General features: G+C 63.3%; 61 protein-coding genes, 1 tRNA gene and 2 pseudogenes (1 of these 64 cut by a window edge). 30 read left to right on the top strand and 34 right to left on the bottom strand.

Annotated elements, in window-relative coordinates; genetic code table 11:
* On the bottom strand, positions 1-389 hold the 5' portion of the coding sequence (locus NKJ04_RS24035; protein ID WP_128305542.1) for an HIT family protein. The gene continues 94 nt to the left of window position 1, outside the view; the window shows 389 of its 483 coding nt (coding positions 1-389); the start codon lies at positions 387-389; its stop codon lies off the left edge, out of view.
* A 121-nt stretch (positions 390-510) separates the two neighbouring features.
* Between NKJ04_RS24035 and NKJ04_RS24030 the strand changes: the two genes are divergently transcribed.
* Complete coding sequence (locus NKJ04_RS24030) at positions 511-1092, top strand: hypothetical protein (protein ID WP_023813283.1); 582 nt, start codon at positions 511-513, stop codon at positions 1090-1092.
* 29 nt (positions 1093-1121) lie between these two features.
* On the opposite strand, the gene NKJ04_RS24025 is transcribed toward NKJ04_RS24030, so the two are convergent.
* The 4 genes from NKJ04_RS24025 to NKJ04_RS24010 form a co-directional block, all read right to left on the bottom strand.
* Positions 1122-2408, bottom strand: a complete 1287-nt coding sequence (locus NKJ04_RS24025; RefSeq protein ID WP_352677578.1) for a hypothetical protein — start codon at positions 2406-2408, stop codon at positions 1122-1124.
* 286 nt (positions 2409-2694) lie between these two features.
* A complete protein-coding gene (locus NKJ04_RS24020) occupies positions 2695-3711 on the bottom strand; it encodes an ABC transporter permease (protein WP_352443288.1) in 1017 nt (338 codons plus the stop codon).
* Complete coding sequence (locus tag NKJ04_RS24015) at positions 3708-5270, bottom strand: sugar ABC transporter ATP-binding protein (protein WP_352677576.1); 1563 nt, start codon at positions 5268-5270, stop codon at positions 3708-3710. Before NKJ04_RS24015 ends, NKJ04_RS24020 begins: the two co-directional genes overlap by 4 nt.
* A gap of 247 nt (positions 5271-5517) precedes the next feature.
* Positions 5518-6465: a substrate-binding domain-containing protein gene (locus NKJ04_RS24010; RefSeq protein WP_352677574.1), complete on the bottom strand. Its 948-nt coding sequence runs from the start codon at positions 6463-6465 to the stop codon at positions 5518-5520.
* A 345-nt stretch (positions 6466-6810) separates the two neighbouring features.
* Here NKJ04_RS24010 and NKJ04_RS24005 point away from each other — a divergent pair, with 345 nt between their 5' ends.
* A complete protein-coding gene (locus NKJ04_RS24005; RefSeq protein WP_352677572.1) occupies positions 6811-7509 on the top strand; it encodes a RibD family protein in 699 nt (232 codons plus the stop codon).
* Between the two features lie 89 nt (positions 7510-7598).
* Here the strand turns inward: NKJ04_RS24005 and NKJ04_RS24000 are convergent, their stop codons facing one another.
* A complete protein-coding gene (locus NKJ04_RS24000; RefSeq protein WP_352677570.1) occupies positions 7599-8489 on the bottom strand; it encodes an SDR family oxidoreductase in 891 nt (296 codons plus the stop codon).
* A 92-nt stretch (positions 8490-8581) separates the two neighbouring features.
* On the opposite strand from NKJ04_RS24000, the gene NKJ04_RS23995 reads away from it, so the two are divergent.
* Positions 8582-9415: a helix-turn-helix transcriptional regulator gene (locus NKJ04_RS23995; RefSeq protein WP_352677568.1), complete on the top strand. Its 834-nt coding sequence runs from the start codon at positions 8582-8584 to the stop codon at positions 9413-9415.
* A 37-nt stretch (positions 9416-9452) separates the two neighbouring features.
* Here the strand turns inward: NKJ04_RS23995 and NKJ04_RS23990 are convergent, their stop codons facing one another.
* Entirely contained in the window at positions 9453-9905 is a 453-nt protein-coding gene (locus NKJ04_RS23990) for an SRPBCC family protein (RefSeq protein WP_128305611.1), read from the bottom strand.
* Between the two features lie 161 nt (positions 9906-10066).
* On the opposite strand from NKJ04_RS23990, the gene NKJ04_RS23985 reads away from it, so the two are divergent.
* Both NKJ04_RS23985 and NKJ04_RS23980 read left to right on the top strand, forming a co-directional pair.
* A complete protein-coding gene (locus tag NKJ04_RS23985) occupies positions 10067-10819 on the top strand; it encodes a pseudouridine synthase (RefSeq protein WP_352677566.1) in 753 nt (250 codons plus the stop codon).
* A 128-nt stretch (positions 10820-10947) separates the two neighbouring features.
* A complete protein-coding gene (locus tag NKJ04_RS23980) occupies positions 10948-11349 on the top strand; it encodes a VOC family protein (protein ID WP_352677564.1) in 402 nt (133 codons plus the stop codon).
* 30 nt (positions 11350-11379) lie between these two features.
* Here the strand turns inward: NKJ04_RS23980 and NKJ04_RS23975 are convergent, their stop codons facing one another.
* Positions 11380-11961, bottom strand: a complete 582-nt coding sequence (locus tag NKJ04_RS23975; protein WP_352677562.1) for a histidine phosphatase family protein — start codon at positions 11959-11961, stop codon at positions 11380-11382.
* A 208-nt stretch (positions 11962-12169) separates the two neighbouring features.
* Here NKJ04_RS23975 and NKJ04_RS23970 point away from each other — a divergent pair, with 208 nt between their 5' ends.
* From NKJ04_RS23970 to NKJ04_RS23960, 3 genes are all read left to right on the top strand, one after another.
* Positions 12170-12619 carry a universal stress protein gene (locus NKJ04_RS23970; RefSeq protein WP_023813270.1) on the top strand — a complete coding sequence of 150 codons (450 nt, stop codon included), beginning with the start codon at positions 12170-12172 and terminating at the stop codon, positions 12617-12619.
* A 107-nt stretch (positions 12620-12726) separates the two neighbouring features.
* Positions 12727-13002, top strand: coding sequence for a type II toxin-antitoxin system TacA family antitoxin (locus tag NKJ04_RS23965; RefSeq protein ID WP_352677560.1), 276 nt, complete (start codon positions 12727-12729; stop codon positions 13000-13002).
* A complete protein-coding gene (locus NKJ04_RS23960; protein ID WP_352677558.1) occupies positions 12999-13517 on the top strand; it encodes a GNAT family N-acetyltransferase in 519 nt (172 codons plus the stop codon). The genes NKJ04_RS23965 and NKJ04_RS23960 overlap by 4 nt, the downstream gene beginning before the upstream one ends.
* A 14-nt stretch (positions 13518-13531) precedes the next feature.
* On the opposite strand, the gene NKJ04_RS23955 is transcribed toward NKJ04_RS23960, so the two are convergent.
* On the bottom strand, positions 13532-14281 hold the full coding sequence (locus NKJ04_RS23955) for a sulfite exporter TauE/SafE family protein (RefSeq protein WP_352677556.1): 750 nt from the start codon (positions 14279-14281) through the stop codon (positions 13532-13534).
* Positions 14282-14302: 21 nt separating this feature from the next.
* On the bottom strand, positions 14303-14509 hold the full coding sequence (locus NKJ04_RS23950) for a hypothetical protein (protein ID WP_352677555.1): 207 nt from the start codon (positions 14507-14509) through the stop codon (positions 14303-14305).
* A gap of 138 nt (positions 14510-14647) precedes the next feature.
* Between NKJ04_RS23950 and NKJ04_RS23945 the strand changes: the two genes are divergently transcribed.
* From NKJ04_RS23945 to NKJ04_RS23915, 7 genes are all read left to right on the top strand, one after another.
* Entirely contained in the window at positions 14648-15511 is an 864-nt protein-coding gene (locus NKJ04_RS23945) for a LysR substrate-binding domain-containing protein (protein ID WP_352551420.1), read from the top strand.
* 132 nt (positions 15512-15643) lie between these two features.
* Entirely contained in the window at positions 15644-16144 is a 501-nt protein-coding gene (locus tag NKJ04_RS23940) for an Lrp/AsnC family transcriptional regulator (protein ID WP_023813263.1), read from the top strand.
* Positions 16141-17304 (top strand): saccharopine dehydrogenase family protein, encoded by a 1164-nt coding sequence (locus NKJ04_RS23935; protein ID WP_352677552.1) that lies wholly within the window; start codon positions 16141-16143, stop codon positions 17302-17304. Before NKJ04_RS23940 ends, NKJ04_RS23935 begins: the two co-directional genes overlap by 4 nt.
* A gap of 108 nt (positions 17305-17412) precedes the next feature.
* Positions 17413-18201 carry an ABC transporter substrate-binding protein gene (locus tag NKJ04_RS23930; protein ID WP_023813261.1) on the top strand — a complete coding sequence of 263 codons (789 nt, stop codon included), beginning with the start codon at positions 17413-17415 and terminating at the stop codon, positions 18199-18201.
* Between the two features lie 104 nt (positions 18202-18305).
* The gene (locus tag NKJ04_RS23925) at positions 18306-18977 is read left to right on the top strand and encodes an amino acid ABC transporter permease (protein WP_023813260.1); all 672 of its coding nucleotides are present in this window, start codon (positions 18306-18308) and stop codon (positions 18975-18977) included.
* A complete protein-coding gene (locus NKJ04_RS23920; RefSeq protein WP_023813259.1) occupies positions 18974-19648 on the top strand; it encodes an amino acid ABC transporter permease in 675 nt (224 codons plus the stop codon). Before NKJ04_RS23925 ends, NKJ04_RS23920 begins: the two co-directional genes overlap by 4 nt.
* Positions 19649-19674: 26 nt before the next feature.
* Positions 19675-20433: an amino acid ABC transporter ATP-binding protein gene (locus NKJ04_RS23915; RefSeq protein ID WP_023813258.1), complete on the top strand. Its 759-nt coding sequence runs from the start codon at positions 19675-19677 to the stop codon at positions 20431-20433.
* Here the strand turns inward: NKJ04_RS23915 and NKJ04_RS23910 are convergent.
* From NKJ04_RS23910 to NKJ04_RS23855, 12 genes and pseudogenes are all read right to left on the bottom strand, one after another.
* Entirely contained in the window at positions 20423-20842 is a 420-nt protein-coding gene (locus NKJ04_RS23910) for a hypothetical protein (protein ID WP_352677549.1), read from the bottom strand. The genes NKJ04_RS23915 and NKJ04_RS23910 overlap by 11 nt on opposite strands.
* 313 nt (positions 20843-21155) lie before the next feature.
* Positions 21156-22385, bottom strand: coding sequence for an arsenite efflux MFS transporter ArsK (gene arsK, locus NKJ04_RS23905; protein WP_352677547.1), 1230 nt, complete (start codon positions 22383-22385; stop codon positions 21156-21158).
* The gene (locus NKJ04_RS23900; protein WP_352677545.1) at positions 22378-23805 is read right to left on the bottom strand and encodes an NAD(P)-binding domain-containing protein; all 1428 of its coding nucleotides are present in this window, start codon (positions 23803-23805) and stop codon (positions 22378-22380) included. Before NKJ04_RS23900 ends, arsK begins: the two co-directional genes overlap by 8 nt.
* A gap of 44 nt (positions 23806-23849) precedes the next feature.
* On the bottom strand, positions 23850-24170 hold the full coding sequence (locus NKJ04_RS23895; RefSeq protein ID WP_023809325.1) for an ArsR/SmtB family transcription factor: 321 nt from the start codon (positions 24168-24170) through the stop codon (positions 23850-23852).
* Positions 24171-24233: 63 nt separating this feature from the next.
* The gene (gene arsC, locus NKJ04_RS23890) at positions 24234-24656 is read right to left on the bottom strand and encodes an arsenate reductase (glutaredoxin) (protein WP_352677543.1); all 423 of its coding nucleotides are present in this window, start codon (positions 24654-24656) and stop codon (positions 24234-24236) included.
* Positions 24653-25762 carry an ACR3 family arsenite efflux transporter gene (arsB, locus tag NKJ04_RS23885; RefSeq protein WP_502897962.1) on the bottom strand — a complete coding sequence of 370 codons (1110 nt, stop codon included), beginning with the start codon at positions 25760-25762 and terminating at the stop codon, positions 24653-24655. The genes arsC and arsB overlap by 4 nt, the downstream gene beginning before the upstream one ends.
* Positions 25763-25810: 48 nt before the next feature.
* Entirely contained in the window at positions 25811-26143 is a 333-nt protein-coding gene (locus NKJ04_RS23880; RefSeq protein ID WP_352610831.1) for an ArsR/SmtB family transcription factor, read from the bottom strand.
* Positions 26144-26214: 71 nt separating this feature from the next.
* A complete protein-coding gene (locus NKJ04_RS23875; protein WP_127294914.1) occupies positions 26215-26913 on the bottom strand; it encodes an RES family NAD+ phosphorylase in 699 nt (232 codons plus the stop codon).
* On the bottom strand, positions 26907-27329 hold the full coding sequence (locus NKJ04_RS23870) for an antitoxin Xre/MbcA/ParS toxin-binding domain-containing protein (RefSeq protein ID WP_352677540.1): 423 nt from the start codon (positions 27327-27329) through the stop codon (positions 26907-26909). The genes NKJ04_RS23875 and NKJ04_RS23870 overlap by 7 nt, the downstream gene beginning before the upstream one ends.
* Before the next feature lie 301 nt (positions 27330-27630).
* Positions 27631-29064: an aldehyde dehydrogenase family protein gene (locus NKJ04_RS23865; RefSeq protein WP_023809331.1), complete on the bottom strand. Its 1434-nt coding sequence runs from the start codon at positions 29062-29064 to the stop codon at positions 27631-27633.
* Between the two features lie 159 nt (positions 29065-29223).
* Positions 29224-29608, bottom strand: a pseudogene (locus NKJ04_RS23860) (ACT domain-containing protein).
* 15 nt (positions 29609-29623) lie between these two features.
* Positions 29624-30103, bottom strand: a complete 480-nt coding sequence (locus tag NKJ04_RS23855; RefSeq protein WP_352677538.1) for a GNAT family N-acetyltransferase — start codon at positions 30101-30103, stop codon at positions 29624-29626.
* Positions 30104-30416: 313 nt separating this feature from the next.
* Between NKJ04_RS23855 and NKJ04_RS23850 the strand changes: the two are divergent.
* The 3 genes and pseudogenes from NKJ04_RS23850 to NKJ04_RS23840 all read left to right on the top strand — a co-directional run.
* Positions 30417-30533 (top strand): annotated as a pseudogene (locus NKJ04_RS23850) (cation transporter); the annotation flags it as partial.
* Positions 30534-30930: 397 nt separating this feature from the next.
* Positions 30931-31308: an ester cyclase gene (locus NKJ04_RS23845; RefSeq protein ID WP_352677536.1), complete on the top strand. Its 378-nt coding sequence runs from the start codon at positions 30931-30933 to the stop codon at positions 31306-31308.
* A gap of 139 nt (positions 31309-31447) precedes the next feature.
* Entirely contained in the window at positions 31448-32503 is a 1056-nt protein-coding gene (locus NKJ04_RS23840; RefSeq protein ID WP_352677534.1) for a YeiH family protein, read from the top strand.
* 12 nt (positions 32504-32515) lie between these two features.
* Here NKJ04_RS23840 and msrC read toward each other — a convergent pair whose 3' ends face one another.
* The 3 genes from msrC to NKJ04_RS23825 all read right to left on the bottom strand — a co-directional run bounded on the left by msrC (position 32516) and on the right by NKJ04_RS23825 (position 35292).
* Positions 32516-33013, bottom strand: a complete 498-nt coding sequence (gene msrC / locus NKJ04_RS23835) for a free L-methionine (R)-S-oxide reductase MsrC (RefSeq protein WP_127271638.1) — start codon at positions 33011-33013, stop codon at positions 32516-32518.
* Between the two features lie 257 nt (positions 33014-33270).
* The gene (groL, locus tag NKJ04_RS23830; RefSeq protein WP_023809339.1) at positions 33271-34896 is read right to left on the bottom strand and encodes a chaperonin GroEL; all 1626 of its coding nucleotides are present in this window, start codon (positions 34894-34896) and stop codon (positions 33271-33273) included.
* Between the two features lie 33 nt (positions 34897-34929).
* Positions 34930-35292 (bottom strand): co-chaperone GroES, encoded by a 363-nt coding sequence (locus NKJ04_RS23825; protein WP_023809340.1) that lies wholly within the window; start codon positions 35290-35292, stop codon positions 34930-34932.
* Between the two features lie 250 nt (positions 35293-35542).
* On the opposite strand from NKJ04_RS23825, the gene NKJ04_RS23820 reads away from it, so the two are divergent.
* Together NKJ04_RS23820 and NKJ04_RS23815 are read left to right on the top strand one after the other, a co-directional pair.
* Positions 35543-35791, top strand: coding sequence for a hypothetical protein (locus tag NKJ04_RS23820; protein ID WP_023760015.1), 249 nt, complete (start codon positions 35543-35545; stop codon positions 35789-35791).
* Entirely contained in the window at positions 35788-36054 is a 267-nt protein-coding gene (locus tag NKJ04_RS23815) for a DUF1488 family protein (protein ID WP_023809341.1), read from the top strand. Before NKJ04_RS23820 ends, NKJ04_RS23815 begins: the two co-directional genes overlap by 4 nt.
* 28 nt (positions 36055-36082) lie before the next feature.
* On the opposite strand, the gene NKJ04_RS23810 is transcribed toward NKJ04_RS23815, so the two are convergent.
* The 3 genes from NKJ04_RS23810 to NKJ04_RS23800 form a co-directional block, all read right to left on the bottom strand.
* A complete protein-coding gene (locus NKJ04_RS23810) occupies positions 36083-36274 on the bottom strand; it encodes a hypothetical protein (protein WP_023809342.1) in 192 nt (63 codons plus the stop codon).
* A 5-nt stretch (positions 36275-36279) separates the two neighbouring features.
* A complete protein-coding gene (locus tag NKJ04_RS23805; protein WP_023809343.1) occupies positions 36280-36483 on the bottom strand; it encodes a hypothetical protein in 204 nt (67 codons plus the stop codon).
* Between the two features lie 190 nt (positions 36484-36673).
* Positions 36674-36749: transfer RNA gene (locus NKJ04_RS23800), tRNA-Cys, on the bottom strand.
* A 423-nt stretch (positions 36750-37172) separates the two neighbouring features.
* Between NKJ04_RS23800 and NKJ04_RS23795 the strand changes: the two genes are divergently transcribed.
* The 5 genes from NKJ04_RS23795 (at position 37173) to NKJ04_RS23775 (ending at position 43512) form a co-directional block, all read left to right on the top strand.
* Complete coding sequence (locus NKJ04_RS23795; RefSeq protein WP_127414486.1) at positions 37173-38216, top strand: LacI family DNA-binding transcriptional regulator; 1044 nt, start codon at positions 37173-37175, stop codon at positions 38214-38216.
* A gap of 63 nt (positions 38217-38279) precedes the next feature.
* On the top strand, positions 38280-39527 hold the full coding sequence (locus NKJ04_RS23790; protein ID WP_352677532.1) for an ABC transporter substrate-binding protein: 1248 nt from the start codon (positions 38280-38282) through the stop codon (positions 39525-39527).
* 198 nt (positions 39528-39725) lie between these two features.
* The gene (locus tag NKJ04_RS23785; RefSeq protein ID WP_352677531.1) at positions 39726-40652 is read left to right on the top strand and encodes a carbohydrate ABC transporter permease; all 927 of its coding nucleotides are present in this window, start codon (positions 39726-39728) and stop codon (positions 40650-40652) included.
* A complete protein-coding gene (locus NKJ04_RS23780) occupies positions 40652-41509 on the top strand; it encodes a carbohydrate ABC transporter permease (protein ID WP_128305582.1) in 858 nt (285 codons plus the stop codon). Before NKJ04_RS23785 ends, NKJ04_RS23780 begins: the two co-directional genes overlap by 1 nt.
* A 23-nt stretch (positions 41510-41532) precedes the next feature.
* Positions 41533-43512, top strand: coding sequence for a glycoside hydrolase family 127 protein (locus tag NKJ04_RS23775; protein WP_352677530.1), 1980 nt, complete (start codon positions 41533-41535; stop codon positions 43510-43512).
* Here NKJ04_RS23775 and NKJ04_RS23770 read toward each other — a convergent pair.
* Positions 43499-44650: an acyltransferase family protein gene (locus NKJ04_RS23770; RefSeq protein WP_352677529.1), complete on the bottom strand. Its 1152-nt coding sequence runs from the start codon at positions 44648-44650 to the stop codon at positions 43499-43501. The two genes, NKJ04_RS23775 and NKJ04_RS23770, sit on opposite strands and share 14 nt — an antisense overlap.
* 196 nt (positions 44651-44846) lie before the next feature.
* Positions 44847-45575 (bottom strand): gamma-glutamylcyclotransferase, encoded by a 729-nt coding sequence (locus NKJ04_RS23765; RefSeq protein ID WP_352610840.1) that lies wholly within the window; start codon positions 45573-45575, stop codon positions 44847-44849.
* A 158-nt stretch (positions 45576-45733) separates the two neighbouring features.
* Here NKJ04_RS23765 and NKJ04_RS23760 point away from each other — a divergent pair, with 158 nt between their 5' ends.
* Positions 45734-46426 carry a DUF2270 domain-containing protein gene (locus NKJ04_RS23760; RefSeq protein ID WP_023809351.1) on the top strand — a complete coding sequence of 231 codons (693 nt, stop codon included), beginning with the start codon at positions 45734-45736 and terminating at the stop codon, positions 46424-46426.
* Between the two features lie 105 nt (positions 46427-46531).
* On the opposite strand, the gene NKJ04_RS23755 is transcribed toward NKJ04_RS23760, so the two are convergent.
* On the bottom strand, positions 46532-46675 hold the full coding sequence (locus tag NKJ04_RS23755) for a hypothetical protein (RefSeq protein ID WP_023809352.1): 144 nt from the start codon (positions 46673-46675) through the stop codon (positions 46532-46534).
* Positions 46676-47113: 438 nt separating this feature from the next.
* On the opposite strand from NKJ04_RS23755, the gene NKJ04_RS23750 reads away from it, so the two are divergent.
* From NKJ04_RS23750 to NKJ04_RS23740, 3 genes are all read left to right on the top strand, one after another.
* The gene (locus NKJ04_RS23750; protein WP_352677528.1) at positions 47114-47557 is read left to right on the top strand and encodes an SRPBCC family protein; all 444 of its coding nucleotides are present in this window, start codon (positions 47114-47116) and stop codon (positions 47555-47557) included.
* Between the two features lie 163 nt (positions 47558-47720).
* A complete protein-coding gene (locus NKJ04_RS23745) occupies positions 47721-48869 on the top strand; it encodes an amidohydrolase (RefSeq protein ID WP_352677527.1) in 1149 nt (382 codons plus the stop codon).
* A gap of 43 nt (positions 48870-48912) precedes the next feature.
* Positions 48913-49386, top strand: a complete 474-nt coding sequence (locus NKJ04_RS23740; protein ID WP_174800353.1) for a VOC family protein — start codon at positions 48913-48915, stop codon at positions 49384-49386.
* 20 nt (positions 49387-49406) lie between these two features.
* Here the strand turns inward: NKJ04_RS23740 and NKJ04_RS23735 are convergent, their stop codons facing one another.
* The gene (locus NKJ04_RS23735; RefSeq protein ID WP_352610842.1) at positions 49407-50408 is read right to left on the bottom strand and encodes an NADP-dependent oxidoreductase; all 1002 of its coding nucleotides are present in this window, start codon (positions 50406-50408) and stop codon (positions 49407-49409) included.
* A gap of 66 nt (positions 50409-50474) precedes the next feature.
* Positions 50475-51290, bottom strand: a complete 816-nt coding sequence (locus tag NKJ04_RS23730) for an oxidoreductase (protein ID WP_127294852.1) — start codon at positions 51288-51290, stop codon at positions 50475-50477.
* A 103-nt stretch (positions 51291-51393) separates the two neighbouring features.
* Here NKJ04_RS23730 and NKJ04_RS23725 point away from each other — a divergent pair, with 103 nt between their 5' ends.
* Positions 51394-51957: a TetR/AcrR family transcriptional regulator gene (locus tag NKJ04_RS23725; protein WP_352677526.1), complete on the top strand. Its 564-nt coding sequence runs from the start codon at positions 51394-51396 to the stop codon at positions 51955-51957.
* Between the two features lie 110 nt (positions 51958-52067).
* Here the strand turns inward: NKJ04_RS23725 and NKJ04_RS23720 are convergent.
* Positions 52068-53038 (bottom strand): ABC transporter ATP-binding protein (locus NKJ04_RS23720; RefSeq protein ID WP_352677525.1); only part of this gene is annotated, 971 nt, incomplete at its 5' end.

The following is a 53038-nucleotide window of genomic DNA, read 5'->3' as shown; positions in this document are numbered from 1 at the left end:
CAAATAAACAGCGTGAGTTCCGCGCCATCGGTGCCCGGTTCGCTTGACGCATCAGTGAACTGTTCAAGGGATCGATATCGATGGTCGGACCAGAAGAGCCGTTCGACCCAGTCATAGACAGGTATCAGGTGAAAATGGAACGAATGACCCGGAGAATGGCCGTAGCGACTGATGTAGAGCCGGTTAGGCCGCAGCCGCGACGTCAATGCCTTCTGAGCTTCCGCAAGCAATGGGCCCAATTCGGCCAGAGCCGCTTGCGGCAGTTCCAAGAGGTTGTTGGTCGGCAGCTTGGAACCAAGCACCAGGTACCCGGGCAGAGCAGAGTCAGTCCGGTGGCTCAGGAGCCAGAAATCCGTCGCGGAAATCTGAAACGGTTCGGGACTCTGCAAATTTTGTTCTCCGATGCAGGGAGCTCAATCGTTTCAGAGTAACCCAGCTTGAACCCAAAGCAATTCCGCAGCGCAGTTTGCGCTCGAAACTCTCAACACTGAGCAAGACCAAGGCAAAGGCATGACCGCAGTTTCGACCGATCTCGAACCAGCCGCCGACGAAGGCCGAGAGACCGAGAAAAAATGGCGCCGGCGCGGTCTTGCCGCGCTCGCTATCCTGCTGCCGCTGACGCTGGCCGAGACCAGCTATGACAGCGTCCGTGAATGGCTGCACGGCGACGACCTCATCGCCAGGGATGTCGAGTTCGGCCAGTCCGTGCCATTCGGCGGCAGCGAGTGGCGGCTGGCCGATCTGCGCGGCGGCAAGGCCGGCCGCTTGCCCGACCACGCCTTCGCCGTCATCGCCACCTTTGCGGTAACGGTTGGCGACCCCGATCTGCAAAAACAGTGGCTGGGCTGCAAGGTGATACTGACCGACGCCGCCGGGCGCCGCTGGCTGTCCGACTTCATCTCCGGCGTCGGCCTGCCGGACGGCGTGATGAACTGCACCTCGGCGATCTTCTCCGGCGCCAAGAAGGGCGAAATCATCACCGTGGGCGAAACCTTCATCGTGCCCGAGGACGCCATCAAGACCATCCGCCCGGCTGTCGGATTGGGCAGCGAGCGGCCGTGGTTCCTGCGCTTTCAGAGGCCGCCGAAGTGAGCGTCCTTCTCCCCGTAAACGGAGAGAATTCACTTCCCCGCCCGCTTCGCCATCGAAAACGCTGTCTCCAGCACGGCGGCGAGAAAGCATATGCGCAGCGGCTCGATCAGGATGCCGGTGGAGGAATCCTGGAACGGGCTGCCGAACAGCAGCGTCACGCCATGCGAAAAAATCTGCCAGACGTCGAGCTCGTGCGGACCGATCAGCCGCGTCGTGCCCAGCCATAGCCAGGCAGCGCCCCAGTCGAGAAAGCGGTAGCCGACGACCAGCGTGCACAAAAGCACCAGACTGGAGCTGACTGTCAGCCGAACCCCGTTGGCGATCGGCAGATAGCGCGAGCGGTAACCGGCGATGAAATGCTCGACGAAATCACGCAGGAATTTCGGCAGGCCGACATAGCGCCGGCCGGCGCGCTCCAGCCGGCCGTGCACGCGCATCAGGGCGGCATCGTCGCGCACGTCATAGCCATAGATCAGCGCCGCCATCACCAGCCAGATCAGCGGCAGCAACATGAAGAAGAACAGGTTGACGGCAACCGTCGATGGCGCGATCGACTCGACCGGCACCATGGGGGCGGCCGAGGCCATCGGCACCGGGTTCGCCAGCCCGTCCACTGAGGCCTGCAGGGCCGACCAGAAATTGCGGCTCATCAGCCATTGCAGCGCCGAGTCCTTCCAGCGGCTGATCACGTAGAGGCCGACGAAGATCCAGTTGGTCTCGCAGATCACCACGACGATCTGCCAGAACGAGGCGGCTTTCGTTTTCGTCTGCATGAATTTGGCCAGCCGGCGGATCAGCCAGGACACCGCCACCGAGACCAGCAGCCAGCGCGAATCGAGCACGTCGAGCACATTGGCGCTCTGGCCGAAATCGGCTTGGTCGAGCGTGGCGCGCGAATATTGGCGAACGATGTCGCCCAGAAATCCCCAGGCCGCGTAATAGGCGAAGAACGGCAGCAGCGCGATGGTGATCATCCGCACCAGCCGCGAGCCGCGCCGGTCCACAGCACCCGGCTCCTTGACGGCTTGCGCCTCGGTGGTTGCGGCCTTGTCCGCGCTGCGCTGCGCGGCCAGCACATGCGGCAGGCCGGGGCGCAACACATGGAACATCGCCACCGTCACCACCAGCTGCGCCAGCGCCACCAGCGTCAGCATCGCCAGCCCGGCGAAGTGATTGGCCAGCGCCACCTTCGCCGCGAGCTGCATGAGGAGATCGCCGACCAGCACGCCGGCCAGCACCAAGGCGATGAGCTGCGGCCAGAACCGCCGCAGCAGCGAAAAACTCAAGGTGATCGGTCTGATGATATCGGCAAACATGAGGTTCTCTCACGATGCCACCCGCCCCAAGTCTTTCTAGCAAAGCATGGTTGTTTTGCAAGGAATGGGTGAGCTTCACCCGGCAAGCGAAGGTGCGAGGCACCCCCCTCTGTCCTGCCGGACATCTCCCCCGCAAGGGGGGAGATTGGATGTCATGACTGCTTTCGCCAATTTTCAAAGTTGAAGAAGAAGCAACGAAGACGAAGCTGCCAATCTCCCCCCTTGCGGGGGAGATGTCCGGCAGGACAGAGGGGGGTGCCTGGGCGCCAACAGCTCCCTTTGCTCCTCACCTTCTCACCCGCGATTTCAGCCACCGGTCGAACGCCACCGCCAGGATCAGGATGAGCCCGATGACGATGCTTTGCGTGTAAGACGAGACGTTGTTGAACTGCAGCCCGTTTTGCAGCACGCCGATGAGCGCCGCGCCCACCACCGTGCCGCCGACAGAGCCGATGCCGCCGAACAGCGAGGTGCCGCCGATGACGACGGCCGAGATGACCGTCAGCTCGTAGCCAATACCGGCGACTGCTTCGGAGGAGTTCAGCCGCGCCGACAGCACGAAGGCGGCAAGCCCGGCAAAAAAGCCGACGATGACATAGACCGAGATCAGGATGCGGTCGACGCGCAGGCCCGACAGCCTTGCCGCCTCGGCATTGCCGCCGACGGCATAGACGGCTCGGCCGTAGCGCGTGTAGCGCAGCACGATGTGGCACAGGATGGCGGCCGCGGCGAAGATCAGCGCCGGCACCGGCACGGGGCCGATCAGCCCGGTTCCGAACCAGCGCATCGAGGCGTCGAAGCCCGAGATCGGGCCGCCGTTTGAGATGGTCAGCGTCAGCCCGCGAAACACCGTCAGCCCGCCCAGCGTGACGACGAAGGGCGGCACTTTTAGCCGGGTGATGACAAGCCCTTGCACCCCGCCGGCAGCAGCGCCCACAACGACGGCGGCCAAGAGTGCTGCGAACCAGCCGAACCCTTGCGTGCCGCTCGTCGACAGCGACAGCGTGTTGGCGGAGCCGCCCTTGGCGACCACGGCGGCGACCATACCGCAGAAGGCGAGCAGCGAACCGACCGACAGGTCGATGCCGGCGGTGAGGATGACGAAGGTCATGCCGAGCGCAATCAGCCCGGTGATCGAGATCTGCCTTGTGATGTTGAACAAATTGATCGGGTCCATGAAGCTCGGCTTCAGCACCGTGAAGACGATGATCAGCGCCACCAAGAACAGCAGCGGCCCGAAGCTCATCAAAAGCCGCGCGAAGTTGATACCGCCGCGCTGATCCTGTTCCCCCGCCACGCTCATAGTATCTCCTTGCGGTCGAGTGCCATCAGTTCCATCAGTCTTTCCTCGTTTGCCTCGACGCCCGGCATCTGGCCGGTGATGCGTCCCCGGCGCATGGTGACGATGCGGTCCGACACCGCAAGCACCTCGGGCAGCTCGGACGAAATCATCATCACCGCAATGCCGCGCGCCGCAAGCTGCACCAGGATCTGGTGCACCTCTGTCTTGGCGCCGACATCGACGCCGCGAGTCGGCTCGTCGACGATCAGCACTTTCGGATCGCGCGCCAGCCAGCGCGCCAGCATCACCTTCTGCTGGTTGCCGCCCGACAGGCCTTCGATCGCCTGCTCGGCCGAAGCCATGCGGATCGACAGCATCTTGCGAAACCCGGACAGCGCATCGCGCTCGCGCCGCTCGGCCATGAAGCCGAAACCGTTGCTGAAGCTGCCCAGCGAAGCGATGGAGAAATTCGGCAGGATGCCCAGCGCGGCAAAGATCGCCTGGTGCTTGCGGTCCTCCGGTAGCAGGCCGATGCCGAGCGCAATGGCGTCCGCGGGTGATGCCGGGGCGATCGGCTTCCCGTCGAGCGTGATGGTGCCGGCCGCGATGCGGTCGGCGCCGAAGATGGCGCGCGCCAGTTCCGTGCGGCCGGACCCCACAAGCCCGGCAACGCCGAGGATTTCACCGGCCTTGAGGTCGATGTCGACGCCGTCGAGCACGATGGCGTGGGGCGCCTCGGGGTCGCGAACGGTGCGCAGGCCGCGCACCGACAGCACGATATCGCCGGCCACCGCGCGCTGCGCCGGCCGGGCGTAGAGCTCGGACGCCGCGCGGCCGACCATCTTCTCGATGATTTTGGGCAGCGCGATCGGTCCGCCCTCGCGGTTAAGATGCCCGGCCAGCCGCCCGTCGCGCAGCACCGTCATGCGATCGCATATGGCGGACGCTTCCTCCAGCCGGTGGGTGACGAACATGATGGCGACCTTGTCCTTGCGCAGCCGATCCATGATCGACAGCAGCCGCTGCACCTCGGTCTCGGTCAGCGCCGAGGTCGGCTCGTCCATGATGATCAGCCGGCTTTTCAGCGACAGGGCGCGGGCAATCTCGACCAGTTGCTGTTCGGCCACCGACAGCGCCGACACCGGCGTCATCGGATCGATGGAGAGGCCGACGCGGGCGATGATCGAGCGCGATTCTTGCTCCATGCGCCCCCAACTCACCAGCCCGAGCGGACCGATCGGCGCGCGGCCGATAAAGATATTCTCCGCCACAGTCAGCGTCGGGATCAGGCTCAGTTCCTGGTAGATGGTGACGATGCCGAGCCGCTTGGCATCCTGCGGGCTGGATGGATGATAATCGGCACCGTCGAAAGTGATGCGGCCGCCCGACGGCGGCATGACGCCCGAGAGAATTTTCAAGAGCGTCGACTTGCCGGCGCCGTTTTCGCCCAGCAGGCCGAGGATTTCGCCGGGGCGGATGTCGAGCGAGACATCGCTTAGCGCGGTGACGCCGGCGAAATGCTTGGTGATGCCCTCGACGGCGAGCAGGACGGGTTCGGGCGATGCGGATTCAGCTGGCAAGGGTTGCTCCTCTGATGCAGTTCATGCCGGCACGCTCAGCACTTGAACACCCCCCTCTGGCCTGCCGGCCCATCTCCCCCGCAAGGGGGGAGATCGGCAGCTTTGCTGATAGCGCTTTTCCTGCGGTGTGGAGATTGGCGAAAGCAGGACGGACAGCCAATCTCCCCCTTGCGGGGGAGATGTCCGGCAGGACAGAGGGGGGTGCTGTCCCACCGGCTTTGCCAATCGGCCGATCCCCGCCAAACCCCTACTTCGTCTCGCCAATCCGCTCCGCCTTGTCGAGATTGTCCTTGCCGATGACGATTGGCGTCAAAAGCACCAGCTTCTCCTTCGGCTCGGTCTTGTCCTTGGCAAAGGCCACCGCGATGCGCACCGCGGTGCGCGACTGCTCGCCGGGAAACTGCTCGACGGTGCCCGCAAGCTTGCCGTCGCGCACCGCGACCAGCGCTTCCGGCAGTGCATCGAAGCCGTAGATCTTGACGTCGGTGAAGTTGCGCGCGGCGCAGGCCTCCATGGCGCCCAGCGCCATGTCGTCATTGGCGCAGACGATGGCGTCGGGCTTGCCGTTGGCGGCAAGCCCGGCCTCGGTCACCGACAGCGCCTCGGCGCGGGCGAAGTTGGCGGTCTGCTCGAAGACGATCTGATACTTGTCCTTCAAGGGATCGAGCACATTGTGCACGCCCTTGTTGCGGTCGATCGCCGGGCCGGCACCGGGCTGGCCCTGCAGATGGAACAGCTTGGCGCCGTTCGGGAACGCCGCCACCACGGCGTTGGCTTCCGCCTCGCCGCCCTTCACATTGTCGGCGCCGACATGCGCGAGGATGCCCTCGACGCCGTCGACGCGGCGGTCGATCGTCACTACGGGAACGCCGGCCTTGACCGCTTCCTCGATGGCCGGCGCCAGCGCATTGACGTCGAGCGGCGAGATGACGATGGCGTGTACCTTCTGCACCAGGGCGGCCTCGATGTCGGCGGTCTGCTTGGTGGCCGAGTTCTGGCCGTCGCTTTCGGTCAGATTGACGCCTTGCGTGGCGACTTCCGCCTTGATCTCGTTCAGCATGTGCACGAAGAACGGAAAGCCGAGACTGGGCACCGAGCCAAGGATGGTGAGCTTGTCCTGCGCAAACACCGAGGGCGCGGCAACCATCATGGCGCCGAAAGCCGCGGACGACAGCAGGAATTCACGTCTGTTCATGGGATCCTCCTCCACAAGAACGCACGACCCGAAAACCGGATCGGTTTCAGGAAGGATCATGCGTCGGTTCAAAGTGTGGAGCATCCTCCCTGCGCCCGAAAACGCATGCCGCTCCAGCTGGCCGCCGCTGTAAAAAGAGCCTCCCACCGACGCCTGCGCAGGGATGCTAACCCAGCGCCAACCATTTGTGCAACCTCGATATAACAGAGGTGCCGGGCAATTTATCGGAATTGTCGGATTTTTGGATTGCGGGCTGACATCTCACTGAGGCGTCTGGCTTCCATTCCCTCGACCCGGCACTACCTTGGATTGACCCGCGAAGCTTTTGTGATCTGGAGAACCCGTATGAAGCCGCAAATCATCTGCCATATGCTCGCATCACTCGACGGCAGCCTTCATCCAAGCCGCTACACGACAAGTCCGGACGGGACCCGGGCGGAGTGGTCGAGCCTCTACGAGCATATCCACAATGATCTCGCGGCTGACGCCTGGATCGTCGGCCGCGTCACCATGGCCGAGATGAGCAAGGCCGGCGCGCATCCGCCGGCCAATACCGGCAAGGTCGACCGGCCCTATCATTTCGCGCAAAGGGATGCGGGCAGTTATGCCGTGGCGCTCGATGCCTCGGGCAAGCTTCATTTTTCCAAACCCGACATCGGTGGCGACCATGTCGTGGTGCTGCTTGGGCATGATGTCGCCGACAGCCACCTGGCCGAGCTCGCATCCGACGGCGTGTCCTATATCGTCGCGGAAACGGCGGACATCGATCTCGCGATGATGCTCGAGGTGCTCGGCAGCGAACTCGGCATCCGCCGGCTGCTGCTCGAGGGCGGTGCCGGCATCAACGGCTCGTTCCTTGCGGCCGGGCTCGTCGATGAACTCAGCCTTCTCGTCGCACCCGCGATCGATGGACGCGCCGCGAACCAGGCCTTCGTCGAGTTCGGTGAGAGTGGGCTGCCGGGCAAGATGCAGTTGTCCCTGAAGAGCTGCGAAGCGCTGGCGCATGGGCTCGTCCATCTGCGTTACGCAGTTACTCCTGGATGAGGGCTGACCGCCTCGTACAGAAGGGCCGGCAATCCGACTGAGATTACCGGCCCCTGTATCGTCAGCTTCAGCGCCGATGCTTCAGTCAATTAAGCGGCGTATTGCATGGCATCGAGATCGGCGATCAGCGTCGGGCCGGTCGGGTGCCAGCCCAATCGTGCCTGTGTCAGCGCGCTGGAGGCCGGCAGATCCATCGGCGCGAACATCGCCATCCAGCCGAAATGCTCCGCCGCTCTTTCAGGCGCGATGGAAACGACCGGCAATTTCAGGCCCCGGCCAAGCGCCTCGGCGATGGCCCGCACCTCGACGCCTTCCTCGCCGACCGCGTGATAGCGCGCGCCCGGCTGCCGCTTTTCCACGGCCAGCCGGTAAAGCCGCGCGGCGTCGAGGAGATGGCCCGCGGAGTAGCGGTTGCGGCCTTCGCCGACATAGGCCGAGACGCCCCTTTCACGCGCGATTTCGATGAGCGGCGAGATAAGCCCTTGCTTGACCGGATTGTGGACCTGCGGCAGCCGCACCACCGACACATTGATGCCGGCGTCCAGCAAGGCATTGCCGGCCAGCTCCGAGGCGATGCGCGGATTGGGATGGCCGGGATTGAAGACGTCCTCGATCGCCAGTTCGCCATGCCCAGGGCTGCCCATGCCGACGCCGGAGGTGATCACCAGCGGCCGGTCGGAGCCGGCCAGGGCGGCGCCGAGTGCGGCGATGACCCGCTTGTCCTTTTCGCAATTTTCGGCAAACCGCGAAAAATCGTGGTCGAACGCCGTGTGGATCACAGCCTCCGCCGTGGCCGCGCCGTCGCGCAGCCCCTCGGGATCTTCGAGGGTCCCCCGGTGCACCTCGGCACCAGCGGCAGCCAGCGCCTCGGCGCCGGCGTCGGAGCGGGTCACGCCGACCACCTGGTGGCCCGCCTGGATGAGTTCGGGAACCAACGCCGAACCGATGAAACCGGTCGCGCCGGTGAGAAAGATACGCATGCAAAATCTCCTGCACTAGTTGCCTGCGTAATATTGCTGGTCTATATATCCTATTAAAGTAGTGACCTTATCATGGTATAATGACTAACAGGATGCCCTCCAATCCCGCCGGCTCGCTGGCAGCGTTCCTCAAAGACCGGCGCACGCGGCTCGATCCGGCTTCCTTCGGCTTTTCGGGCCGCCGACGCACGCCGGGACTGCGCCGGGAAGAGGTCGCCCAGCGCGCCAACATAAGCCCGACCTGGTACACATGGCTGGAACAGGGCCGCGGCGGCGCACCCTCGGCCGATGTCCTCAATCGCATCGCCAAGGGGCTGCTGCTGACCGAGGCGGAGCGCGAACATCTTTTCATGCTCGGGCTGGGGCGCCCGCCCGAGGTCCGCTACAGGGGCGTCGAGGCTGTCAGCCCACGGCTGCAGCGCCTCATCGACACGCTCGATGCCAGCCCCGCCATAGTCAGGACCGCCACCTGGGACGTCGTTGCCTGGAACCGCGCCGCGCGGGTCGTGCTGACCGACTACAGCGCCCTGCCCGAAGGCGAGCGCAACATCCTGCGTTTCATGTTCCTGCGCCCCGTCATCCGCGCCAAGCAGCACGACTGGCAAAACCTGGCCCGTTTCGTGGTCGCTTCGTTCCGTGCCGATGCGGCACGCGCCGGCGCTGTCTCCGAGGTGCGCGAACTCGTCGACGAGCTCTGCAGCGCCAGCCCGGAATTCGACGCGCTGTGGCGGGAAAACGACGTGCTCAGCCACGGCGACGGGACAAAGCGCCTGAAACACCCGGAACTCGGCGATATCGAGCTGGAATATTCGGGCTTCGCGGTCGACGGCCGGCCGGATTTGAGCCTGACCGTCTACAACCCGGTCGACAGCGCCGTCGCCGACCGCATCCGCGCGCTGGCTCTCGCCCGACACCCCAAAGAGTAAGGGCCGGACGGCCCGTCCGCGGGGATGACGCCCGCCCTCAAGCGCGCTCGCAGACCGCTTTCAGGATTTGCAAGGTCGGCCCCCAGTAGAGATTGGCATGCGGACGGATCGCCGGTTCGGCGAAGTCGCTGAGCGTCAGCGTCAGCTTCGTCCCCCCATCCATCGGCGCCAGATCGAAGCTGACCACGGTGTGGTTTTCGGGCACGTCCGCCAGCCGCGAGGCCGACAGCGTGCTCCAGTAGCCGTACGCGAAGCTCTTTTCCGGCTCAAAAGCGCGGATGGTGCCATGGTTCTCGAACGGCATTCCGTGCAGCAGTCCGCGCATCACGATCGCGCCGCCGGCATGCCCTTGCAGGCTGACAGTCAACTCCTCGTCGGACATCCATTGCGGGATCATTTCTGGCATCGTCAGTATCCGCCAGACCTTGGCCGGCTCGGCACTGATGACGACGGTCTTGGTGATCGGCGAGATGTCGAGAGACTCACTCATGCGAAGCAAGTTTATCGCGGATGCGGCGGCGACAATATCGCCGGTCCAAGAACCGCGGATGCCGCCACTGCCCCCTTGCTTTGCGCACGATTGCAGCAGCGCGTCTTGCGAAGCCATTGCAGCCCGTGGCATTTGTCGGCTCCACCAGCACAGACGGCAGCATGACACCACGGCAGACACGACAAAGCGGCAGGCAGGCGGCGCCCGGCGTCAGCCTGAACCGGGCGCTGTCGAAGCTCGGCCTGTGCTCTCGCACGCAGGCCGAGGTGCTGATCGCCGAAGGCCGCGTGCGTGTCGGCAGCAAGGTCGTGCGCGATGCAGCCCTGCGCGTCGACCTCGACCGCGACCGCATCGTTGTCGACGACAGGCCGGTGGTTGCCGAGCGCAAGGTCTATCTCGTCCTCAACAAGCCGCGCGGGCTGGTCACCACCCGCGACGACCCGCAACAGCGCGACACCGTCTATGCCTGCCTGGAAGGGCTCGACCTGCCCTTCGTCTCCCCGGTCGGTCGCCTCGACAAGGCGAGCGAAGGCCTGCTGTTGATGACCAACGACACCCGGTTTGCCAACCGGCTGATGGATCCGGCCTCGCATTTGCCCAAGACCTATCACGTGCAGATCGGCATGGTGCCGGACGCAGCGATGCTGGACAAATTCCGCGCCGGCGTGACCGTCGATGGCGAGACCCTGAGCGCCAGTTCGATCGAACTTTTGCGCAGCGGCGGCCGCACCGCCTGGCTGGAGATCGTGCTCGACGAAGGCCGTAACCGCCACATCCGTCGCCTGCTCGCCGCGCACGGCGTCGAGGTTCTGCGCCTCATCCGCATCGCTATCGGCCGCCTGCCGCTCGGCGACCTCGCCAAGGGTACGGCACGGCATTTGACGCCGGAGGAACTGGAGCTGCTGGCGGGGTGAGCCCCGCGTATCGTCGATGTCGGCGGCCTTGCATCCGCGCCACCTCCTGACAGGAAGCTGTCAGGAGGCCTGGCCTATAGGTGACTCATGGGCCGGGCTGCGGCTCCAGCAATCCAGGAGCAAAACAAATGAATTTCGTCTCTGTCCGCATCATCACGTCGGACGTCCAGCGTCTCGTGCGCTTCTATGGCGAGATCACCGGCATGCCCGTGACTATGTACACAGAAGACTTCGCCGAACTCGCGACACCTGCCTGCACGTTGGCAATCGGCAGCACGCGCACCTTGATGCTGTTAGGCGGCGACATCGCCCGCCCCGCCGACAACCACACCGTCATCCTTGAGTTCCGCGTCGGCGACGTCGATGCTGAATTCGCCAGGCTCTCGGACCTACTCAGGGATGTAACGGTGCAAAAGCCGACCACAATGCCCTGGGGTAATCGCTCGCTGCTGTTTCGCGACCCCGATGGCAATCTGGTGAATTTCTTCACGCCGGTAACCGCCGAGGCGATCAGGAAATTCGACAGGTAGGGCGGAGCGGTACCGCCGGCCTATGCCGCACTACTTCTGGTTCCATTTCCGGATGACCGGCTCGCTCAGATCATGCTCGTAGCCGAGCACGCTGATGCTTGCCGTATCGAGCACGAACAGCGCGCCGCCTTCGGGCGGCAGCCCGATCCAGCGCGCCGCCAGCACGCGCAAAAAATGCGCGCTGGAAAACACCAACATGTCGGCATTGGCCTTGCGTAACCCGTCAATGATCCTGTCGGCCCGCGCGCCCACATCGGCCGCCATCTCGCCCTTTGGACAACCATCGCGAAACACATTCCAGCCGGGGCGCTCGGCCAGGATCTGTTTTGTCGTCAGCCCCTCATAGGCGCCATAGTCCCACTCCTGCAGATCGTCTTTCTTGACGCTCTGCGCGCCGAAGCCGGCCAATACGCTGGTGTTGTAGGCGCGCTGCGACGGGCTCGACCATAAGGCCGAAAAGGACAGGCCCTTGAGCCTATCCGCGACGCCCCGCGCGGCGGCCTCGCCAACCGGGGTCAACGGCATGTCGGTGCGGCCGGTATGCTGCCCCGAAAGGCTCCATGCCGTCTCGCCATGCCGGACCAGATGGATTTGGGGATACACGCTGCTCATGAGATGCCTTTCGATGTGGTCCGGCACCTTAAGCGACGATGCGGCAAAGGGGAATCCGCTTGGTACAAAACTGCGTGGTCGCCTAGCCTTGATCCGCGGCGGGCCGGCCCTGTGATCATCCTGGTGCCGCAACTATATCAAGGCCAGCCTCTACAAGGCTCCCGCCACCACAAGGGCACGGGCCCTTGCACAACAAGTCGAGATCATCATGTACAAACATCTGCTCATCGCCACGGACGGATCGGAACTGGCCGACAAGGGCGTTGCCCACGGCCTGACATTGGCCAAGGACCTCGGCGCTTCCGTCACCTTCGTTACCGTCTCGGAACCATTCCCGATCTTCGCCTGGGGCGGCGCCATGGCCGGCTATGCCGCCGGCGATGAGCTCGTCGCCTACAAGGAAGAGGCAGGCCGCTATGCCAAGGAAGTGCTCGCCAAATGCAAGGCGTCGGCGGACGCCGTTGGCGTGGCCGCGGAGGTGGTCCATGTCGAGGACAAGCGGCCCGCCGAAGCCATCCTGGAACTGTCGCAGGCCCTGCGCTGCGACCTGATCGTCATGGCCTCGCACGGCCGTCGCGGACTGGGCAAGCTGCTTCTCGGCAGCCAGACGGCGGAAGTGCTGTCCTACACGGAGATTGCGGTGCTGGTGGTGCGGTAACAGATTTGGCCCAGCGCGCTCCTCACATGCCCGTGAGGCTAAAGCGACAGGATTTATATTGTACGGATTCAATCCGTACCATATAATAGCAGACAAAGGAGATAGCCATGCCTCGCAACGTCGGTGATAACGGTCGAATCGATTTCCGGATTCCGCCCGAAGCGAAAGCCGTCATCGCACGTGCGGCCGCCTTGTCGAATGTCGGCCTGACCGAGTTCGTTACGCGCTCCGCACTGCGTGACGCCCAGGCTGCGATCGAACGCGCCGAACATCTTGCGCTGTCAGAACGGGACAGTCTGCGCGTCCTCGACCTGCTTGAAAACCCGCCCTCCCCGACCAACCGCCTTATCCGCGCCGCCAAAACCGGCCAGACTCTCGCGTGAACTCCGTCACATGGCAAGAAGTGCCGATCGGGAGACAACATAACCGTGCCGCCTTCGACTGTGGCGACGCGGACCTCAACATCTATTTGCAGCGCTTTGCGCGTCAAAGTCATCAAAGCGGTGGCGCAAAAACTTTCGTCGCCGTGACGGCGCAAGATCCTTTGCGCATCCTCGGCTTCTACTCTCTCAGCCCGGCTTCGATCGACTTTGCCAGGACCCCGGCAGTCGCCAAACGCGGCCTTGGCCGCTATGACGTGCCGGTCTACCGTCTGGGTCGGCTCGCCGTAGACCGTACGATACAAGGCCGCGGTCTCGGCGGCGGTTTGCTGCTCGCCGCCGGGAAGCGCTGTATGGCAGTCGCGGAGGAAGTCGGTGGCGTTGCCTTGCTTATCGATGCCAAAGGTGACCAGGCTGCCCACTGGTATGAAGGTTACGGTGCGATCCGTCTGGATGACGCGCCGCTGTCCCTGGTCCTGCCTTTCGCCGCGATCGCCAAGGCGATAGCTGCATTCTGAACGCCTGCCGCAAGCTACAGAATACCGTCCTCCACAAGATAGACACCCAGCGCCAGCAATCCGACGAAGAACACTTTCCGGAAGGTCTCGATGCTCATCCTCCGGCGCAATGCCTGGCCGGCGAACATGCCGGCCAGCGCCGGCGCAAGGGCTGCGACCGATCCCGCCAGTTGCGCGCTCGGCGACGCCAGGGCACCGGTCCTGAACAGCCCGATGGCGAGCGCCGCCGTCGACACGGTGAAGGACAGGCCGAGCGCCTGGATCAGGTCTTCTTTCTCCAGCCGCAGCGATTGCAGATAGGGCACTGCCGGGATGACGAAGACGCCGGTGGCGCCGGTGACCAGTCCGGTCGCCACCCCGACCAGCGGTGACATCAAGGCCTCATGGCGCACCGGCGTGGTGAAGCCGGCCTTGGCGAGGCCGAGGATCGCATAAAGCACCAGTGCCGCGCCCAGCCCGGCAGAAGCCGCGCCCGTATGCGTGCCGGTCAGCAGACCGGCGCCGGCAACCGTGCCGAGCATCACGCCGGCCATCATCGTCCACAGCCGCTTGCAAAGGCGGCCGAAGGACGGGCCGGTCAGCAATTGCCAGAGGTTGGTGACCAGCGACGGGATCAGCAGCAGCGCCGCGGCCTGCGCTGGCGGCATCGTCACCGCCAGCAGGCCCATCGCAACGGTAGGCAGCCCCATGCCGACGACGCCCTTGACGAAGCCGGCGGCGAGGAAGACGGCGCCGATCCAGGCGAGGACGCCAGCGCTCAGCATGATCGTATCTTCAGGGCCGGATCAGTCATGCAGCAGCATATCGGTTGCGTCGGCATCCGGGCTGGCGGCCTTTGCCGGCGCCGCATCGCGGCTGGTGGATACGACCGTCGCCGCGCATCCCCGCAGGCCTGATCCCGCTGGCGCCATGGCAAGGCCAGCCACGGCAATGGCCAGCACGATCGCCGTGCTTTCGAGAATGCCGAGCCGGCCTGACGTTCGTTTGTTCATCACAATTCTCCTTCGAAACTGTTTGACGAAGATCCCGGCCGATCACAATGTGGAAGTTGTGCTGCCAACCTTCGGCCAGGACGAAGGCTGGAGGGCCGATCGCCTTCCCGGGCGCTGAATATTCGCAGGAGCAAAAGAATGCGCTTCGATCTGGTCGATCTCCGCCTGTTCCTGCTGGTGGCCGAACGCGGCAGCATCACCCATGGCGCCGAGCTTGCCGGCCTGGCCCTGGCGTCGGCCAGCGCCCGCATCAAGGGCATGGAGGAGCGGCTCGGCGCGCCGCTCCTGGAGCGCCGCCGCCGTGGTGTGGTGCCAACGCCGGCGGGACAGGCGCTGCTGCATCATGCGCGCGCCGTGCAGAACCAGATCGAGGCCATGACCGGCGATCTGGCCGCCTATGCCACCGGCCTGCGCGCCCGCGTCCGGCTGCTGGCCAACACCGCCGCTACAGCCGAGTTGCTGCGCGACATCCTGCCGGCTTTCCTTGTCGCCCATCCCCAGATCGACATCGATCTCGACGAGCGCCCCAGCCATGAGATCGCGCAAGCCGTGGCCAATGGTGCGGCCGATCTCGGCATCGCCGCAACCTGGGCCGGCCTGTCGCATCTCGAACAGAAACCGTTCTTCACCGACCGGCTGGTGGTGATCGCCGCGCGGAACCGGCCCGGCCTTGAAGGCCGCACCGTCAACCTCACTGAGGTTCTCGGCGAATCTTTCGTCGGCCTCAGCACCGGCCATGCGCTGCAGGAGCACATCACGCGCCAGGCGGCCCGCCTTGGCGGCCATCTGCATGTCCGCATCCGCGTGCCTGGCCTCGACAATGTCTGCCGGCTGGTCGCGCAAGGCGCCGGCATCGCCATCGTGCCGGAAAGTGCGGCGGGTCGTTCCGTGCGCACACTGCGGCTGACCGACGACTGGGCGACGCGCCAGCTCAACCTCTGCGCCCGCCGCTTCGAAGAGCTGACGCCACAGGCAAAACTGTTGGCGGCAGCGCTGGTCTGAGCCCTGACAGCGACCACCTATCACCAGTAGCGCTGAATCATTGCCTTGCTTTTCCAATATCCGTGACGTAGCTTGTTTGCACATTGGCAAAAAAACCGCCAAAGTTTTTTCCTTTTGTGAAAGACGGGGACTTTGCGAGAACATCTCGATCTGACCGATCGGCGGCTGGTCAAACAGCTGTCGCAGGATGCACAGCCGGGCATCAACCGCATCGCGGAGATATTGGCGATTTCGGTGCCGACGGTGCGCACGCGGTTGCGCAACCTGCTCGACCGCAACCTGCTCAAGATCGTCGGCCTGCTGAATCTGACCGAGCGTCCCGAGCTGATCTCGGCCATTGTCGGCATCAATGCCCAAGGGCGCGGCCGGGCCCGCGAACTGGCGCAGCGCATTGCCGAACTGCCCTTCGTCAACTCGGCCTCGGTCGTCACCGGGCGCTTCGACATCATCGTCGACGTAACCGTGGCGGGTGACGTCGCCGACCTCTACCGCGTCACTAGCGAACTGATCCCGGGTGCCGGCGAGCCCGGCGAAGTCGTGCGCAGCGAAACCTTCGTCGTCATGGCGTCCTGCAACAAATGGGTCAGCCTGCCGGAAGGCTGCTGGTCGGACGACCGCAAGGAGCCGGCATGAAGATCGCGGTACTCGGCGGCCTCGGCCTGCAAGGCCGGGCGGCAATCACCGACCTTGTTGCCAGCGACGGCGTCGAGGAAATCGTCTGCGTCGACACCGCAGCGGATGGCCCGGCCCGGCTTGCCGGCCTGACCGATCTTGCCCGTGTGCGCTTCGTCGTGCCTGAAGGCGCGATCGGCCCGGCGCTGGCCAATGTGCTTGATGATGTCGACGCCGTCATCGACCTGTTGCCGCAGCCATTGATGCGCGAGGCGGTGCAGGCCGCGATCGCCACGCGCACGCCGCTGGTCACCACCAACTACGCCAAGTCGATCGCCGATCTGGCGCCGGCCGCCGAACAAGCCGGCGTCTCGATCATGACCGAATGCGGGCTCGACCCCGGCATCGACCTCGTACTCTACGCGCGCGCCGCCAGGCAGTTCTCTTCGATCACCGCGATCGATTCCTATTGCGGCGGCATCCCCGAGCCGAAGGCGATGGCCAAGCCGCTGTGCTACAAGGTGAGCTGGAATTTCGACATGGTCCTGGTCAGCCAGAACCGCGACAGCGTCATGATCGAGGGCGGAAAGCGCGTCGCGGTGCCGGCCGGCCAGCAGCACGAAAACCCTTTCATCCATGAGATCGAGGTCGCGGGCCTGGGCAGGCTGGAAGCGTTCCCAAATGGCGATGCGCTGCATTATGTCGAGATGCTGGAGGCAGCCAAGGGTCTGCGCCGTTCCGGCCGCTACACGCTGCGCTGGCCGGGATGGTCGGCCTTCTGGGCGCCGCTAAAGGAGCTCGGTTTCCTCTCTGAGGACAAGGTGCCCGGCACCTCCAACAGCCCGCGCGAATTCCTCGGCCGGCTGCTCGGCCCGCAACTGCAATATGGTCCCGGCGAGAAGGACCTGTGCGTGATGCGCAATGTCTTTTCCGGCCTCGAAGGCGGCCGCGCCAAGACGGTGACGTCGGACCTGATCATCGAGCGGGACCTGGCTTCGGGCCTGTTCGGCATGAGCCTCGGCGTCGGCTATCCCGCCAGCATCGTGGCGCAGATGCTGGCGCGTGGCGAGATCACCAAACCCGGCCTGCTCAACCCGCTGCTGGACGTGCCCGACGAACCCTTCTTCGACGAGCTTGCCAGACGCGGCATCAAGGTCACCGAGACGGTGGCCTGGGACTGAGGTTTTCGAACGGTGGCTGCCGCCGGCAACGGCGCTGCCGCTCAAAAAGCACCCCAAAGGGTGAAAAACAACGAAGACATGGAACAATAAAACAAGGAGGACTACCAAATGAAGATTGCCAAGCTTTTCATCGCCGGACTTGCGCTCGCCGGCCTTACCACTGCTGCCTCAGCCGGAACACTGGACGACATCACCAAGCGCGGCGAACTGCGTGTCGCCGTGCAGACCCAGGGACCCCCTTTCTCGCTGGTTGGCGCCAATGGCGAACGCACCGGCAGTTCGGTTGAACTGGCCGAACTGATGGCCAAGGAAATGGGTGTGAAAATCACCTTCCTCGATTTCGACTGGGATGGTCTGATCCCGGCGCTGCTGTCAGGCAAGGCCGACCTTCTGGTCGCCGACATGACACCGACGCTGGCGCGCGGCATGAAGGTCGCCTTCACCACGCCTTACATGTACACCGGCAGCACCGTCTTCACCAAGGCCGACAGCAAGTTCAAGACCACCGAAGACTGCAAGGCCAAGGGCACCAAGATCGCCGTGCTGCTCGGCGCCACCGGCGAGAAGGAAGCCAAGAAAGCCTTCCCCGACGCCGACATCAAGAGCTACAAGGGCGGCGGTCCGCTGCTGCTCGACGCCGTCAACAACGGCCAGGCCGATTGCGGCGTCAACGACGTCTCGGCGGTCAAGGGCCAGTCGACCGCCTATCCGGCCGGCAGCTTCACCATCATGCCGGACCTTCTGTCGAAGGAGCCGCTTGCCTTCGCCACCCGCTATGACGAGCCGGACCTGCTGGTCTGGATGAACCTGTTCCTCAACCAGGTCACCATCGATGGTCGCCTGCAGAAGAACCTCGACTACTGGGTCAATTCCGACGCCTGGAAGAAAGACCACTAAGCAGCGATAAACCCAGGCGGTTCGCGCGCGTCTCAAGCGCCGCGAAACCGCCTGGAATTTCGCTTCATCCGTCGTTTCCTGCACTCTGGGGATTGCACCCAACGATGCTCGAAAATTTCAGTTTCCGCACCATCGTCGAATACCTGCCGCTGTTCGGACAGGGCCTGATCACGACCGTCTGGCTGTCGGCGCTGTCCTTTGTAGGGGCGCTCATCGTCGGCATCGTGCTGTGCGCCATGAATCTGCAGCGCGGCTGGCTGTTTCGTGTGCCGGCCAAGGCCTATATCGATGCGGTGCGCGCCACGCCCTTGCTGGCGCAGCTCTATTTTCTCTATTTCGGCCTGCCCCGGCTCGGCTTCGTCCTGCCGGAACTCGTCGTCGGCATCCTCGCGCTGTCGTTGAACAGCGGTGCCTATATCGCTGAAATCATTCGCGCCGGTATCTTGTCGATCCCGCGCGGCCAGGTCGAGGCCAGCGTCGCCTCGGGCATGACCTATGTCCAGCGCATGCGCCTTGTCGTCCTGCCGCAAGCCTTCAAGGTGACGATCCCGCCTCTGCTTGGCCAAGCCATCGTGCTGGTCAAGGATTCCGCCCTTCTGTCGCTGATCTCGGTTGCCGAACTGACGCGCGCCGGCCAGTTGCTCGCCTCCGACCGCTTCATGCCGGCCGAAGGTTTCCTCACCATCGCCGCCTTCTATCTGCTGCTCTATTACGGACTGAAGGGACTGGCTGGCGTCTCCAGCCGCTGGCTCGGCACGGCGGGGGCGCGGACATGATCTGGCAACAACTGCAAAGCCTCGCCGGCTCCTATCCGCTGGCCCTGCGCGGCCTCGGCATGACCGTGATGCTGTCGCTGATCAGCCTTGTGCTCGGCACCTTGCTCGGCTTCGGCCTCGGCATCCTGCGCACCGGCGGCAACCAGCTGATCTCGGGCTTGATCGGGGCCTGGGTCGACCTGATCCGCGGCACGCCGTTCCTCGTGCAGATCTTCCTGATCTTCTTCATCCTGCCGGAGTTCGGCATCGAGCTTGACGCCTTCACCGCCGGCATCATCGCGCTGACCAATCTGGCCGCCTGCTTCATCTGCGAGATCGTCGTCGCCGGCATCCGCTCGGTGCCGACCGGCCAGGTCGAGGCGGCGCTGGCGTCCGGCCTGTCGCGCTGGCAGCGCATGCGCCAGGTGGTGCTGCCGCAGGCGATGCGCATCGTGCTGCCGCCGCTGGTCGGGCAATATGTGCTGCTGATCAAGGATTCTTCGGTCGTCTCCGCCATCGGTCTCACCGACCTCACCCGCGTCGGCTGGCTGGTGGTGCAGCGTGTGCCCAACGGCCTCTTGGTCTTCTTCCTCGTCGGCGTCGGCTATTTCATCGTATGCTATCCCCTGATCATGCTGGCCCGTCGGCTGGAGCAGCGCATGGGCGCGGCACATGGCGAGGTGCAGTTGTGACTTCCAACCCCAAAGGTCCAGAAAACATGACCACAACGGGCCTTGCCAAGACCGGTATGATCGACTTTCGCGGCGTCAACAAATGGTTCGGCTCGCTCAACGTGCTCAAGGACATCACGCTCAGCGTCGAGCCGCGCGAAGTGGTCGTCGTCTGCGGCCCGAGCGGCTCGGGCAAAAGCACTCTGATCCGCTGCGTCAACGGCCTGGAGGCGATCAAGAACGGCGACCTCGTCGTCGACGGCCAACGCCTGGGCGACCCCGCCACCAACATGACGCAGCTGCGCACCGAGATCGGCTTCGTCTTCCAGTCGTTCAACCTCTACCCGCATAAGACGGCACTCGAGAACGTCACGCTAGCCCCCATCCATGTCCGCAAGATCCCGCGTGCCGAGGCTGAAAAAGCAGGCCGTGAATTGTTGGCCAAGGTGGGCCTCGCCGACAAGGTCAATGCCTATCCCGCACAGCTCTCCGGCGGCCAGCAGCAGCGCGTGGCGATCGCGCGTTGCCTCGGCATGCGGCCCAAGATCATGCTGTTCGACGAGCCGACCTCGGCGCTCGATCCCGAGATGATTTCCGAAGTGCTCGACGTCATGGTGGCGGTCGCCGAGGAAGGCATGACCATGATGGTGGTGACGCACGAGATGGGCTTTGCCCGCAAGGTCGCCCAGCGCGTGGTGTTCATGGACGCCGGCGCCATCGTCGAAAGCGGCACGCCGGACGAGTTCTTCTCACACCCCAAGACCGACCGCAGCCGCGCTTTTCTGAGCAAGATTCTCAGGCATTGATGTCACGCCCGACATGCTTCTTTTTTGGAGTATCGACGAACCTCCGTTTGGGCAATGCAGGGCTTCCGTCATTGACGACATAGCGCAAACGCGCTGCAAGCCTTGCTTCCGCTTCAGGCCAATCCTTGAGACCTACCGGAAGCCGCGCGATAAGCTTCAGTTCGCGATCGTAAAGATCCACATGGATGAAAGGAATGACGACGACAACGACAATGACTTGTTCAAAGCCTGCCAACTCGGAGAGTGGGATCGTTTTGTTTCTGAAGAGACGACGGTAGATGATGTTTTCGCCTTCGATGCTCCAACGTGCGTATTGGACAGCAATCCCGGCCACCATGAGACCGACAAGGAAAACACCGATGACCACTCCGGACCAAAGCTCGGCCGGGGTCTGCGCTTCGGGATGCATGAAAATACCCATAGATCATGGCTGCCAATGCGCCCCCGGCGCCCAGACAAACAAACCATCCCAGCGTTCGTTTTGCTGACCCGGTCTTGAATACGAGATCATTCTGCATAAGATTCCACCTGGTTCACTGTGACCGCGGGTAGCGGGAACCCCGCGACGCATTCGATGTCGAGCCGGTCTTCCCGGCGCTCCATAAGAGCCAGGTTTCCGTCGGCAGTACACTGCGGTAGATGCAAAAGGGATTGCGGTCGATCCCCACTCTCAGCGTTCCGGACCCTTTTGCAGACCATCATGATCGGCGCCAGGTGCCAAGTCACGCGAGATGGGTCACGAACGCTGGCAGGCCGCCCCGCCGTCTGAGCAGCACGATGGCGAGGAAGGCGATCACGCCGCTCGCGGCGACGACCACCAGCACCCACAGCGAATTGGCGACCGATGTCCGCGCCATCATGAAGGCGAGCGCGAACGGCGCGAAGGCCGAGGTGAACTGACGGGCAGCGCTCGCCCATCCGAGCCGCGCACCATAGCCCTCGCGGCCGAAGAGTTCGAGCGGCAAGGTGCCGCCGACGATGCTGGTGAGGCCGGAACCAAGGCCGAACAGCAACACGAACAGGAAAGCGCCTGGCAGCCATGGCGTCGTCAGGAGCAGTGCGCACAGCCCTGCTGTGATCAGCGACGCCGCGATGACGGCAAGCTGCGTCTGCTGCAGCCGCCCGCCAAACAGCATGTTGATCAACCGGCTGGCGACCTGCGCCGGCCCGAACAGGGTCGAGACGAAGAGGCCTGCGGTTCCGAGCCCCAGCGCCGCCGTCAGCGGCACCATGTGGATGAGGATCGCCGACAGCACGAAGCCCTCGGTGGCGAACCCCGCCAGCATGAGCAGGAAGGCGGTCCGGCCGCGCCGCGCATCGAGCCGCGTGCCCGCTTCATCGGGGGCGGACCCGCGCTCTTGCGGCATGACTGCTGCATGGCGGCGCGACAGGCGCATCAGCCACGCGTGGATCGGCAGGCATAGGCCGAAATTGAGAGCGGCGAACAAAAGATAGACCTCGCGCCATGTCAGATGCGCATGCAGCGCCGAAGTCAGCGGCCAGAACAGGGTCGAGGCGAACCCGGCGATAAGCGTCAGATGGGTGATGCTGCGCTGCGGTCGGGGAACCCCGATCTGCACGATCGCAACGAAGGCGGCGCTGTAGAGAACGAAGCTGGAGGCCAGTTCCATCGCCAGCAAGGCCACAACGAAGCTCACGCGGTCGGGCGCGACGGCGCACAGCGCCAGCGCCACGGCTGCCGCCACCGAGCCGACGGTCATGATGCGGCCGGCGCCGAAGCGGTCGGCCCACCGCCCGGCAGTCGGCGCGAACAGGCTGCCGGCAAATAGCGAGGCCGACAGCGCGCCGAACACCCAGCCTTCCGTGAGCTCGAACTCCCCAGCCATTGCCGGCGCCAGGATCGAGAAGCTGTAGTAGAGCGTGCCGTAGCCAATGATCTGGGTCAGCCCAAGCGCCCAGATCGCCTTGCGCAGGACGGATCGTTCAGGCATCGGCGCCGACCGCCATATCCTCTCGCGTTTCGGTGGCCGGCGCGGTTGCGCAGCCGCAACCCGATGCGCCGGTTGCCTTGGCGTCCGCATCCCTGACGCAGCAGGCATCGACAGCGGCCGGCGCGGGCCCGCCACAGCAGCCGGCGCTTGCCGCTACCGTCGCGACACCGACGGCGCTGCACACGCCGGTCTCCGGCAGCACCAGCCGGACCTCGCGGGCCGCGGCATGGTCTCCGGCAATATCGGCCACCACCGAGCGGACCTGCTCGTAGCCGGTCGCCATCAGGAAGGTCGGGGCGCGGCCGTAGGATTTCGAGCCGACGATGGTGAAGCCGGGTTCGGGATGCGCAAGCTCCGCGATGCCATGCGCCGGAACCGTGCCGCATGAGTGGAAGTTTGGATCGATCAGCGGCGCCAGTGCCGGCGGCGCCTCGACGGCGGGATCAAGCGCGATGCGGATTTCGCTCAGGAACGACAGGTCTGGCCTGAAGCCGGTGGTAACGACGATGCGGTCGATGGCTAGGTTGAACGGCTTGCCACCCAGGCTGGCATCGACAACAAGCCCCTCGCCCTGCGTCTTGATGCCGTTGACGGCGCAAGACGTCAGCATGTTCAGCCTGCCATCCGCCATTGCCTGCCTGGCAGCCAGCCCCAGCGCGCCGCGTTCCGGCAACTGGTCGTTCAGCCCGCCGCCGAGCAATCTCTCGATGCTGGCGTGGCGCAGCGCCCAGAAGATTTCGGTGCCAGGCGCCGCATCCTGCAGCTCCATCAGCGCCAGCGCGACGTTGATAGCCGAGTGCCCGCCGCCGATGACCAGGATGCGCTTGCCCGCATAGTCTTCTCTCGCCTTGCCGAGCACGTCGGGAATGCCATAGGCGATGCGTGCCGACGCCCCGCCTTCGCCGGCAACTGGCAGCCCGTCGACGCCGATCGGATTTGGCCGCCACCATGTTCCGGACGCGTCGATGACGGCGCGCGCGTGAACGCGGTGTTCGCCGCCGGCATCGCGATAGCGGATGACGAAGGGCGCGTCCTTGCGGCCATCATTGGCGACCTTGTCGTGTCCCTGACGGGTGATCGCGGTGACCTCGGCGCCGAGCTTCAAATTGGCGGCGATCGCGGGAAGCCGGCCAAGCGGCGCCAGATAATCGCGCACGATCTCGCCGCCGGTCGGCAGGCCCTGGCTGTCCGGCGCCGTCCAGCCGGAGCGGTCGAGCAGCGCCCGCGCCGCCGTATCGATGTTGTATTTCCATGGCGAAAACACCCGCACATGGCCCCAATCGAGCAGCGCCGCACCCACGCTTTCGCCGCGCTCCAGGATCAACGGACGAATGCCGCGCTCGACTAGATGCGCCGCGGCTGCCAGCCCGACCGGGCCGGCGCCGATCACCGCGACGGGAAGGTTTGCCACCATGTCCATAGGTTCGATCCTTCCGGTATGTTCGAATTATAAGTGCAAAAAAATCAAACCAGTGCTTTGCCGACGGCGGGCGCGCAGACGGCGTCAGCGCAGCACTCGTCGGCGAGATAGCCGATCAGCGCATTCATGCCGGGATAGTTGGCGCGGCAGATCAGCGTCGTCGCTTGCCGCTCCTGCGTGACAAGCCCGGTGTCGACCAGCCGTTTGAGGTGATGCGACAGCGTCGATGACGGAATGTCGAGCTTGCCCTGGACGCTGCCGACGGCAAGCCCGTCGTCACCGGCGCGCACCAGGATGCGATAGAGCTGAAGTCGCGTCGGATTGCCGAGTGCTTCAAGCTGGGCAGCTGCTTTTTCGAGTTTCATGGAAATAAACTACGCGGCACTTTTCGCGCCGTCAACTTAATTTCGAAAAATATGGAAATAACATCAGCCGGCGCGTTTGCCCGAGGCGCCTGTGATCACCTCGCCATCCTCTTTGGTGAACGCACCGATCTCCGGGTTGGGCAGGATGTCCAGCACCTTTTCCGACGGCCGTGCAAGGACGACGCCGAGCGGGCTGACCACGATCGGCCGGTTGATCAGGATCGGATGTGCCAGCATGAAATCGAGGATCTGCTCGTCGGACCATTTCGGGTCGGCAAGGCCGAGTTCGGCATAGGGGGTGCCCTTTTCGCGCAGCAGGTCTCGCGGTGTGATGCCCATCGCGGCGATCAGTTCGACCAGCCTTTGTCGCGACGGCGGCGTCTTCAGATATTCGATCACCTCCGGCTCCTCGCCCGACTGCCGGATGATGGCCAGCGTGTTGCGCGACGTGCCGCAATCGGGATTGTGATAGATAGTCATAGTCATTTCGCGGCCCTTTCGCCGGACATGGTGTTGCGAACGGATGTTCCTTGTTCGTACCAGCCCTTGCTGTGGTTCACGATCCACACCACCGACAGCATGACCGGAACCTCGATGAGCACCCCGACCACGGTGGCAAGGGCCGCGCCCGAATTCAGCCCGAACAGCGCGATCGCGGCTGCCACCGCCAGCTCGAAGAAGTTCGACGCGCCGATCAGCGCAGATGGTCCAGCCACGCAGTGCCGCTCGCCGCTGAGACGGTTGAGCAGATAGGCAAGACCGGAGTTGAAATAGACCTGGATCAGGATCGGCACTGCCAGCAGCACGATCACCAGCGGCTGCGCAATGATCTGCTCGCCCTGGAAGCCGAACAGCAGTATCAGCGTCGCCAGCAAGGCAGTCAGCGACAAGGGCTGCAGCGTGGCAAGCAGGGCATCGAGCCCGACCTGTCCCCTCGCTGCCAGCAGCCGGCCCCGAACCAGCTGCGCGACGATCACCGGCGCGACGATGTAGAGTGCGACCGACAGCATCAGCGTGCCCCATGGCACGGTGATCGTCGACAGGCCGAGCAGCAGGCCGACGATGGGCGCGAAAGCGACGATCATGATCGAGTCGTTGAGCGCCACTTGCGAAAGTGTGAAATTCGGCTCGCCGCGCGTCAGGTTCGACCAGACGAAAACCATCGCCGTGCAGGGCGCCGCGGCAAGGATGATCAGCCCGGCAATGTAGGAATCGATCTGCACGGCGGGCAGCCACGGCCGGAACAGCCAGCCGATAAAGAGCCAGCCCAGCAGCGCCATCGAAAACGGCTTCACCGCCCAGTTGATGAACAGCGTCACGCCGATGCCGCGCCAATAGGTGCTGACCCTGGCCAGCGAGGCGAAATCGACGCGCAAGAGCATCGGCACGATCATCAGCCAGATCAGCACGGCGACAGGAATGTTGACCCTGGCGATCTCGGCCGACGCGATGGCGCCGAACACGCTTGGCAGCAGATGGCCAAGTGCGATGCCCGCGACGATGCACAATGCCACCCACACCGTCAGATACTTCTCTACGAAGCCGATGCCGGGCCGCGTCGCCTCGCCCGCGTTCAGAGCGTGATCGGTCATGATGGCTTTCCTTGTTCGAACGGCGCGCGGCGGACAGTCACAAGCCCCTCAGCAGTCACAGGTCACGGCATTGATGACGGGACGGCAGAGCTCCGGCGCGCCATTGCAGCAATCTTCCATCAGATAGGCCAGCAGGTCGCGCAAGCCGGTCATGTCGGCGACATAGCGCACGGTCCTTCCGTCGCGTTCGGGACGGATCAGCCCGGCATGGGCGAGCACCTTCAGATGCGCCGACATGGTGTTCTGGACCGTGTCCAGCCTCGTTGCGATCTCGCCCGCCGGAATGCCTTCCGGACCGGCACGCACGAGCAGCCGGAAGACATCCAGCCGCGTCTCCTGGCCAAGTGCGGCCAGCGCGTTCAAAGTACCCTTCTTATCCATATATCCGAATCCTCGGATTTATGGATTCGTGATACCGACTCCCCCACGATCTGTAAAGGGTCCGCCCACCATCAGGTGACGGCCAGCACCTTTCCCGTATCGTGCTGGCGCACGAAGTCCACGCGGGCGCCGTCCCAGTGGTAGCTGTAGTGGCGGCCCTGGACTGGAATGGTAATGACATCGGGCCAGAAGATGCCGATGCAGCCGCCGCCCGGCATGCGCACGCTGTTCCACACCAGCCCGTCGCTGCCTGCTGCCCGCAGCGCCCGCCCTTCCGCCTGCGAGGCGGAATAGTCGTCCGGGTCGAGCACGCCGGGCACGGCGTTGACGTCATCTAGGTCGCGGTCGACGCTGCCGATCAGCACGCGGAAATCAGCCGTCCAGCCCGGTCCCTCGTTGGTGGCACGCATGAATTTCTGGTGGTGGTGGATGGTCTCGGCCAGCGCGACGTCCTCGCTGTCGCCCGCATAGTAGATGCCGTAGCTGCCATCCGAGAAGCGGCCTGGCCTCAGCGTCGAGCAGTGCACGAAGGGCGCCATCACGAAGCTGGCGCCGGGGCCGGAAACCCGCCTTGCGGCCGACACCTTGCCGAGATCGCCGATCTCGAACCTTATGCGCGGGTTTGTCTTCGCCTCGACGGCGGCAAGCGCCTCCCAGTCGCGCGGGTCGGCAATGTCCTCGAAGAGGTCGATGGGCGGGTGGATGGAGCGGATGATGCGGAAGGTCTGGTGCCAGTCGACGCGGCGCCTGACCGCAAGCCCACTCACCATGCACCACGCTCCGCATCGAGCCATTCGCGCATCGCCGAGAGATCGGAGATTTCGCCGCGAAGCATCAGGTCAAGCGCCGACTGGCCGCCGAAGATGGCATTGGGCTTGCGGATCCAGGCATAGCCGCGCGCCGGCTCCGTGAACAGATAGCGCAGGCCCTTATGGATGCCCATCAGATGCGCCATGCGGGTGCGCAGATCGCGGTCGATCCTGCCGACGCCGCCTTCCTTCGCCCCAGTCTTCCAACGCGCCCAGGTCCGCGCCGACATGCCGCCGAGCAGGATGCAGGCCTCCAGGTCGGTGAGATTCCAGGCCTTGAACAGGTTGACCGTGGTGCGCGCCAGCGCGCCGGCCTCTTCATCCGAGATGGTGCTGCCAACCGTGGCCGGCGTGGTGACTATGGACTGAAGCTGCATTTTGGTGCCTCGCTATTGGCAGATATATAGCATGTATTTGCCAATTGGCAAGATAAGTCCAACCGCATCTTGATGGGAAGAGGATGGCGGGACGTGGCAGGGCTTGGGTTCCTCGCCCCCACGGAAGTGGGGGAGAGGTGGCTCGGCGAAGCCGAGACGGAGCGGGGGCGGCGCGGCCTTAGGTGATTTAGAGGGAACTTGCCAGCGTCGCAGCCCCCTCTCCGACCGCTTCGCGGCCGCCTCTCCCCCGCTTTGCGGGGGCGAGGAACCCAAGTCCTGAAAGTCGCCGCCAGTACCCCGTCTACTCTGCCGCCTCATACCCTGCGATGCCCTTGATCTCGAGGAAATCCTCGAGCCCGTATTCGGCATATTCGCGGCCATTGCCCGACTGCTTGTAGCCGCCGAACGGCAGGCCGGCGTCCCACTGCGGATAATTGATGTAGACATTGCCGGTGCGCATGCGCGCCGCGACTTCGCGCGCCTTCTTCATGTCCTTGGCTTGGATGTAGGAAGCGAGGCCATAGACGGTGTCGTTGGCGGTCTCGACCACCTCGTCGACGCTGTCATAGGGCATGATCGCCAGCACCGGCCCAAAGATCTCCTCGCGCGCGATGCGCATGTCGTGGGTGACGTCCGCGAACACCGTCGGCCTGACATAGTAGCCGCGGTTAAGCTCGGCCGGCCGGCCTGGGCCGCCCGCTACCAGCGTCGCACCTTCATCGATGCCGGCCTGGATCAGGTCCTGGATCTTGTCGAACTGGACCTGGCTGACGACCGGGCCAAGCTTGGTGCCGGCGGCGTCAGCGGGGCCGACGGTGAACTTTTCCGCCGCGGCCTTGGCATAGCCGGCCGCCTCTTCATGGCGGTCGCGCGGCACGAACATGCGCGTCGGCGCGTTGCAGGACTGGCCGCTGTTGCTGAAGCAGCCGGCGACGCCCTTGCTGACGGCGCTTGCGAGGTCGACATCCCCGAACAGGATGTTGGCCGACTTGCCGCCAAGCTCCTGATGCACGCGCTTGACCGTGTCGGCGGCGGCCTTGGCCACCAGGATGCCGGCACGGGTCGAGCCGGTGAACGACACCATGTCGATGTCGGGATGGCTGGACAGCGCCTGGCCGACGCCGGGACCGTCGCCATTGACGAGGTTGAAGACGCCCTTCGGCACGCCGGCCTCGTCCAGGATTTCGGCGAAGATGATGGCGTCGAGCGGCGCGATCTCGGAGGGCTTCAGCACCATCGTGCAGCCAGCAGCAAGCGCCGGACCGACCTTGCAGGTGATCTGGTTGAGCGGCCAGTTCCACGGCGTGATCAGCCCGACGACGCCGATCGGCTCCTTGACCACCAGATGGTTGCCCTTCACGTGGCGGAATTCGAAAGTCTTCAGCGTCTCGGCCATTTTGGTCAGATGCGCCAGCCCAATGCCGACCTGGCTGTCCAACGCCATCTGGCGCGGCGCGCCCATCTCGCGTGACACAGCGACGGCAAGATCGCCACTGCGCTTCTTGTAGACCGCGATGATGCGGTTCAGCAGGTCGAGCCGCTCACCAACCTCTGTAAAACCAAAGCTGTTGAAGGCGCGCTTGGCGGCAGCCACCGCCTTGTCGACATCGGCCTTGGAGCCTAGCGAAATCTGCGCAAAGGCGTCCTCATTCGAGGGATCTATGACGTCCAATGTGTTGGGCACAACAGGATCGACCCACGCGCCATCGATATAGAATTGCAGATTGTGTGACATGGTTTTCTCCTTGGCCGCATGGCCGCGCCGGGCCGTCATATCTGGCTGGAGATAACGATGCACAAACGCCGCTGTCAAACGCAACCCCCGAAGTCGTTGAGCCAGTGCGGCAGTGATTGAGCCAGAGCGGTTGGGCCAGCGAGTAGTGGTGAGGATGGACTACAGCAAGATATGCCCGGCCTCGACCAGAAACCGCCTCGCGGCGGCCTGATCCGTCGCTTTCACCAACAGATGGTCACCATCGAAAGTGGACACCAGGAAGATGCCCAACCCGTTTTCCGACAACGGCCTGATAACCGACAGCACGATACCGGTTTCATCGAAGGCAAACGGGCCCTCGAGTTTGAAGGCCACCCAGTCGATATCCTGCTTGACGGCATGCGGCACGCGGTCCTGCAAGCAAACGATCGAAAGCTCGTCGTCAGTCCCTTGTGATGCTGACGAAGCCTGGCCCGTCCGCCCAACCGGGAATGATCTCGCCCGCCTCCAGCCGGGAAACCGCGTAAAGCCCTAGGAGTTGCTTAAGCCTGACCCTGGCAGCCATTATCGAACTCCTTCGTCAGATTGCCGGTAATCCCGCGAGCCTCTTGCTCATATAGACCGTCATGCCGCCCATGAACGGCTCTTCCCGATCGATGACATAGCCCTGCCTCTTGTAGAGCGACACATTCGCCTCGAAGGCGCCATTGGTCAGCAGGCGAAGCTCGGCACGTCCTGCTTCGATTGCCTTGCGCTCGGCCAGCTCCAGCAACAGCCGGCCAATCCCTCTCCCCTGCGCATCCGGTGCCACGCAGACATTCTCGATCCAGAGGTGATCTGCGGCCAGGATGGTTTCGATCATCCCGACAATGCCGCCATCCTCGACGGCGAGATCGAACGGATGCTCGGCAACAGCCTTGTCGTAGTCGGCGCGCATAGGCAGCGGCTCGCGGCCGATCACCGGCACCCATTTGGCATAGGCGGCGCGAACGATATCCCGGATCGCGGCGGCGTCAGCGGGCTCGGCCGGCCGAAGCCGGATGGAAGAAACGATGGTCATGAAGCTGCTCCAGACATGAAAAACCCCGCCGGTGGTCTCGCGGGCGGGGCTGGAAACGAACGAACCGGATCTATCCTGCCGGTCTTTGTCGTCGCGCAATCAGTCTGCCGCTCCGCCCTGTGCAGGTGCGGCGTCGCTTGGTGTTGGCGGGCGCGAGGACGAACATGGCGCCAAGCTGGAACATGATGCGTGGCGCTGTCAAGGCGGCTGCTCGATCGGTAATGTCTCATGTCATGGAATCGCTGCGGGCCTTGCGATAAACGGCAATTGATCGATGGACAAAATATGACCGGAACGCTGAACAAGGGTGCGGATGGTTGCCATCCTGAACCTGGCCTATTTCGGGATCGAGTTTGCCGTAGCCGTCTGGATCGGATCGGCATCGCTGTTCGCGGACAGCATCGATTTTCTGGAGGACGCATCCGACAATCACCGCCGCCGACGGCCCGGCTTTCGCCGTCGAGATGCAGGGACCACGCGGCAAGCAACAATTACTGGGCCGGTTTCTCCCTCCCCGCGCAACACAGCCTGACCGCGCCTTTGGGAATCGCTGCCCCCGGCGGCCGGTGGGCGGCGCAATGCCCGGCCGATGGAACACCCTCCATCGCCGTCGCCGATATCCACACAAATCCGGCGGACCCGGCCCGGCCCTGGCGGCGACGGCGCGGACGGGAATCTATCAGCCGCATCTGGTGGACGACGACCAGCGGAGCAACGACCGCGGCATGTTCTAGGCGGCGCGCCGGCAGGCCATGTCGCATCTGGACTGCACCCGCAGTCGTTCTATCTTTTTTGCTCGACCCAGACCAAGCACCGGAGCCATCGCCGTGACCGTTACCGACCTCTATCGAGGCTACATCGCCTGCCTCAACAATCAGGATTGGCAAAATCTGCATCGCTTCGTCCATGACGAGGTGCACTATAATGGCGACCGCGTCGGGCTGGCGGGGTACCGCGAAATGCTGGAGCGGGATTTTCGGGAAATTCCGGACCTCTATTTCGACATCCAGCTGCTGATCGCCGAACCGCCGTTCATAGCCAGCCGGCTCCAGTTCAACTGCACGCCGAAGGGAACCTTCTTCGGCCTGCCCATCAAGGGCCGGAAGATCTCCTTCAGTGAGAACGTCTTCTATGAATTCCTCGACGACAGAATCAGGAACGTCTGGTCGGTGATCGACAAGGCGGCGATCGAAGCGCAGCTTTAATCCAGGTTGGCCCGAAGATGACGCGCAGCCAATGCCCGACCGATCGTTCGTAAAAATCGATCATTCTAACGAAAATAATTCGCTGGAAAGATTATTTGAGGAATGGCATTCCTCCGGCATACCCGTCCGGAGCATTGCATTGTCTTCCGTTTCCCACTTCGCGAACGATATCCCCAAAAGCGCGTTTCCTGCCGATCTGACCCAAGGGCGAAAATCCCTCAATTGGAATGGCATCGTCCCCGGCATCGTCTTGGTCACGATGATCACTGCGGTCGCCTTCTCGGCCCGCAACGTTTCCGGCTTCGCGCTGTTCAGCCCGATGATCCTCGCCGTCGTTGCCGGCATGATCTACTCCAACGTGCTGGGCACACCGGTGCACGCCAAAGCCGGTATCGCATTCTCGCAAAAGCGCCTGCTGCGCTTCGCCATCGTGCTGCTCGGCTTCCAGCTGACGCTCGGCCAAGTCGTCTCGATCGGCGCCGGCGGCGTCGGCATTGTCGCGGCCACGCTTGGTGCCACCTTCGTTTTCACCATCACGCTCGGTCGGCTGATCGGCGTCGACGCCAAGCTGGCGCAGCTGATCGCCGCCGGCACCTCGATCTGCGGCGCCTCGGCTATCGTTGCCACCAATATCGTCACCGATGCGCGCGACGAGGACGTCACCTATGCCGTCGCCTCGATCACCTTGTTCGGCACCGTCGCCATGCTCGGCTTCCCGCTCATGGCGCCCATGCTCGGCCTCGACCAGCACGCTTTCGGCCTGTGGGCAGGCGCCTCGATCCATGAAGTGGCGCAAGTCATCGGCGCCGGCTTCCAGAACGGCACCCAGTCCGGCGAGATCGCCACCGTCGCCAAGCTGACCCGCGTCGCCATGCTGGCGCCGATGGTCGTCGCGCTCGGCCTGATGGCGCGCCGCAGGAGCAGCAGTGAGGTGGCGGCGCGGCCGCCCATGCCGTGGTTCGTCGCCGCCTTCGTCGCCATCGTGGCGCTGAACAGCCTCGTCACCGTGCCGGCCGAGGTGAAATCGGCAATGGCGCTCGCCACCACCATCATGCTGACCATGGGGCTGGCCGCCATGGGCCTGCAGGCCGACATCTCGCAGTTGCGCTCGCGCGGCCTGCGCCCCTTGGCGCTCGCCTTCTCGGCCTTCCTGTTCATCGGCTGCTTCAGCCTGCTGCTGGTGAAATTCGCCTAGTCTAAACCGGGCCTAGTCCTCGAACGAACTCGACGCGGCATAGATCGCCGCCAGCGTCTCGATGCCGGCCTGGTCGGCCTTGTCGAAGCGGCCGGGCAGCGGACTGTCGAGATCGAGCACGCCGAAGACGCCTTCATCGTCCTCGAGCAGCACCACCAGTTCCGAGCGCGAGTCGGCATCGCAGGCGATGTGACCGGGAAAATCATGCACGTCCTTGATCAGCATCGAGGTGCCGAGTTCGACCGCCGTTCCGCACACGCCCTTGCCGACGGCGATGCGCACGCAGGCCGGCTTGCCCTGGAACGGCCCGAGCACCATTTCCTCGTCCGACTGCAGGAAATAGAACCCGGCCCAGTTGAGGTCCGGCACCATCTGGAAGATGAGTGCTGCGGTGTTGGCGGCGTTGGCGATCGAATCGCGCTCGCCGTCGAGCAGCGCCTTAAGCTGAGTGGCGAGGTCGCGGTAGAACGCGGCCTTGTCTGAGGTGTCGATGGCCTTGGCCGCAAACATGAACGTGTCTCCGTATCGAGGATAGCTGTTCGTCCGATCGCTTGCCAAAGTCGGCGAGCTCCGCGACCAGACGGCCGCCCGCACAGTCTAGCGTGGATTAGCGTCCCCTCCGAAAGCCGCAAGATCAGGGGTGCCTCCCGGCGCTGAGCCGGACGGCAAGGCAGCTATGCGTAAACTTTGCGATCATCTTGAGAATCATGACGGCCCCGATCGGGGCCGTCATTCACCTCTCAAACAGATCGGACAAGTCCCGGGTTTTAGTAGCCGCCCATACCGCCGCCGCCCGCCGGGGCAGCGTCTTTCGGCGGGATGTCGGTGATCATCGCTTCGGCGGTGATCAGAAGGGCTGCGATCGAACCGGCATCCTGCAGTGCGGTGCGCACCACTTTCGCCGGATCGACGATGCCTGCCTTGATCATGTCGACATAGACCTCGTTCTGGGCGTCAAAACCCTGATTGTGGTCCTTGCTGTCGGTGAGCTTGCCGACGACGATCGAGCCTTCAACGCCGGAATTCTCGGCGATCTGGCGGATCGGCGCTTCGAGCGCCCGCAGCACGATCGTGATGCCGGCCGTGACATCGGCATTGGCGCCGGTCAGGCCGCCAAGCACCGAGCGGGCACGCAGCAGAGCCACGCCGCCGCCGGGCACGATGCCTTCTTCAACCGCCGCGCGGGTGGCGTTCAGCGCATCGTCGATGCGGTCCTTCTTTTCCTTGACTTCCGACTCGGTGACGCCGCCGACGCGGATGACGGCAACGCCGCCGGCGAGCTTGGCCAGTCGCTCCTGCAGCTTCTCCTTGTCGTAGTCGGAGGTCGTCTCTTCGATCTGGCCCTTGATCTGGGCGACACGCGCCTGGATCGTCGCCTTGGTGCCGGCACCGTCGATGATCGTGGTGGTGTCTTTCTCGATCAGCACACGCTTGGCGCGGCCGAGCATCTCGATGGTGACGTTTTCAAGCTTGATGCCGAGGTCCTCGGAGATCATCTGGCCTGATGTCAGCACGGCGATGTCTTCCAGCATCGCCTTGCGGCGATCGCCGAAGCCCGGCGCCTTGACGGCCGCGACCTTGAGGCCGCCGCGCAGCTTGTTGACGACCAGCGTCGCCAGAGCCTCGCCCTCGACGTCCTCGGAGATGATCAGCAGCGGCCTGCCGCTCTGCACCACCGCTTCGAGGATCGGCAGCATCGCCTGCAGATTGCCGAGCTTCTTCTCGTGGATGAGGATGTAGGGCTCTTCCAGCTCGACGCGCATCTTGTCGGCATTGGTGACGAAATAGGGCGAGAGATAGCCGCGGTCGAACTGCATGCCTTCGACGACGTCGAGTTCGGTCTCTGCGGTCTTGGCTTCCTCGACGGTGATGACGCCGTCATTGCCGACCTTGTCCATCGCCTTGGCGATCATCTCGCCGACGCTGGCATCGCCATTGGCGGCGATGGTGCCGACCTGTGCGATCTCGGCCGACGACTTGACCTTCTTGGCGCGCGCCTGGATTTCCTTGACCACGGCGGAAACCGCCTGGTCGATGCCGCGCTTCAAATCCATGGGGTTCATGCCGGCGGCGACCAGCTTGGCGCCTTCGCGCAGGATCGAGGCGGCCAGCACCGTGGCGGTGGTGGTGCCGTCACCGGCGAGGTCGTTGGTCTTCGAGGCCACTTCGCGCACCATCTGGGCGCCCATGTTCTCGAACTTGTCGGCAAGCTCGATTTCCTTGGCGACGGTGACGCCGTCCTTGGTGATGCGCGGCGCGCCATAGGCCTTGTCGATGATGACGTTGCGGCCCTTGGGGCCGAGCGTGACCTTCACCGCATTGGTGAGGATCTCGACGCCGCGCAGCATGCGGTCGCGCGCATCGGTGGAGAATTTGATTTCCTTGGCAGACATGATTTTTATCCCGTTCGTTCGGAGAAAATGAGATCAGGCAGCTTTCTTGGCGGCCACGGTCTTGTCGGTTGCAGCCGTCTCGCCCTTGTCGATGATGCCAGTCTCGCTCTTGTCGATGACGCCCATGATGTCGGCTTCCTTCATGATCAGCAGGTCCTCGCCGTCGATCTTGACCTCGGTGCCCGACCATTTGCCGAACAGGATGAAGTCGCCGGCCTTGACGTCGAGCGGAACAAGCGCGCCGTTTTCGTCGCGTGCGCCAGGCCCGACGGCGATGACTTCGCCCTCCTGCGGCTTTTCCTTGGCAGTGTCGGGGATGATGATCCCGCCCTTGGATTTGATATCGCCTTCGGCGCGACGAATGACGACGCGGTCGTGGAGTGGCCGAAATTTCATGGGAACTTTCTTTCTGGGGCCGGCACAGGCGGCCACGCCCCTCCTCTATAGACGCGTTGGCACTCGATAGATAGGAGTGCCAAAAATTATTCGCGGACCACATTAAATATTCAAAAGTATTATTTCAGCTGGCCGTTTCGTGATATCCGCAGAATGTCAAATAATTCAAAAGATTGAATTTTGCCGATCGAGTGCCTATTTATCGGACAAGTTCACTTTCACGATTTCAGGCACAAGGGAGATTTCTTCGATGGCCGAAGGCAATCAGACGATCATGGAAAAAGCTGAAGCCCGCTTTGTCGACAAGCAGAAGAAGACAGCGGAGAAAAACAAGGCGACCGCCGAATATATGTCCGAGGCAAGAGCCAGGGAAATCAAGACGGCAAGGCTGAGGGAGCTTCGGCTGGCCAAGGAAGAGGCCGATCGTGTCGCCGAGGCCCTCAATCCGACGCCGAAGAAGAAGCGGGTGACCAAGAAAGCCACGGAGGCCAAGACATGAGCCTCACCTTTCCCAACCGCAGCCGCAGCTATGACGAAGCGGGCCAGCGCATTCGTTTCGTTGGCCATGACGGCATGTTCCAGATTTCGTTTTCCGTCGCTGCCGACGCCATGGCCAAGATGCGGCCGGGCACAGCTGCCGACGAAGCCGGTTATCTCCAGACATTCGACACCGAGAGCAGCGCCATCCGCGAGGTGGCGTCGAAGGCCTATGACCGCACCCGCAAGAGCATGTATGTGCTGACGGCGGCCGATTTCGGCTGAAATGGCGGCGAGTTGGCGCTGACCGCGATCAGGTCTTGCGCTCGGCCCTTTCGCGGCGTCTGACGTCGCGGACATTCATCTGCACGACCATGTCCTCGGCCTCGCGCGGCCCCATCCCGACCATCACCTTTTGCCGGACAACCGCAGGCTGGCCGGTAAAGACATCGATGATGCTCCAGCTCTGGGGAAGCTCCATGCGCAGCGTGTAGCGGTTGGCCATGGCGGTCAGCCTTGCATCGTGAAAAACACGGCGCCCAGGATCAGCACCGTCCAGGCGACGACCGACAGTTTCAGCACCATGCCGCCATGCACGGCCAGAAGCTTCCGCAGGTGCGGCACACCTGCCGACGAGACCGGTGCCGCCGCCAAGGCGACAGGGGCCTTGAGGCCAAGTTTTCCAAAGACGGGCAGCAGCGACGGTTCACGCACGAAAGGCCTCGAATGTCAGGGAAAAGCGAAGCAAGAACGCTCGCACCCCTTCCATAGCACTTTTTTCGCGAGCGCCTGCATGCCAAATTCAAGACAGGACTGCTTTGACGGCCAGTCCCTACTGCATTCGCAACACACAATCTATTCGTGGGAACTGACTGCGCCCGGGGCAGATTGGGACGCCAAATTTTGGAGGCCTCGCCTCGGGATCGAACCGAGGCTTCAGAGATTTGCCGTCTCCAGCGTAGCCGCTCCGCCACGAGGCCATGGCTGTGAAGTAGCGGCCAAATATTTACGGAAAGGTTAATCCCGAGGGATTGTTCAGAATTTTCGGGGTCGAGTTTCAGAGCGTTCGCCAGCCAACCTTGCCGGGTCTCGCTTCCGGCGCAGAGTTGAGATCCTTCACGCCCCAAGCGGCAGCCCGCCCCGTCTCGACCGAGGGCCTCCAGCACTGCGACTGACGTTCTTCCCCTGAGCTACGCGCTTCCGAGGCTACTTTTACCCCGCGTTGCATTTCGGAGGAGAGGAGCGGAGGCCAACCAACTTTTCCCCTTGAACAGCGATTCGATCTGGCTTAGCTTCATCTGAGAAAAGGTTTTCCCAAACAATCGTCGTCGGGCTCGGCCACCTGCCGGGCCTTATCCGGCTCGGTAAGAGAAAACCTTTTCCCAACCAAGGATCTCGGCGCGATGCCATCGGACGATCTGCCTGTTCCGGTCTTTTCCAAGCCAGTCACCTTGCGTGACGTGGCCGCCCAGGCCGGAGTCAGCGTCGCCACCGCATCCAAGGCGCTCAACGGCCAGGGTCGGATGACAGCCGAGACGCGCGAACGCATTCGCGAGACCGCCCGGCGGCTCGGTTTCCGGCCCAACAGCCTGGCGCAAAGCCTACTCCGGCGCCGCAGCTTCACCGTCGGCCTGCTCACCAACGATACCTATGGCCGCTTCTCGTTGCCGCTGATGTCGGGCATTTCGGACGCGCTGGTCGACAATGGCGTCTCGGTGTTCCTGTGCAATGTCGAGGAGGATCCGCGGCTGGGCCAGATGCATGTCGATGCCATGCTCGACAAGCGCGTTGACGGCATCATCGCCACCGGCAAGCGCATCGATCGCCATCTCCCCGTCGACCTCTCCAATCTGCGCGTCCCGGTGATCTATGCCTTCACGCAGCCAGATCCTGACGCCGTCGCCTTCGTCTCGGACGATGTTGGCGGCGCCCGGCTGGCCGTCGAGCATTTCTGCCGGCTTGGCCGCAAGCGCATCGCCCACGTCACCGGGCCAGCGAGCTTTGCCGTGGTGCACGCGCGCGTCCAGGCTTACCGCGACGTGCTCGTCGAAAACGGCCTCCCGGTCAGCGAGCCGCTGCTCGGCTCCTGGTCGGAAGCCTGGGGTCACCAGGCGGTTGCGCAACTGTTCGACGGCAAAAGCGAAAGGCCGGACGCGGTCTTCTGCGGCAACGACCAGATCGCGCGCGGCGTCATCGATGCTCTGCGCGAACGCGGGCTCGACGTCCCCAGTGATGTCGGCGTCATCGGTTTCGACAATTGGGAGATCGTGGCCGAGGCGACGCGCCCGCCGCTGACCTCTGTCGACATGAACCTGGTCGCGCTCGGGCGCGAGGCCGGGTTGACCCTGCTTTCGCTGGTCGGCGGCAAGCCCGCCGCGCCAGGCATTCGAAAACTGCCGTGCCGGCTGGTGGTGCGGCAGTCATGCGGCCATCCGCCGGGTGGCTGAAAACGAAGCGCCGCGCAATCGGCGCCGAGCCGCGGACCGCGGCCAACCTTGGAGGAGGAGAACATGAGGAACCTGATTGCCAAACTGACTCTGGCCGCTGCCGTTTTGGGTGGCGGTCTCGGCACTGCCGCCGCCGAGACGGCCAACATTTGGGTGCGCGCCGACGGCTCGAATTTCATGCCGAGGATCGTCGATGCCTACAACAAGGCGCACACCAACCAGGTCAAGCTCGACATCATTCCCAATGCCGAGATCATCCCGAAATACGGTGCCGCGGCCGCCGGCGGCACGGCGCCCGACGCCCTGTCGCTCGACCTGATCTACACGCCCTCCTTCGCCGCCGCCGGCCAGCTGGAGGACATCACCGACTGGGCCAAGTCCCTGCCCTATTTCTCGAGCCTGTCGCCTGCGCATGTGAAGACCGGCACCTACAAGGACCACATTTACGGGCTGCCGTTCTCCGCCGACGCCTCGGTGCTGATCTGGAACAAGAAACTGTTCAAGCAGGCTGGCCTCGACCCTGAAAAAGGCCCTGCCAACTGGGCCGAGATCGCGACCGACGCCGAGAAAGTCAACGCGCTCGGCGGCAACATCAAGGGCTTCTACTTCTCCGGCAATTGCGGCGGCTGCAACATCTTCACCTTCACGCCGCTGATCTGGGCGTCGGGTGGCGACATCCTCTCGGAGGACGGCTCGAAAGCGACGCTGGACAGCCCGCAACTGCGCGGCGCCATCGATCTCTACCGCTCGATGGTCAAGAAAGACCTGGTCCCGGCAGGTGCGCAGACCGACACCGGCGCCAACTTCTTTGCCGCCTTCGCCGCCGGCAATATCGGCATCTCGCCGTCCGGCGCCTTCGCCATCGGCGCGCTCAACACCCAGTATCCCGATGTCGACTACGGCGTCACCTTCCTGCCGGGCAAGGACAGCGGCTGGTCGTCCTTTGCCGGCGGCGACAATTTCGTCGTCACCAAGGGCACCACGAAACTGCCCGTGGTGAAGGAGTTCCTCGATTTCGCCTATTCGCTCGAGGGCCAGACCATCCTCGCCAAATACGGCAGCCTGCCGGTGCGCGGCGACATCGCCAAGGAGGCACTGAAGGACCTCGATCCACGCTATCAGATCGCCGCCGAGGCCATGGCCAAGGGCAAGACGCCCTATTCGGTGGTGTTCAACGACCTGATCAACTCCGCCAACGGGCCGTGGACGCAGATGATCAACGAGGTCTTCTTCGGCGACGATGTCGATGGCGCCATAGCCAACGCACAAGAGACGATGCAGTCGATCATCGACCAGGCGCCGCAAAAATAGCGGACGCCTGCCGGCCGCCCGCCTGTCTCCCTGGGCGGGTGGCCGGCGCGTTCTTTACCCTCCCCCTTGTGGGGAGGGTCGCTGCAAAGCAGCGGGGTGGGGGTCAGCGCCAGTACCCCCACCCGGACCTTCGGTCCGACCTCCCCACAAGGGGGAGGTGGGGCGGCCAACTGTATCCGACGGAAGAACAGGCACGGCATGAGCTCTATTACAACCGCAGCAACCCCTGCCCCGCCCCGCGCCCGCAGGGTCGCCAGCCGCCAACAATGGATCGGCCTGCTCTATGTCGCGCCGGCCGTCGCGCTGGTCGTCGTTTTCTTCCTCATCCCGCTTGGCATGACGGCGTGGATGTCACTGCACAACTGGCCGCTGATGGGCGAGCACAGCTATATCGGCCTCGGCAACTATGTCGCCATCCTGCGCGATACCAGGTTCTGGAACGCGCTGCGCTTCACCGCCTACTACACGGTGATCGTCACCATCGCGATCTTCGTGGTGGCGTTTCCGCTGGCGCTGTTCGTCGAAAGGCCGCGGCCGCTGACCAATCTCTACCGCACCATGTTCTTCATGCCGGCGGTTGTCGGCTTCGCCTCGGCCAGCCTGCTCTGGTCATGGCTCTTGAACGTCGATTCCGGCCTGTTCAGCCCGGCCGCCTACGACCTTGGCCTGATCGATAGGAAATTCAACCTCTTGGCCACCTTCCAGCCAGCCTTCTGGTCGATCATCGCCATGGTCGTCTGGAAGGTCGCCGGCTTCACCATGATCATCCTGATGGCCGGCCTGCAATCGATCCCGCAGGATCTGCAGGAGGCGGCCGTCATCGACGGTGCCGGGCCGTTCGCCCGGTTCAGGGCGATCACCCTGCCGCTGATGCGCCGCACGCTGGCACTGGCGCTGATCCTGTCGGTCGCCGGCTCGATCCTCGCCTTCGACCAGTTCTACATCATCCTGCGCGGCGGCCCGCGCAACCAGACGCTGACGGCGGTCTACTGGATCTTCAACCAGTCCTTCGTGTCGTTCAAGCTCGGCTATGGCGCGGCCCTGTCGATGGTGCTGCTCGTCGTCCTGGTGGCGCTCAGCCTCGTCCAGCTGTGGCTGCTGCGCAAACCCGAGGGGCTCGACTGATGGCGCAGGCCGCCTCCCGCAACCGCCGGCTCCTGACCCGCATCGGCGAGCATTCGACAGGCATCATCGCCTCGGTGTTGTTTGCGGCGCCGATCGTCTGGGCGGTGCTGTCGGCGTTCAAGCCGGCGGCCGAAGCACGCCTGCCGCCGCTGCCGCCCTGGCCGACGTCGGGGTTCTCGCTGGAGAACTATGCCACGCTCAACAGCTTCGGCGACGGGCTGTGGGCCTCTGCGCAAAACAGCATCTATGTCTCGGTGATGACGGTCGTGCTGTCGGTCACCGTCAGCGTGCTGGCCGGCTACGGTTTTTCGCGCTTCCGGTTTCCGTTCAAGAACCTGTTCTTCATCCTCATCCTGTCGACGATCATGATCCCGTTCCAGTCGATCCTGACGCCGATCTTCCTGGTGCTGACCAAGCTTGGCCTGCACAACACCCTGACCGGCCTGGTCGGCGTCTATGTGACGCTGCAACTGCCGTTCTCGATCTTCATGATGCGCAACGCCTTCGACGCCGTGCCGCGCGAAATCGAGGAGGCCGCCCGCATGGACGGTGCCAGCAATCTCACAATGCTTTTGAAGGTGATGCTGCCGCTGGTCTGGCCGGGCGTCGTCACCATCGCCCTGTTTGCCTTCCTCGGCGCCTGGAACGAATTCCTCGCCGCCCTCGTGCTGATGACCGACCAATCCAAGTTCACGCTGCCGGTGATGATGACCGCACTGCAGTCGGGCCGCTTCGGCGCCATCGACTGGGGCGCGGTGCAGGCTGGCGTCACCGTGATGATGGTGCCGTGCCTGATCCTGTTCCTGGCGCTGCAGCGCTTCTACATCCGCGGCCTGATGGCCGGGGCCGTCAAATAGACAGACCGAATGGAGTAAGTTTCATGACCGCATCGCCATCCGCAAAAACCGGAAAACCGAAGCTCGCCTTCCGCCCGCTGCCGGTGCCGCAGGTCGACGTGCACGGCTTCTGGGGCGACCGCGCCGACGCTGTCGCCACACGCACCGCCGACATCCTCTACGAGCGCTGCGTCGAGGCCCGCATGCTGGAGCAGATCGATCCGGACCGCCCCTCGCCCGGCATAGTCATCCCCTTTCACTCGCCCTCTCCCGACGAAGCCGATCGCCAGGGCGCGGAATTCACCGGATCGACGGTGACCACGCAGATGTTCTGGGATTCCGATCTCGGCAAGACGATCGAGACCGCGGCCTATTCGCTTTACCGGCGCAAGAACCCCGAACTGGAGAAGAAGATCGATGCCGTCATCGACATGTATGGCAAGCTGCAGCAGGAGGACGGCTATCTCTCGAGCTGGTATCAGCGCATCCAGCCCGGCAAGCGCTGGACCAATCTGCGCGACTGCCACGAGCTCTATTGCGCCGGCCACCTGATCGAGGGCGCGGTCGCCTATTACCAGGCGACGGGAAAACGCAAGCTGCTCGACATCATGTGCCGCTATGCCGACCATATCGCGTCGGTGCTCGGCCCCGAGCCCGGCAAGAAGAAGGGCTATTGCGGTCATGAGGAGATCGAGCTGGCACTGGTCAAGCTGGCGCGGGTGACCGGCGAGCGGAAATACATGGAGCTGGCCAAATACTTCATCGACCAGCGCGGGCAGCAGCCACATTATTTCGACGAGGAGGCCCGCGCCCGCGGCGCCGACCCGAAGGCCTATCATTTCAAGACCTATGAATACAGCCAGTCACACATCCCGGTGCGCGAACAGGACAAGGTCGTCGGCCATGCGGTCAGAGCGATGTACCTCTATTCGGGCATGGCCGACATCGCCACCGAATATGGCGACGACACGCTGCGGTCGACACTCGACCTTCTGTGGGACGATCTCACCACCAAGAGCCTCTATATCACTGGCGGACTGGGACCATCGGCGCACAATGAGGGGTTCACCAGCGACTACGACCTGCCCAACGAGAGCGCCTATGCCGAGACCTGTGCAGCGGTGGGCCTGGTGTTCTGGGCCAGCCGCATGCTTGGCATGGGGCCGAACGCGCGCTACGCCGACATGATGGAACGCGCCCTCTACAACGGTTCGATCTCGGGCCTGTCGCTCGACGGCTCGCTGTTTTTCTACGAGAATCCATTGGAAAGCCGGGGCAAGCACAACAGGTGGAAATGGCACCGCTGCCCGTGCTGCCCACCCAATATCGGGCGCATGGTCGCCTCGATCGGCAGCTATTTCTACAGTCTGGCCGACGATGCGTTGGCCATCCACCTCTATGGCGACTCGACCGCCCGTTTCGACATATCGGGCGTCCCGGTCAGTCTGACGCAGACGAGCAGGTATCCCTGGGACGGCGCCGTCGAGATCGCGCTCGAATCGCAGGCGCCGGTCGAATTCACCTTGCACCTGCGCATTCCCGCCTGGAGCGCCAGTGCCCAGTTGAAGGTGAACGGCGAGGCCATCCAGCCGGCTGAGATCACCAGCGACGGCTACGCCGCGATCAAGCGGACATGGACGAAGGGCGATGATGTCCGGCTCGATCTCGAAATGCCGATCGAGCGGCTCTATGCCAACCCGCAGGTGCGCCAGGATGCCGGCCGCGTCGCGCTGTCACGCGGCCCGCTGATCTATTGCGTCGAGGCATCAGACAATGACAGCCAGCCGCATCGCCTGACGCTGCCGCGAACGGCCACCATCGAAGCGCAGCAGCGGCCGGAACTTCTCGGCGGTGTGGTGACGCTGTCGACCGCGGCACTTGCCGATGTCCCCGACGGCTGGCAGGACGGGCTCTACAGGCCCGAGCCGCCGACCACCGCCGAGACGCGCCTGACCGCCATTCCCTATTTCGCCTGGGACAACCGCGAGCCCGGCGAAATGCTGGTGTGGCTCAGGGACGGCTGAACGAGGTCGGTCTATGGGCGATGACCGATCCAAGCTCAGCCGCGGTCGATGCCGCAGTTTCGGGCTTTCGGTCCATATAGCGCAGACGCAGGCGCAGGAATGGCGCCTCGACGCAGGTGTAGCTGAGATAGCCGATCGGGATCGTCGCCACGAAGCACAATGCGGACCAGAGGCATGCGACGTAGAAATTGCTGATGCTCATGACATTCGTGTCTATGAACGCCGCCAATTGCATGACGAAGAACAGGTGCAGAAGATAGATCGAATAGCTGTAGGCCCCCGCCTTCTCCAGTATCCTGAACGGCGGGCTTGTTCGCTTTTTCGAAAAGCTCGTGTCGTAGTAGGCGATGCTGAATGAATAGGCTGCCGCCTCCAGGGTCGGCAGGATGATCCATATCCAATGAGGCGACGGATAGCGGCCCAGTTGGTAAAATCCGCCGGCTGCATCGAACCACCAGAAGAACCCCGAAAAAGCCATGAGAACGGCCAGCGCCAGCCAGTGTTGGTTCTTCGCGTGGGCACGCAGGTGGAAGGCAAGAATGCCGGCCAGGAACTGATCCGCATGGCCTATGATGGTTACGGACGCCGCCGACTGCACTTCGCCGATCTGCACATACAGGACGGACCTCAGCACAATGGCTGCCGCGATGAACAGCAAGGGCGCGAACACAAACCGCCTGGATGCCATCAGCAAGAACGGCAGCAACAGGTAGAAGTGCGCTTCGATCGTTACCGACCAGCCGCCATTCGGGAGGGTGGGAAAAAGAAACCCCAATCCGACGCCCGTGAAATACCCGTCGAGGGACTGTCCGGCCAGGTACCTGCGGCAAGCCTCGATACATATCACGACCAGCAGAAGCGGAAGCAGCCTGAGGGCCCTGTTGGCAAAGAAGGGCAGATAGTTGATCTGCTTTCCATCGAGCAGCTTGGCGAACAGGTACCCGGAAAGCGCCATGAACAGGGAAACGCCAGTATGCCCTTCATCCAGAACGCTGAAGAGGGGAAGAGCCGGCACGAAGTCATAAGGCACCGGGCCTTCAGGAGACGCATGAAGGAAATGCCAGGAAAAGACAAGAAAGGCCGCCAGGCCACGAACATGATCCAGCGCTGGGTAATGCTCTCCGGTCGAGGATTTCATGATTTGCCCACGCGCACCGTGTCCTGCGCCGGTGTTCAGGTCATCGTTGGGCCAGAACTGTTTTCAATTCATTAAACCCTCACTGCGGAGACTTTCGAAATCAGAGATTTGCTTCGAAAAGCGCTGTGGCCTGCAAACATCCGGGGCCAAACACGACTGAAGCGTGCCGCGTCTGAGCGGATCACTTCTGGGCGGATCACTTCTGGGCGATGGTCAGCCCGATCTCCACGGCCACCAATTCCTGCAACCGCCACAGATTGCGGTCGCGGATGCCGCAGGCTTCGAGGTGGCGGATCGTCTCGAAAAGATATTGCGCGCCCGAGCCCCAATGACCGGCGGCTGTCACCAGCGTCGCCGCGATCGCCTGCTTGTCGAGCTTGCCGGCATAACGCGGATTGGCGGGATCGACGACGAAGCCAAGCGCGCGACATGGGCCGCCTTCGGTCCTGACCTGCAGCCAGCGCGGCACGTTGACGGCGGGCAGGATGGTCATTTCGCGGCGCAGCAGCGCTTCGAGGTTAGCCGCCAGCGGCTCCGCGATCTCGAACACCATGCCCTGGCACTGGCCGCCGCGATCGAGCGCCATCATCAGGCCGGGCTGCTCGACCGTGCCGCGAAAACGCTGCACCGTGAAGCAGAACGAACGATGCCAGCCGCTGGCCACCGCGCGTTCTCCGCCCCTCACCTCACCGGCGGGCTTCCACAACAGCGAGCCATAGGCAAATAGTTTCAGCGGCCCGGCCGGAGCGCCGGCCAGCACCTCGTCGCGGATGCGCGCATAGTCGGCATCGGTCATGTGAACCATGCCCGGCGTCGGCCCGGCATCCTCGACAGCACGCATGGTGCGCGCGATGAGATCCTCGGTCAGAGCCATCGGCGCCTTGCGCGGGACCCTCGATGATGCGGTGGAAATAGCCTTGCTCATCTTCGCGCTCCCAGCCCTACCGCCATGTTGCCGAAGGCTGAAGGATTCTCAAGGGCCGTGCAGCCGAGATAGATCACGAGTGGCCGATGCCGCTCTTGCGTGACGCGTCTTGGAACGATGTTGCCGGCAAACTGTTCTGTTCCTTGCCGGAGGATGCCATGAACGACGCGTCGGCAAAGCCCGCTGGCCCCGTCCTTTCATCGGCGGAGCGCGTCAACACGCTGTCCCATTTCCACCGCGCCGAGATCGCTCGCATGGCAGGATGGCGCGACCGGCTGGACAGGACAACCAACTGGGCAATCACGGTGGTGGCGGCGCTGCTTTCGGTATCGCTGTCGACGGCCAGTGCGCATCACGGCGTGCTGCTGTTCGCCATGCTGCTGATCCTGCTGCTGCTGTGGATCGAGGCGCGCCGCTATCGGTTCTTCGATTTCTATCGGGCGCGCGTACGCCAGTTCGAACGCCACTATTTCGCCCAGATCTTTTCCCCACAGCCCGACTTCGCCTCGGACTGGCTGCTCATCGTCGGCGAAGGCCTGCGCGCGCCGAAATTCCTGCTGTCGCAACGTGTCGCGCTGGCGCGCCGCCTGCGGCGAAATTATCTCTATCTCTTCCTGATCCTGCTGCTGGCCTGGGTGCTGAAGATATCGACCCCCAGCCTTCAGTCCGCAGGTGTCAGGACCGGCTTTGTCGGCTCGCTTCGCGAGGCCGTAGACAGCGCCGCCCTTGGCCCGATTCCCGGTGTGGCGATCGTGGTCTTTGTGGCGGCTTTCTATGTCGGGCTGCTCGCCTTCGCCTTCTTCGCGGCCGGCGACGACGGCGAACTTTCCTTCGGCGACGTCCATGTTTGACGTTGATGTCCGGCGACACGCCGCTGCAATGTCAACGGCGCCCCGCGGCGTTGACATGGTTGGTCCGCCGGGACGTTTGGGGAACGGAAGACCCTGTCTTCGCGGCTAGATGCCGAAGAACTGCTTGCCAATCATGTAGCCCAGTGCCGCCACGACCAGCGGAAAAAGTGCCGGCGCGGCTTTGCCTAGAAGGGAGACCTGCTGGTCCTTCGCTGGCGTATGACGTGCATTGCCGAGATTCTTGGTCATTGCTTGCCTCAGGTTCGGAGGATTTATTAGCAAATGCTTATTAAAAGCATGGCCGCATTAACGGCCTGATAGGAAATCAACTCTGATCAGATGCAAATTCTAATGATCGGCACATGGACGGCAAAGACGCGCTGCCCTATTTAGCGCGTTCGAAGCATTGGCCGGGACGCGCGGCCGTTCGCGCCAATCGGCAAAACCGCGCCTGAACAACAAGATGGCTCAGGACCCGATTTGGCAGGTGAACGCCAGCTCCAGAGCCGGTGCAGTTCGTCCGCCGCCTCGCCCGACAGGCGCGGGGTCGAACGGCATGCCTGTGGGTACGCAGGCCGTGCGCCTCAAAAAATTCGCAAACCCAAAAAATTCGCAAACCAATGTCGGACTGGCTAGCCTTCGTCCGTCCTTGGGGTATCGAACAGGCATTCATGAAAGGATCCAGCAATGCCCGGCACCGTACGTTTGCACCGCGTTCTGACGACCAGCCCGGAAAAGGTCTATCGCGCCTTCGTTGAAGCGGACGCGCTGGCCAAGTGGCTTCCGCCAAACGGCTTCACCTGCACGGTCCATAATTTCGAGGCAAAGGTCGGAGGCACGTTCAAGATGTCGTTCCGCAATTTCACCACCGGCGACAGCCACTCCTTCGGCGGCGAATATCTCGAACTCGTTCCGGGCGAGCGCCTGCTTTACACCGACAGGTTCGACGAACCCAACCTGCCCGGCGAGATACGAGTGACCGTGGTCTTGAAAAAAGTGTCGGTCGGCACTGAAATCGACATCACCCAGGCGGGCATTCCGGACGTCATTCCGGTCGAGGCCTGCTATCTCGGCTGGCAGGAGTCGCTCAGAAATCTGGCAAAGCTCGTCGAGCCCGAGATCAATCAATAGGCTGAGAGTGGCTGGGAGAACGGTCGTTTCTGGCCTGCCGAAGCCCGAAACTTGGACTGTGGCGGGAACTGCCCTTTATCGCTAGCAATTCAACATTGCGTTTGACACCCCCTGAGACTGGACGTGTCAATGAAATGAAGAGTGCAGCGGAGGCTGAAAAAGCATGACTTTGACCAATCGAGACATTGTCGAACTAACCGAATGGCGGCGCAAGCTGCATCAGCAACCGGAAATCTCGAATGAAGAGGAGAAGACCGCAAAAGAGGTCGTCGCCTTCCTCGCCGATACGGGGCCGGACAAGGTGCTGACACAGCTCGGCGGGCACGGCGTCGCGGCCATATATGACAGCGGCAAAGCGGGGCCGACGGTGCTGTTCCGTTCGGAACTCGATGCCTTGCCTATCGAAGAACTTTCAGGCGTGCCGCATTCGTCGCGCGTGCCGGGCAAGTCGCATATGTGCGGCCATGACGGACACACCGCGATCCTGGCATCCCTCGGCCGTCAGTTGGGGCGCGAGAGGCCTGCAAGCGGCCGCGTCGTGCTGATGTTCCAGCCGGCGGAGGAAACCGGCAATGGCGCGGCCGGCGTCGTCGCCGATCCGCGCTTCGGCGAGATCGCACCGGATTTCGCTTTCTCATTGCACAACCTGCCCGGCGTGCCGTTCGGCGAGGTGCGGCTCAAAGCCGGCGTGGTCAACTGTGCATCACGCGGCATGCGCATCGTGCTGGAAGGCAAGACCGCCCATTCGTCCATGCCGGAGACCGGCATCTCGCCGATGCTGGCGATCAGTGAGCTGATGCCGGCGCTGCCGGCGCTCGGGCGCGGGACCTTCGCCGATGACGACTTCTCCATGCTGACGGTCACCCATGCCGCGATGGGCGAAGCCGTGTTCGGCATCGCGCCGGCTCACGCCGAGGTGTGGGCAACGCTGCGCACCCGGCGTGACGAGCGCATGGCAAACCTGTGCGCTGCTGCCGAAGCACTGGTCGCCAGGATCGCGGGCGAGCATCGCCTTTCCGTCCGCTGGGACTATCACGAGATCTTCGTCGCCAGCGTCAACGCGCCGGACGCGGTGGAGCATCTGCGGCGCGCGCTCGATGAAGAGGGCGTCGCGCACGGCGAAGAAGCCCTGCCGATGCGCGCCTCTGAAGATTTCGGCCTGTTCGGCCATAGTGCCAAGTCGGCGATGTTCTTCCTCGGTGCAGGCGAGCGGCACCCTGCCTTGCACAATCCCGACTATGACTTTCCCGACGACCTGATCCCGATCGGGTCAAGGATCTTCATGCGCACGGCACGTAATTTGCTGGGCTGACCTCCGCCAACTCTAACACCGAAAGGAACACGCAATGCCAACGATGCCAAAGAACACGATTTGCCTCTGGTTCGACAAGGACGCCGAGGCTGCGGCTCGCTTCTACGCGGAGACCTTTCCCGACACCAGGGTGGGCGCCGTTCACCGTGCGCCGAGCGACTTTCCGTCCGGCAAGAAAGGCGACGTGTTGACGGTCGAATTTACCGTTGCCGGCATTCCCTGCATCGGATTGAACGGCGGCTCCACATTCAAGCAGAGCGAGGCCTTCTCGTTCCAGATCGCCACCGACGATCAGCAGGAAACCGACCGCTACTGGAATGCCATCGTCGGCAATGGCGGCCAGGAGAGCGCGTGCGGCTGGTGCAAGGACAAATGGGGCGTGTCCTGGCAAATCACGCCGCGCACGTTGACCGAGGCCATGGCGGCCGGCGGCGAGGAAGCCAAACGCGCCTTTGATGCGATGATGGAGATGACGAAGATCGACGTCGCGGCGATCGATGCAGCCCGGCGCGGCTGACCTCGATCGCAGCTGAGTTGCTATCGGACCTTGATGACGACCTTGCCCTTGGCGCGTCCTGTTTCGACATAGGCCAGCGCCTCGTTGGCGGCTTCGAAGGGAAAGACCCGGTCGACAACCGGGCGGATCGCACCAGCTTCGATGAGCGATGCGATCTTGCTCAATTGCTCGCCCTGCGCCCACATGAAGAGAAACGAGAACGTCACGCCACGGCGCTTGGCTCTCGCTCGAATACCGCGGCTCAGCAGGCGAAGCACCAGCTTCAGCACCATGTTCAGTCCCTTTTCCCTGGCGAAGTCGGGATCCGGTGGGCCGGAGATGGAGATGAGCTTGCCTCCCGGTTTCAGCACATTCAGTGACTTTTCAAGTGTCTTTGTGTCCTGGCTGTTCAAGACGACGTCGTAGCCCGACAGCACTTTTTCGAAATCGTCTTTCTTGTAGTCGACGACGACATCGGCGCCGAGCCCCTTGACCAGACCGGCACTCGCCGCGCTGGCGGTGGTCGCAACGGTCGCGCCGAGATGCTTTGCCAGTTGGATGGCGAATGTCCCCACGCCGCCGGATCCGGCTTGAATGAAGACCTTCTGTCCCCTCTTCAGGTTGGCCCTTTCGATGAGCGCCTGCCAGGCGGTCAGGCCGACCAGCGGGATCGAGGCCGCCTCTTCCATGCTGAGGTTCCCGGGCTTCAGGGCTACATCGGCCTCATCCATGGCTATGAACTCGGCGAATGTCCCGATCCGGCCATCGCGCGGCCTCGCATAGACGTCGTCGCCGAGTTTGAACTTGCGGACTGTCGATCCCACGCGGACAACCCTCCCGGCCACGTCGTGACCCAGGATGAACGGCCGGCGATAGGGTAGGATCAGCTTGAACTCTCCGGTTTTGACCTTGGAATCGAGCAGGTTCACCGCCGCGGCGTGGACCTCGACCAGGACATCGCTGTCCCCGAGTTTCGGCTCCGGCATTTCGGCCAGCCGCAGCGTGCCTTTCTTGCTATACTTGTCGACGACGAATGCCTTCATGGCAGTGGCTTTCTGAGAGTATTTTTGGCTAGTCGCATGTGCGTGAAATCCTCTGCTCGCTGTCGTTCAGACCGGCAGGCGGAACTGTTTGCGCAGGCTCTTGTCGAATATCCCCGCGGGAGCAAAGCGACGCAGCAGGCTGACTTGGCGCGCTGCCTTGCCGGCGGTGTAGCGCCGTTGCGGACGGGCATCGGTCGCTGCTTTGACGACCACCTGCGCCACCACTTCGGGCCGATCGGCGACAGGCATCACATCGCGAAGCAGCGCTTCCAGCGTAGCTCGAGCCTGATCGTATTCCTGCAAAGGCGAATCCGGCTGGATCCCGTTCTGGTCGAAGACAGTACGAACGAATGCCGGCTCGATGACCGAGACGCGGATATTGAAGGCACGAACCTCATGGTCGAGCGATTCCGAATAGCCCTCGAGCGCGTGCTTGACTGCCGAATAATGCGCTGAATACGGCGCCGGCACTAGTCCCAGCACAGAGCCGATATTGACAATGCGCCCTTCGCCACGCCGCCGCATCGACGGCAGCACCGCATTGGTCACGCGGATGACGCCGAACAGATTGACGTCGAACAAGGCCTGTACCTGTGCAATCGAGAATTCCTCGGCGCCTCCAAGCTGGCCGACGCCGGCATTGTTGACCAAGAGGTCGATCCGGCCGGTCTGCGACAGCACCGTCGAAACGAGTGCGGCAACGGCTTCACCGTCGGTCACGTCGCAAACCAGCATGGTCACCCCGTCCGGGCCGTCGTCGGCCTTGCGCCGGCTGGTTCCGAAGACCGTGAACCCCGCCCTTGCCAGGGCCTCGGCACTGGCGCGGCCAATGCCCGAAGAGGCTCCCGTTACAACAGCGGTTTTTCCGGAATTCGCATTCATTTCGTGCTCCAAAATCATGAGGGCTAGCTTTTTTGCGCCCGTTGAATTACAGTCGTAATATCAGATTACGTTCATAATGCAATAGCAGAAAGGAATAGCAGCCATGCGCTACGAAAAGGGCCGGAAGGACGCCTCGCGCGGACGGATCATGGAGGTCGCAGCGGAACGCTTTCGCGGCGACGGCATAGCTGCGTCCGGACTGGCGACCATCATGAGCGACGCCGGGCTGACGAACGGCGCCTTCTATCCACACTTTCAATCCAAGGCGCAGCTTGTCCGCGAAAGCGTGGCGGCGGCGATGGAGCTTCAGGCGCAGCAACTGGCGGAAGCATTGGCTTCGGGCGTGGAGATGGCCATCGACATATATCTGTCGGCCGAGCACCGGGACAATCCCGGAAAGGGCTGCGCGTCAGCTGCGCTGCTGCCGGAGCTCGCCCGTCAGCCGCCTGAAACGCGTGAAGCCTATACAGACCACCTGCTGGCTTTGGTGCGCCAGTTGGCGGAAGCGCTACCGCAGGCCAAGAATCCGGAAGGCGTGGCGCTGGCTGTCTTTGCAACGCTCCTCGGCACGCTGCAAATGGCCCGCGCCGTGGGCGGAACGGAATTGTCCGATCGCATCCTCTCGGTGGGGAAAGATGCGGCGAAGACGCTGATCGAGCAGCGTTAGCGCTCCAGGAAAGATCGTAACGGCGTTGCCGGCCATATGGCTGACATCGGGTGATCGCGAAGGAAGCTGATCGTGAGGAATATGCCGGGCGTTGACGGATAGCCGATCCGTCAGATTTTCCGACTGGCCAGCAGCCTTGTCAGCCAGTCCGGATTCATTTCCGGAACAGAGGACAAAAGCCGTTCGGTGTAGGCCGCGTGCGGTGGCGTGAGAACTTCGCTCTTCAATCCCTGTTCAACGACTTTGCCCTGATGCATGACGACGATTTCGTCGGCTATCGCGCGCACGGTAGCAATGTCATGGGTGATGAAAATGTAGCTTATTCCGAGTTCACGTTGGAGACGAATGAGAAGCTTGAGAATTTCCTCTTGGACGATCTGGTCGAGCGCGGACGTGATCTCGTCGCAGATGATAAGCTCCGGATCGGCAGCCAACGCTCGGGCAATGCAGACGCGCTGTTTTTGGCCACCCGACAGCTCGCCAGGCAGGCGTTCCAGAAAATCTTCGCTCATCTCGACCATGTGCATAAGTTCGCCGATCCGGCGATCCCTCCGCGCGCCCTTAAGGCCGAGGTAGAATTCGAGCGGCCGAGCTATGACTTCTTCGACCGTTTGGCGCGGATTCAGGGCGTTGTCGGGCATTTGATAAATCATCTGTATGCGGCGCAGGACCTCCTTCGGCCGCGTCTTCAGGCCCGTGGAAAGAAGCCGGCCGGCAAAAGAAATCGAACCTGAAATTGGCGGCAAAAGGCCGGTGACGACTCGAGCGAGCGTCGATTTCCCCGAACCGGATTCGCCGACCACAGCCACGGTTCTTCCGCGCGGAACCTTGATGGAGACATCCTGGAGCACCTTGACCTTTCCTGCATAGGCCGCGGTAACGTTGTCTATCGTCAGCAGATAGTCATCGGCTGGAACTTCGGGCTTGGCGAGCTTGCGTACGGCCCAGAGCGTTTTTGTATATTCCTGGCTGGGCGAGGCCAGCATCTGGCGTGTGTCAGCCTCCTCCACGGTACGTCCGTGGCGCAGAACCATGATACGATCCGCCATTTGCGCCACCACCGCTAGGTCATGCGTCACGT

This window comes from Mesorhizobium sp. M0618 (genome assembly GCF_040320765.1).
Lineage (GTDB): Bacteria > Pseudomonadota > Alphaproteobacteria > Rhizobiales > Rhizobiaceae > Mesorhizobium.
This window is presented reverse-complemented; position numbering and strand designations above follow the sequence as displayed.

Excerpts from the sequence above, each read along its gene's own strand:
- NKJ04_RS24030 (WP_023813283.1), top strand. The coding sequence starts at position 511 with ATGACCGCAGTTTCGACCGATCTCGAACCAGCCGCCGACGAAGGCCGA.
- NKJ04_RS24025 (WP_352677578.1), bottom strand. The coding sequence starts at position 2,408 with ATGTTTGCCGATATCATCAGACCGATCACCTTGAGTTTTTCGCTGCTG.
- NKJ04_RS24020 (WP_352443288.1), bottom strand. The coding sequence starts at position 3,711 with ATGAGCGTGGCGGGGGAACAGGATCAGCGCGGCGGTATCAACTTCGCG.
- NKJ04_RS24010 (WP_352677574.1), bottom strand. The coding sequence starts at position 6,465 with ATGAACAGACGTGAATTCCTGCTGTCGTCCGCGGCTTTCGGCGCCATG.
- NKJ04_RS24005 (WP_352677572.1), top strand. The coding sequence starts at position 6,811 with ATGAAGCCGCAAATCATCTGCCATATGCTCGCATCACTCGACGGCAGC.
- NKJ04_RS24000 (WP_352677570.1), bottom strand. The coding sequence starts at position 8,489 with ATGCGTATCTTTCTCACCGGCGCGACCGGTTTCATCGGTTCGGCGTTG.
- NKJ04_RS23995 (WP_352677568.1), top strand. The coding sequence starts at position 8,582 with ATGCCCTCCAATCCCGCCGGCTCGCTGGCAGCGTTCCTCAAAGACCGG.
- NKJ04_RS23990 (WP_128305611.1), bottom strand. The coding sequence starts at position 9,905 with ATGAGTGAGTCTCTCGACATCTCGCCGATCACCAAGACCGTCGTCATC.
- NKJ04_RS23985 (WP_352677566.1), top strand. The coding sequence starts at position 10,067 with ATGACACCACGGCAGACACGACAAAGCGGCAGGCAGGCGGCGCCCGGC.
- NKJ04_RS23980 (WP_352677564.1), top strand. The coding sequence starts at position 10,948 with ATGAATTTCGTCTCTGTCCGCATCATCACGTCGGACGTCCAGCGTCTC.
- NKJ04_RS23975 (WP_352677562.1), bottom strand. The coding sequence starts at position 11,961 with ATGAGCAGCGTGTATCCCCAAATCCATCTGGTCCGGCATGGCGAGACG.
- NKJ04_RS23970 (WP_023813270.1), top strand. The coding sequence starts at position 12,170 with ATGTACAAACATCTGCTCATCGCCACGGACGGATCGGAACTGGCCGAC.
- NKJ04_RS23965 (WP_352677560.1), top strand. The coding sequence starts at position 12,727 with ATGCCTCGCAACGTCGGTGATAACGGTCGAATCGATTTCCGGATTCCG.
- NKJ04_RS23955 (WP_352677556.1), bottom strand. The coding sequence starts at position 14,281 with ATGCTGAGCGCTGGCGTCCTCGCCTGGATCGGCGCCGTCTTCCTCGCC.
- NKJ04_RS23950 (WP_352677555.1), bottom strand. The coding sequence starts at position 14,509 with ATGAACAAACGAACGTCAGGCCGGCTCGGCATTCTCGAAAGCACGGCG.
- NKJ04_RS23945 (WP_352551420.1), top strand. The coding sequence starts at position 14,648 with ATGCGCTTCGATCTGGTCGATCTCCGCCTGTTCCTGCTGGTGGCCGAA.
- NKJ04_RS23935 (WP_352677552.1), top strand. The coding sequence starts at position 16,141 with ATGAAGATCGCGGTACTCGGCGGCCTCGGCCTGCAAGGCCGGGCGGCA.
- NKJ04_RS23930 (WP_023813261.1), top strand. The coding sequence starts at position 17,413 with ATGAAGATTGCCAAGCTTTTCATCGCCGGACTTGCGCTCGCCGGCCTT.
- NKJ04_RS23925 (WP_023813260.1), top strand. The coding sequence starts at position 18,306 with ATGCTCGAAAATTTCAGTTTCCGCACCATCGTCGAATACCTGCCGCTG.
- NKJ04_RS23920 (WP_023813259.1), top strand. The coding sequence starts at position 18,974 with ATGATCTGGCAACAACTGCAAAGCCTCGCCGGCTCCTATCCGCTGGCC.
- NKJ04_RS23915 (WP_023813258.1), top strand. The coding sequence starts at position 19,675 with ATGACCACAACGGGCCTTGCCAAGACCGGTATGATCGACTTTCGCGGC.
- NKJ04_RS23910 (WP_352677549.1), bottom strand. The coding sequence starts at position 20,842 with ATGCATCCCGAAGCGCAGACCCCGGCCGAGCTTTGGTCCGGAGTGGTC.
- arsK (WP_352677547.1), bottom strand. The coding sequence starts at position 22,385 with ATGCCTGAACGATCCGTCCTGCGCAAGGCGATCTGGGCGCTTGGGCTG.
- NKJ04_RS23900 (WP_352677545.1), bottom strand. The coding sequence starts at position 23,805 with ATGGACATGGTGGCAAACCTTCCCGTCGCGGTGATCGGCGCCGGCCCG.
- NKJ04_RS23895 (WP_023809325.1), bottom strand. The coding sequence starts at position 24,170 with ATGAAACTCGAAAAAGCAGCTGCCCAGCTTGAAGCACTCGGCAATCCG.
- arsC (WP_352677543.1), bottom strand. The coding sequence starts at position 24,656 with ATGACTATGACTATCTATCACAATCCCGATTGCGGCACGTCGCGCAAC.
- arsB (WP_502897962.1), bottom strand. The coding sequence starts at position 25,762 with ATGACCGATCACGCTCTGAACGCGGGCGAGGCGACGCGGCCCGGCATC.
- NKJ04_RS23880 (WP_352610831.1), bottom strand. The coding sequence starts at position 26,143 with ATGGATAAGAAGGGTACTTTGAACGCGCTGGCCGCACTTGGCCAGGAG.
- NKJ04_RS23875 (WP_127294914.1), bottom strand. The coding sequence starts at position 26,913 with ATGGTGAGTGGGCTTGCGGTCAGGCGCCGCGTCGACTGGCACCAGACC.
- NKJ04_RS23870 (WP_352677540.1), bottom strand. The coding sequence starts at position 27,329 with ATGCAGCTTCAGTCCATAGTCACCACGCCGGCCACGGTTGGCAGCACC.
- NKJ04_RS23865 (WP_023809331.1), bottom strand. The coding sequence starts at position 29,064 with ATGTCACACAATCTGCAATTCTATATCGATGGCGCGTGGGTCGATCCT.
- NKJ04_RS23855 (WP_352677538.1), bottom strand. The coding sequence starts at position 30,103 with ATGACCATCGTTTCTTCCATCCGGCTTCGGCCGGCCGAGCCCGCTGAC.
- msrC (WP_127271638.1), bottom strand. The coding sequence starts at position 33,013 with ATGTTTGCGGCCAAGGCCATCGACACCTCAGACAAGGCCGCGTTCTAC.
- groL (WP_023809339.1), bottom strand. The coding sequence starts at position 34,896 with ATGTCTGCCAAGGAAATCAAATTCTCCACCGATGCGCGCGACCGCATG.
- NKJ04_RS23825 (WP_023809340.1), bottom strand. The coding sequence starts at position 35,292 with ATGAAATTTCGGCCACTCCACGACCGCGTCGTCATTCGTCGCGCCGAA.
- NKJ04_RS23820 (WP_023760015.1), top strand. The coding sequence starts at position 35,543 with ATGGCCGAAGGCAATCAGACGATCATGGAAAAAGCTGAAGCCCGCTTT.
- NKJ04_RS23815 (WP_023809341.1), top strand. The coding sequence starts at position 35,788 with ATGAGCCTCACCTTTCCCAACCGCAGCCGCAGCTATGACGAAGCGGGC.
- NKJ04_RS23810 (WP_023809342.1), bottom strand. The coding sequence starts at position 36,274 with ATGGCCAACCGCTACACGCTGCGCATGGAGCTTCCCCAGAGCTGGAGC.
- NKJ04_RS23795 (WP_127414486.1), top strand. The coding sequence starts at position 37,173 with ATGCCATCGGACGATCTGCCTGTTCCGGTCTTTTCCAAGCCAGTCACC.
- NKJ04_RS23790 (WP_352677532.1), top strand. The coding sequence starts at position 38,280 with ATGAGGAACCTGATTGCCAAACTGACTCTGGCCGCTGCCGTTTTGGGT.
- NKJ04_RS23785 (WP_352677531.1), top strand. The coding sequence starts at position 39,726 with ATGAGCTCTATTACAACCGCAGCAACCCCTGCCCCGCCCCGCGCCCGC.
- NKJ04_RS23780 (WP_128305582.1), top strand. The coding sequence starts at position 40,652 with ATGGCGCAGGCCGCCTCCCGCAACCGCCGGCTCCTGACCCGCATCGGC.
- NKJ04_RS23775 (WP_352677530.1), top strand. The coding sequence starts at position 41,533 with ATGACCGCATCGCCATCCGCAAAAACCGGAAAACCGAAGCTCGCCTTC.
- NKJ04_RS23770 (WP_352677529.1), bottom strand. The coding sequence starts at position 44,650 with ATGAAATCCTCGACCGGAGAGCATTACCCAGCGCTGGATCATGTTCGT.
- NKJ04_RS23765 (WP_352610840.1), bottom strand. The coding sequence starts at position 45,575 with ATGAGCAAGGCTATTTCCACCGCATCATCGAGGGTCCCGCGCAAGGCG.
- NKJ04_RS23760 (WP_023809351.1), top strand. The coding sequence starts at position 45,734 with ATGAACGACGCGTCGGCAAAGCCCGCTGGCCCCGTCCTTTCATCGGCG.
- NKJ04_RS23755 (WP_023809352.1), bottom strand. The coding sequence starts at position 46,675 with ATGACCAAGAATCTCGGCAATGCACGTCATACGCCAGCGAAGGACCAG.
- NKJ04_RS23750 (WP_352677528.1), top strand. The coding sequence starts at position 47,114 with ATGCCCGGCACCGTACGTTTGCACCGCGTTCTGACGACCAGCCCGGAA.
- NKJ04_RS23745 (WP_352677527.1), top strand. The coding sequence starts at position 47,721 with ATGACTTTGACCAATCGAGACATTGTCGAACTAACCGAATGGCGGCGC.
- NKJ04_RS23740 (WP_174800353.1), top strand. The coding sequence starts at position 48,913 with ATGCCAAAGAACACGATTTGCCTCTGGTTCGACAAGGACGCCGAGGCT.
- NKJ04_RS23735 (WP_352610842.1), bottom strand. The coding sequence starts at position 50,408 with ATGAAGGCATTCGTCGTCGACAAGTATAGCAAGAAAGGCACGCTGCGG.
- NKJ04_RS23730 (WP_127294852.1), bottom strand. The coding sequence starts at position 51,290 with ATGAATGCGAATTCCGGAAAAACCGCTGTTGTAACGGGAGCCTCTTCG.
- NKJ04_RS23725 (WP_352677526.1), top strand. The coding sequence starts at position 51,394 with ATGCGCTACGAAAAGGGCCGGAAGGACGCCTCGCGCGGACGGATCATG.